Below are 49,598 nucleotides of genomic sequence, written 5' to 3'. Positions count from 1 at the left end.
GCCGACGCCGCGCTGGAGCAGTGGACGAAGGCCGCCGAGAAGACGGGCCTGGCCGTCGAGGTCGTCTCCTACGAGGTGCCCGACGTCGACCACGACACCGCGATCGTCGCCGTCGACGGCACCCGGTACGTGATCACCGTGCGGAACGACGAGATCACCGCACAGCTCGGCCTCGCCTACACGCTGACCCTCATCGAGGGCGACGCCGGCCGCGACGCCAACGGCACCGAGATCAACGAAGACGAGTCCCCGATCTCCTACAGCCAGCTGGACGACGCCACCACGACCTGGCTGGCCGAGAACGGCTACGACCCCGAGCACCCGGACCGATGGGTGCTGGTCACCCCCGCCGGTGAGGACCCGGGTGCGGTCAACGCGGTCGCCTCGCGCTCGGTGACCGTCTGACCGTCGTCCATCTGTCTGTAGTGAGAGCAGTCCTCATCGCCCCTTCGAGGGATCACGGCCCGGTCGACCGGCCGGGCCGTCCCACCAACCCCCGAGGAGGGGACATGAACAAGCCCGACGAAGAGACGGCCGAGTGGGAGTACGAGTTGCTCGGCATGGACGTCCCGCCAGAGGTCGCAGCGGCAGCCGACGCGCGCCATGCCGAGCAGGCCGCCGCAAGGGAGGCCGCGCGCGCCGCGCAGGCCGCGGCATGGCCCATGCTGCACGAGACCGCAGACGGCGGGCAGGTCGCCCCCGGCGGCACGGTCGACCTGGCCGACGCGTGGGTCCGCCTGGACGACATCCGCTGGGACGTCCGCGGACTGGCCCTCGTGGAGGTCCTGGCCGAACGGTCCGGCGGGCTCGCCACCCGGTTGCTCGCCGGCTGCCGGTCCCTGCTCGCCCGCCGGGACGGCAACGTCCGCGGCCACGTCACCGCCGGCGACGGGTCGGTCGAGGTGGCCGCCTGGTCGACGGGCGGCTGCTGGCGGCCCCGGGCGTGGTGGCTCCGCTGCACGTGGGACATCTCCGTGGACGAGTGGGGGGAGGTGCGCCTGACCCCGATCTGGGGCGCCACGCTCGCCGTCCGCGGCAGCGGCGGCACCACGGTGTACGCCGACAACGAGAACGGCGCCCTGCCGGAGATCGCGGGCCGCTGGTATCAGGCGTGGGAGGCTCGGCGGGCGATCCGCGCCCGGCTGGGCCTGGCCCAGCCTGAGATGGCTGCCACGCCGCTGAGCTTGGGGGAGTTCCTGGCTGGGCGGTAGCAGACCCGTGCGCGACGAAGAGCGCCCCTCGCCCCCGTCGCAGCGGGTATGACCGAGCACGTAAAAACTATGCCCCATCCCCTAGACATTTCCTATGGGATGGGGCATAGTTATGTGTGTAAGAGAGAACACAGCGAAGGGAGCCGGAGATGGACACCGCCGCCGCCGCCATCCAGGCCGGGGTCACCGCCGCCACCATCCGCACCTGGTGCCGGATCGGCGCGATTGCCGCCGCCAAGGTCGCCGGCCGGTGGGCCATCGACGCCGCGTCCCTCGCCTACCGCATCACCCTCGGCGTCAAGCCCCAGCCCGCCCCCAAGCCGATCGTCTACAGCGTGGACACGATGACCGCGATCGGCGGCAGCGAGTGGATCCGGGGCGACAAGCACCGCGTCTACATCAACAACTGGGCCGAGTTCGCCGGCCTGGAAGTCTCCCGCTACAACACCGGCAACATCAGCTACGCCGAATGGGACGGCGAGAAAATCTCTAACTCCCAGGCGAACAAGATCCTCTCCAGCATCGACAAGGTGTGGTTCGACACCGCCACCGGCAAACTCCACTGCCGCTACGGCTGGGGCGAGTCCCGCGTCGCCACCCGCGAAGAAGTCTGGGCCGCGGTCGTCGCCGGCATCCGCGCCGCCATCGCCGCCCTCTAACCTCCAACAACCCCCGGAAGGAACCGACATGATCCGCAACGTTCTCAGCTCCGTCGCGCCCAAGGACGTCTCCGAGGAGTACGCCGACGCCGTCCTCGAACAGCGTGACGCCGCCCTCCGCGCCGCCCTCCGCGAGTCCTACAGCAAGAACAAGTGGGGCCAGTTCACCACCCGCGCCGCCCTCATCTCCTACACCTCCCCCGAGACGGGCGAGGACCGCTGGGCCGTCTACTACACCGACGACGCCGTCGAGGAGCTGGAGGAGGCCGACTCCCGGCAGGAGGCCGAGGAGCGCTACGAGGAGAACGTCCGCGACCTGGCCGGCTGCGCCGCGCTGGACGAGTCCTGGTGGCAGGTCACCGACGTCGACGGCGTCCCCACCGGCGACGACGAGGACGACGAGGACGCCTGACCCCCCACCCGCAGCCCCCGGCCGCCAACGCCGGGGGCTCACCCCTATGAGAGGAACCGCGATGAACGACACACCGCTGTGGCTACGCGAGGCCGAGGCCGCCAAGGCGCGAGGCGAGCAGGCGCGCACCCGCGCGGCCGACGACCGCGCCCGCTGGATCGCTAAGGGCGTCGAGGAGTACGGGCGCGGCGGACGCACCCGCGCCGCCGAACTGCTCGGCATCTCCGTGGGCGAGGTCGACAAGGCGCTCGCCCGCGCCCGGGGCCTCGCCCGGCCCACGATGCTGCCTGACACCGATGAGCTGCTGGAGCGGCTGTACGCGCTGGAGCTGGCCACGCTCCCGCCCCTGCCCGCGACCGGGTGGCAGGTCCTGGCCCACATCGTCCGGGGAACGATCGTCGACGTCACCTGGTTGTGCGACCCGGGCGAACTACTCGCCCAGGAGGTCGACGACCTCGACCCCGGCGAGATCCCGGCAGGGGTAGATGGGGTGGCGTTGGCGGGAGCCTGCCGGGCCTGGTCGCGCACCCAGGCGCTCGCCGTGATCGACGCCCTGGCCGTCGGAGACCTGGCCCGGCTACCGGCGGTAAACAGTCCCGCCGGGAGCGCGGCGCGGTGAGCGGGCGACGACCCGCGGCCTGGCATGCAGCGTTCCTGGCCGCGCTGGAACAGACCGGGTCGATCCCCCAGGCCGCAGCCGAGGCGGGCATCACCCGCCAGTCCGTCGACTACCGCCTCGCCACCGACGCCGAGTTCGCCGGACAGGTAAGAAAGATGGTCGAGGACTATCAGCGGGAACGCTGGCGTGGCATCGGCGAACGGATCGCCGCCAAGGTCGCGGCCGGGACACCGATCTCGGACGCTATCCGCGACTGCGGGGGCGGCTGGACGACGCTCGCCAAACGCCGCCAGGCCGACCCGGTTCTCGACCAGATGCTCCGAGATGTCGTCGAGATAGCCCAGACCGCCCGGCAGGAGCAGCGGCAGGAGCGGCTGGAAACATGGGCGGCGCCGTTCCTCGCCGCGCTGGCCGCGGGCAGCGACCTGGGCGACGCCTGCACCGCCGCAGGCGTCGACCGCGGCAGGATGTACCAGGAGCGGTGGTCCAACCCCGAGTTCGAGGCGCGGGTCCGCGCGGCTCTCGCAGGGCGGGGCGTCACCCCTGACACGCGGCGCATGCTGATGATCCGCCTCGCCAAGGGGGCCAGTCTCGCCGACGCGCTGGCCGCGACCGGGCTCACCCGTGAACAGCTCGACGAGGCCCGTGCCGCCGATGCCGGCCTGGACGACAAGCTCCGGCAGATGCTTGACCGCAGCCCGGTGGTGCAGTCGTCCCGGTGGCGGCGGGGGGAACGCGACGACGCGGCCCGCAACGGGCATAACGCGGCCGAGAGGGAGCGCCGCGCTCAGGCGGCGGACGCCAAGGTCCGGCCCGTATGGAGGGGCATCCTCTCCCAGGTGCGTGAGGGTGTGCACATCGGCGACGCCGCGAAGCGGGCCGGGGTGACCTTGCATGCCGTGTACGGGCATGCCGCCCGTGACGTGCGGCGTCAGCGCGCTCTGGATGCGGCGTTGATGGCCGGGCGGGACCCGGACATCAGCCACGGGACTAATCACTCGTACCGGGTGCATAAGTGCCGGTGCCCGGAGTGCAAGGTGGCGCACGACAGACAGCGCGGCCCCCGGACATGAAGAAGGCGCCCCTCGCCCCGCCTCGCGCACGGGATGAGGGGCGCCTCCTTGTGAGCCGAGCAGACTCGCCTGCAGGGTAGACGGACGGTCCGACAGAACGACAACGCCCCGCCCCTCCCGAAGGAGGAGCGGGGCGTTTCGCTTCCCAGGCGTGGCCTCACGCTACGCCCGGAACGGCCGCATGACCAGGACTGATCAGGCCGCCAGGTCGTAGGCGCTCCTCGGCTTACTGGTCTGCCGAATGAACACCGCAACGGCCAACCCGATGAATGTCATCAGCGTTGCCGTCTGTTCCGTCGTGGCGTTCCAGCCGAACGTCACCGCGAGGGAGATGCCGGCCTGCGCGAATCCGAGGATCGCCGCCTTGATCGACCCGCCGTTGTCCACCGACCGGGTGGTGAACGCCACCCACACGCCCGCGACGGCCAGGACCACGGCGTTGATACCGGCAACCTGGACATCCGACCAGGGCAGCCAGAACGCGGCCAGCAGCTGCACGGCGCTGGCGACGAGGCCGGCCCACAGTGCGGGCTCTCCAGTGAGCTGAGAATTGTTCATGGCCCCTCCTTAAGGGGACTGCCCGCCAGGGGTACGGCGGGAGGATCGGGGGGTTACGTGGTGTGCAGGAGGTCGAGCTGGCGGGCCGGCGGCCGCGGCGACCCGACCACGCCGGCGTCGTAGAGCCGCTTCCAGATCAGCGCCTCACCCTTCGGGGTGACGTACGTCGTCGACCGCTCCCGCACGGGCTCACCAACGAGCGTGATCTTGACGTCGAAGTGGCCGGACTGCACGTAGCGGGCCAACGGCTCGTTACGCCGCAGCCCGTTACGGATCAGCAAGCCCTCGGCGTACAGGAACTCCCGCAGCTTCCGCTCCTGCAAACCGAACCTTTTCGCGACCGTGCCGACGAGCGCCAGGCCGTCCGCGTCCAACGTTCGCGCGGCCCGGGCCGCCTCCGGCTCGAGCTCGGCCACCCGCGTCTGGACGGCCTCCAGTTCGCGTGCCTGCCGGGCGGCGAGCTCGAGCGCCTCGGCGTACGACGCGGGGATCACGTAGGCAGGCGCGGGCACGGCCGAGTAGGAGCCGGTGCGGCGGATCGCGGGGACGACCTCTTCGGCAATCCAGTCTTGGAATGCTTCGGCCGACGCGAGGTTGCTCCGCATGACGAGCCGGTAGACGCCTGGCTCCGTGATCACGGTCATCCGCTGGACGCCGCCAGGGGTGTTGATTTCTTCAACACCCTTCATCCGGTCCGGTAGGCGGCCGATGGCATTGCGGGCACCCCCGCCGTAGCCGAGTACGGTGCACACATCGGTGGCCACGAACCGCGGCTCGCCATCGATGAGGAGCATCCGCACTGCCTCGCCCGTGTCGGGGAACACGAACCGCTCGATTTCGCTACCGTTGGACATGTCAATCCTCTCTTGCAGGGTTGGCCGTGCCCCGGGCCTCGTGACAGGCGCCGGGGCTTGAAATGCGGAAACCCCTGACCGATGTCGATCAGGGGTGCAGTCGTACAGCTCGAGCGGGGTTTGTGTACGGCTTCGCCGCGGCGCTAGTTGGCCTCGTCGACCATGCCGGGCTCGCACGGGGCCGGCGGCCGCCAGGACCACGTCATCGCCCAGGTCTGCTCGTCGACCTTGCCGGTGGGGCTGAGGCCGGTGGCGCGCTGGTAGCCGCGGCACACCAGGGCAGACTTGGGGCCGTACCAGCCGTCGACGTCGATCTTCCAGCCTCGCTTGGCGAGTTTCTCCTGCCAGATGCGTACGTCGGCGCCGCGCATCATCGGCTCGGTGACTCGCAGGACGCGGCCGGGCCACTGCGGCACACCATCAACCAGAGTGATCTTGATGGGTTCCTCCTCCGGCGCGGGTTTGGATGGCGAGGCCTTCGGGCGGGGCGCGCCCTTCCTGATCCAGGCGTAGAGGGGCCCGCCGGGGCAGTCGGTGGGATAGCCGTCCTGGTGGCCCTTGATCTCCCGCCCGGCGCCGCCGTGCGCGCGGAGGTAGTCGATCGCGTCGAGGATGCCCAGCAGCATGCCGTCGGTCGGCTCGACCAGGCCCTTATTGCCGACCAGGCCGAGCACCGCGTAATGCCCCGAGTTCTGGCCGGGACCGTTCGCGGCGGGCAGGTGGCGCGGGCCACGGCCGACGAACACCTTCCGGTGGGGGCAGGCGACCATCGAGTAGCCGATGTCCATCCAGCCGTTGCCGTCCATGTGGTAGTCCTGGATCTCACGGACCAGAGCCACGCATCGGTCGTGGTCGTCCACGATGCGCGGGTCTACCCGCCCACCCGTGTAGTGGACCTTCACACCCTTCGTGGAGTGGAGCGAGCTGTAGGAGCCTTTCGGGGCGCGGGCGCGCCACTCCGAGCGCGCGACAAGGTCGATGGCCATCAAGTGCCTCCGTTCAGGCGTTCCTCAAAGCGGGTCATCCGCTCCTGGATGTCGGCGACGGTGTGAGACAGGCCGTTGGACACGATGCGTTTCACCTCGGCGGACTCCGCTTCAAGCGCGGCGATCCGTTCAGGGAACCCGGGTCGCGCCTCCACGCCAGGGCGGGCCGGTTCTCCCTGCCAGTCGTCGAGGAATTTTTCGATCCGCCGGTAGATGCGCATCCCGAATCTGAGCCCTTTCCAGACGAGCGTGAGCGCGCCGCCCACAATCCCGATGATCATGAACACGTCTACGGCGGGTATGCCGGTCACCTATCGCCCCCTCAGGCTGGTCACTCGCTCTGTGGTCATTCCAGGAACCCGCGTGCACGCAGGCTGTTCATGAGATCGCGCAGTGTGTCGTGCATCGCGGCGGTGTCCGCGCGATGCCGCGTGTAGGCGTCACCGGACGCGTACTGGCCGGACTGCACGCTCGGCGAGCCGAAATTCGGCGGGTTCGGCACATCGCCCGCGCCCGCGATAGTGACCGGCCGGACCCGCTTCGCTTCGCCGGACAGCCGGTCGACGTCGCGTCGGAGCCGGCGCACGTGGCGGTCCCAGCCGGTGGGGTACCGGTCGTCGCTGATGTCAGCGATCGTCGGCTCCTCGAGGATGAGCTTCGCCTCTTCTTTGCCGACGCCGCGGCGTACCGGGGTGATGGAGATCCCAATCAACCGTTGGGTCTGATTGAATGTCGCGCCCCCTGCCGATCTGGGCCACCACTCGTTCACCATGATCCTTCTGACCTGGTCACCGAGCGAGCTCGGGGAGATGGTGGTGCGTGCGCCGAGCGCGACCGTCGCCGAGTAGACGCGGACCGCGCCGGCCATCGTCTTGATCCACCGCTGGGCGTAGTTGTTGAGCGTGCTCGTGCTGGTGGACTCGCCGGGGTGGTCGAGCCGCTGGCCGTAGCGTGGCCACCCGGCGGCCAGGTGCGCGGACGCGGACTGCCACGCGGAGTAGACCGGCTCGCTGCCCTCCTCGGCGTCCACTGCCTCGGGTGTGCCTCCGCGCACGCGGACGCGGGTCGCGCCGCGTAGGGCGTCGATCTCCTCGCGCCATTCCAGGATGTCGCCACCCGTGGGGCTTTCGCTGACGACGTGCACCCGGTCGGATGTGAGGCGGGGGTAGCCCCACCGCCACCACCGTTCCACCTGCTCCGTATCAGAGTTGGCGGTGGGGTCGGTCAGCCATTCGAAGCCGTTGAATCCACGGGCGAAATCCGAGAGCGCCGAGCCGTAGGTCGGGTCGTCGGCGGCCTTGGCCTCCAGCGTCCGGATAACTCCAGACGAGCCGGGCTGCAGCAGTAAGCCCAAGTTCGCGCCGGACAGCGCCTGCATGTGGCCGATCAAGCTCCTGGCGTTGGCGATCTGCTCGCCCGAGTAGTAGCGGCTCGACTCGACCGGCACGTTGAACAGGAAGGCGTCCAGCGTGCTGCCTCTGAGCTTCACGGTGATGCCGCCACGCCGAGAGCGTTCGATGACCGCCCCGGTGATCCAGTACTCACCCCACAGGACGCCAGCCCGCCAGATCCGCACAGTGATCCGGCCCGGCCCCGTCGACAGATCGGAGGAGTGCCGGGGGACGATCCGCGCGACCTGGTCGGCCTGCACCGCGTTGGAGACCGGCAGCGTCGCGGAGAACGTCCCCGGCTCGCTGATCCGCCGATCAAAAGAGCAGTCAGTGGGACGGATGTCCGTGATGTACGACCCGCTCAGCAGGTCGTGGACCATGTACCGGTACAGCCCACTACCACGGCCGGGCGCCCACGGCGCGATGTCCGGCGCGTCCGGCACGCTGCTGCCTGACGGGATGAGGATCGTCACGCCGTGCGAGGAGTACACGTCCGTGCCCGTGCGGAGGGTCTGCTCACCGACCGCCGCCGACGACACCAGGGGGCGGGACACCGCGGACAGGGTCACCGCAGACCCGGCCTGGACGGCAGCCGCGGGCGTATACCCGTCAGGGGTTGGCCACGTCGCCGTACCCCATGGGGAGAACCCGACGCCCGCGCGGATCTCGAGCCCGGACGCGCCGGCCGGGGTCGCGGCAGGGGCGACAGCCCGGGTGACATCGTCCCAGGGGTTGAACAGGCCGCTGATCTTAGCGACGACTTGGGCTGCTTGGCCGCCGCGGATCACGAGGAGGATCGCCGCCGACCGGCTGGTGCTCGCAGAGGTGAGGTCGAATCCGGCCGGATCATTGGCTCTGAGGATCTTGCGGTAGACCTTGGTGCCGCCGCCGCCAAACCCGTCCATGGCACGCTCGGCGATGGTCACCCACCCGCTGCCGCCGGAGATGCCCATGTCGTCAGGGCCGCCCGACCCGCAGCCGTGGATCACGATCAGGACGTCGTCCTTCTTCGTGCCGCCCGGCCGGGCGATGGACGACGATCGGGACGCGGTCGAGTAGCCGGCGATGATTGCAGCCACAGGTCACCCCCTCACAGGTAGGCGTGCCGCCACAGCACCGTCGCGGCGGGTGCGCTGCCGCCGCCGTCATAGGTCACGAGGGACGGGCCAGCGGGCAGGACCAGGTCCGTGATCGCGGTGGACGCGTCGGACAGGGAGCCGATCTGGTCGTCTCCGCCGAGGCGGACGGTGCCGTAGTAGGCGTCGATGATCAGTGTCTGTCCGGCGGGCACTTCGAGGTTGAACTCGAGGAGCCGCTCTTGGCCTCCGGCGGGTTTGATTTCGATGGCCGGGTTTGCGGCCGGTCCGGGCATGCGGATCAGCGGGTAGGTCGCCGCGTTGCCTGCGTTGATCAACGTCTGGCTGGTGCGGTCGACGATGACCGCCGAGTTCAGCTCCCTGCTGAGGAGCACCGGATCACTGAGGGTCCACTGCAGGGTGTACTGCGCCTGGCCGATGCCGATCTTGTCGGGTGGGATGGATCGGCGGGTCACGGACCCGTAGCCGACGTACACGCGGTTGATCAGCCGGATCGCCAGCGGTAGTTCGGTGTCGTCTTCGAGGACGCGGGTCTCCTGGATGAGCGCCTCGATCGCCTGCTCGATCTCCTCCGGATCGGTGATGATCAGCCCGGATAGGGTGACGTGCCGTTCTTGGGCGAGTTTCCGGCCGGGGTAGGAGCCGTGCCGTCCGGGTTGGGGGACGTTGCCGGAGTCCAGGCCGGGCATGTCGGTGATCCAGCCGTCTAGCTTCTGGGGGATGTAGGTGGTGTTCGCGGCGAAGACGAAGCCGTTCCATTCGACCTGCCCTTTGCCGGTGATTTGGTCGCCGGGGTTGATCGGTACTCCGGCGGTGGGGTCGTGTACGTCCCACCGGCCGGTGATCGTCTCGACGCTGACGAGCGCGTTTTTGAACGCCGCCACGGCGGGGGCGGGCATTACCCACACGCCGGCGAGGGGGTCGGGGTTGATCGCGACGAGCCCGTCAGCGGTGGTGATCTCCGGTGCGGGCAGCGTCCACGCGCCGGTGAGGGTGTCGGGCTTGGCTCCGGCACCGAGGACGATGGCGGGGGCGGGCATGTCCCACACGGCGGTGAGGGTGTCGGGGGTGGCCTCGGCATCGAGCTGGTCGGTCCCGATCCAATCGACGTCAGAAACGGCGACGTCGTCCATATAGAACGCCGAGAAGCCGGGGTTGAAGAACATCACCCGGGCCGGGAGCGTCGTCCCCAGGTCCACGCCAGACGCCGGGACGGCGTCCGTTGGAATGCCGGAGTCCGGGTTGAGGTACAGGCGCAGCTCACACGACCCGTTAGATGCGGATGTGCCGACGACGATTTTCGCCTCGATCCGCACCCACTGTCCGGTCGAGACCGGGCTGGTCGTCGTCGCCAGCGACACGCCGGACCGGTTTACCAGCCGGACCGTGCCGTTCGAGTTGAATCTGATTGTGGCGACAGTCGATCCGGAGCCGGCGTCGATCTGCACCACAGCGTTCGATGGCAGCTCGGTGAGGTAGCAGTAGATCCGCACGTAGAGGGTGCGTGCCGCCAGGGTGAGCCCCGTCCACGCCAGGGTGCCGTTGTCGTCGGGGAACACCGCAACTAGCGGGGCCCTCATGCCGGTCGCGTTGGCGCTGGTGTAGTTGGTGCTGCTGGCGGTTTGGAAGGCGTCCCCGCTGTCCCCGCCCGAGTTGGCAGCGGTGATCTTGGTGCCGTCGCTGCCGCCGTTGAAATTGTTTTTCAGGGTGAACACCACGACTCACCGCCCTCCAGCTCGATCAGGGGATGGTGAAAGCGGCGATACCCCCGCTAGCCCACGTGATCAAAAACGTGCCGTCCTGCGTCTCCCTCGGCGCGCCGAACCACACCGCCGCGAGCGCACGACCCCCCTTGGGCGGTGAGTACAGGAGCGCGCCCTCAGCCTGAATCGTGCTGGCGGTCAGCTCGACATTGTCAGCGTCCCAAACCATTTGATTGCCGACGATCGCCAGCGTCGTACTCGACAGCAGAGGCCCACCAGCCGTGTACCCCGCACCCGCCGCCTCCCCGGCATCCCACGGTGCGGTGCCATACCCCAGATCGGCCGTGAAATCCGGCGTCACCGCCGAGCCGAAAAACGGGCACTTCCAATCCTCGGCCGTCAAATCCAAGCCGAGACTCGACGGGTCCCACTGGTCTATCTGGGCCTGATACATCAGCCCGGACTTGCTCCACGCCATCAGGCACCCCTCCTCGCGCGGCCCGCCGGACGCTCCTCGACCGTCTGCGACTGCACCACCGCGTCACCCCCGCCGTCGGAGATGACCGGCCGCCCAGCCGAGCGCAGCCACGCCCGGAACGAACGCATCTCCGCCATCGCCTGCTTCTTCGCGGCCAGCGTCTCCGGGCTGGGGTCGGCGTCGAACGCCTGCTTGGCCTCGGCCAGGCGCTCCTGCTGGTCCGCGCACAGCTCGAGAATCTCCACCTCGGCCCGGCGGCGGATCGCCTCCATGCGTGCGCTCACCGGGTCTGCACCCCCGGCGTCAGGACCCCTGCGCCGCCGCGCAGGGTCGGCATGTGCATGTGGACGTCCTGGTGCTCACCCCGCGCCGAGGTGCGGTTCCGGACGATGCTGACAGCGCCGGAGTCGGTCATCTCCGCCACCTCACGGACCAGGCGGCCGTCCTGATCGCGGGTCTCCCGGCGGCGCGGCACACTCCTGTCGCCCTTGACCTGGATGCCCTTGCGCCGCAGGTACTCGCCGTACGTGATCCCGGAGTCGGGATCGAATCTGGGCATGCTGAAACCACCTCTCACGAGTAGGAAAAGGGGGGAGTGTCGTCAGCCGCGGTCGCGGAGGTTGAACCCGAACTCCGCGCCGATCCTGTAGACGTCGGCCTCCTCGCGGATCACCGCGTCCGGCATATTCACCGTCACACCACCAGACGGCCCTGGGGCCCCGCCCGTCATCCGCTCCACGAGCGTCTCCAAGCGGCGGATGAACCGCTCCTCCAGCGCCGCCGCCTGGCCACCGCCCCCGCCGCCCGTCACATACCGGGGCTCCGTCAGCGACCGGGACGGCAGCACCGTGTACCCCAGCCGGGATGCCGCCTGCCCGAGCAGCTCGGCCCCACGAGCACGCCGCTCCAACGGGATGACCATCTCCGCCCCGGCCTCACCAGCCAGGATCGTCGGGGACGTGACCAGCCCGCCATCAGCCATCGGCTGCAGCGTCACCATCACCGGTGCGGGTGCGGCGTCCGGGCCGGACCCCTCGATCAGCCCGCCCTTCGGCCGCGGCGTCGGCAGGAGCTTCTTCGCGTTCGCCGCCATCGCCTTCCCGACCTTCGCCGCCGTCGCCGTCGACATCGGCCCGCTCGAGGGCGTCGACGAGCCTGGCCCCGCCCCAGCCGCTGATCCTGCGAGCCGGTCCACCGACGACGCCAGCCGGTCGATCGACCCGGACAGGGCACCGATCGGCCCGGACAGGCCATCGAGCGCACCACCCACAGTCCCGGCGAGCTGGTCGGCCGCGCCCGCCGTCTCAGCCGCGGCATCCGTCACCGCCCGAGACACCACCCGGCCCGTGTCATCCACGCCCCGAGACAGCGGCTCGAGGTTGTCCAGACTCACCATGACCTCGCCACGCCCGCCATCGGCGGTGACGGTGGGGACGGTGGCCCGGGAGGCCAGTCTGTCGAGGACGGGCACGACCTGCATGCCGAACTCGCCGGCCGCCTGCTCCAGGAACGTCACCGCGCGGGAGCGGTAGGTGGGGTCGGTCGGGATGAAATACTCCCTGCCTTTGCCTTCGCCGAACAGGATCGTCGGGTTGGCGGCGACCTGCGGCGGGGTTGAGCGGCGTCCGCCGGTGGCGTACGCCTCGATCCCACCGGCGGCGTAGGCCAAGACCCCGCCGGCTTCCTCCTTGATGTAGGAGGTGGTGGAGCGGCCGGTTTTCGTGTCGACCTGTGTGACGATCTTGTAGCCGTTGTACTTGTTGATCAACGTCTTGATCGCGTTCTCAGCCTGGCTCGTGTCGGCCGTGACCTTGACCTGCTTGTTCCGGAGCTTGTCCAGGGCTTCCTTGACGTCCTTGACGCCGCCCTTGGCCTTGTCCGCCTCCGTCTTGGTGATCCCGAAATTCCGGGCCAGGTCATACACAAGATCTTTGGCGTCCTTGGACTTTCCCGCCAATTTGAGCAGGGCGCCGACCTGGTCCAGGACCGCCCCCCTGACATCCTCGGCCGTCCCGCCGAGATCTTTCTGCTTGTCGGCCAGCTCGCGGACACTTCCGATCAGATCGCCGAATTTTTCTCGGGCGGTGATGACCGCGTTCCGCTGCTCGTCGGTTTTCGCCTTGCTGATGTCCAGGGTGCCGTTCGCGTCCTGCAGGGCTTTCCGCATGTCGACGTACTTGCCCTTCAGGGTTTCCACCGCGCTGGCGAAGTCCGTACGACTGGTGAACTCCGACATCGACGATTTGAAATCATCCAACTTGGTCTTCGCGTCGCCGATCGCCTTTGCCGCGTCAGCAGTGGCTCGCTCTGCCTGGCCGACGGCCAGCGTGTACTCCGGGAATAGCGTCTTCAGCTGGTCCGCTGGGACTCCTGCTTCCTTCGCCTGGCGGGCAAGCTCTTCGAACGCCTTCGCTGCCTTCTCGCCATTGCCCGACTCGACCATGTTCGCCAGCACGGTGTCCATGTCGGAGAACTTCTGCTCCAGCCGGTCAATGGTGCTGTCGATCCCCGGCAGAATCGCGGCGAACTCCGAGACAGGGTGGTGCAGGTACTTTTCCCAAAACGTCGGGGTGAGAGTTTCACGGACACCGTCAGCAAAATTCTCCATCGAGGTTTCAAACCCGTGCCAGGTGCTCTCAGGCCACTGGGACATCAGGTCGCCGGTGAACTTGCCTGTATCCCCCAGTTCCTGCATCGCCCGAGTGAGCTTGTCGATCCCCTGGGACTGCCCCTTCAGCGCATTGATGCCGGAGCCGATCGCATCCAGTCCGACAGCAGCGATGGTCAGCCCAGCAGCGACCTTGCCGAAAGTCGCGAGCTTGCCCTTGGCGCCGGACGCAGCCTCGCCGACGTCGGAGATGCGACCGCGGAACGTTTTCAGCATGTCTGCGGCGCCGCTGATCGCCTGGTAGCCCTTCACGGCCAGGAAGACGGCGCCGATGGCCAGGGCAAGTGCCTTGATCTGCCCCGGGCTCATATCGCTCAGCAGGTCCGCCAGCAGGGCGAACGCGCCGAGCTTGAGGGTGGCGCCGAGCTTGGCCGCGGCCATGACCGCGGCGATACCGAGGGCGATCGCCTGGATCTGCTCGGGGCTGAGATCGCGCAGCTTGGCGGAGATATCGATCAGGATGTCCAAGGTCGTGCTACCCGCATCAGCCCCGGCAGTGAGGATGTTCCCTACGGCGGTCGCAACGTTGCCGAGTAGCTCACCAACCTTGGGGGCGTTCTCCTTCGCGTACTCCACAAACGCCTTGAAGCCGGGATTGTTTTTCAGCTGCTCGCCCCAGTCGGCGAACCGCTTGGTTCCGGTCTCAAGCGAGGAGATCACACTGTCGGTGTGCGGCAAGAATGCGTCCAGCACACCAGCCATGCCATGGAAAGTGTTCCCGAAAATATGCCCAAGCCCCTCAACTGCCGTGGGCATGTGAGTGTTCAGGTTGAACAGGAACTGCGTCCAGAACGGGCCCTCAAGGGCGGCCTTAGCGTCCTTCTCCAGGTCGACGAAGCTCTTGGAGGCGGTCTTCACCAGAGGTGAGATCTTCGGCAGGGCAGCCCGCACCAAATCCAGGCCACCGGAGATCGCCGGAAACACGTCCCCCTGCAGGCTCTTCTGCCAGTCCTCGTACTCGTCCTTGAAGATCTTGAGTTCCTTGGCCAGCTGCTGCTCGGCCTTGGTCAGCTCAGCCATCTTGCTGGCGGCCCCGCCGGCCGCGCCGCCGGTCTGCTGCATCGCGGCCTTCTGCTGCAGTTGCAGGACCTTGAGCTGCTGCTCGGCGATCTTGAGGTCGTCGTTGGCCTTCTTCAGCTTGTCCTTCGCCGCGCGGACCTGGTCCGACCCCTCGACCCCGGCTTTGTCGCTTTTCCGCTTCTCTGCGGCGAGCTCCTTCGTGCGGACCGTCTCGTTGTCCAGCCGTGCCAGGGCCTGCCGGTAGGACAGCTCAGCCCGCTCCCGCTGCAGTCCGGTCGACTCCGGGTCGGCCATGACCTCGGCCAGCCGTGCCTCGGCTTCCCGCACGGACAGCGCGGCGTCTTCCTCGCTGAGGGCCTGGTCCCGCACCGCACGGGTGAGTTCCTCGGCCGCCTGCCGGGCATCGCGGCGGGCCTGCGTCAGGTCCTGCTCGGCCTGCTTAGCCGTCTTCTTCGCGTCGGTGACACGCCGCTCAGCCTGCTCCAGCTGCAGCGACCGCTGCGCTGCCTCGGCCGCAGACTGAGCCGCCGACTTGACGGCCCCGCCCGCGCCCCCGGCCGCGGTCTCCTGCTGCCTGAGCGCCTCGTTGATCCGGCCCAGCGACGGGACGGCGACGGCAGCCATCCCGGCCGCACCGACCCCCGCCGCGGTGAACGCGGCGCCGAGCGCGCCGACGCCGACCGCGACCGTGGTGACCGCGGGCAGGGATGCGAGCGCACCGGCGACCATGCCGATCCCCATGAGTGCCCCGCCGACGTCGGCGTCGACGTTCACCCGGGCGGTACGGCCGTTGACCTTGGACACCTCATGGTCAACCGTGCGGAGCTTGGCGAGGGCCTCCCCGATGTCCGCGCGGACGTTGACGTCCACCTCGGTCATCTGCAGCTGCTGCAGCTCACGCTCGATCCGCTGGATCTCCGCGTGGGCCTCCTCGCTGCTGACGTCGATGCCGATCTTTTTGCCGCTCAAGCTCTCTAGCTCGCGGCGAAGCTCGGCGAACTTCCTTTCCGCCTCAGTCGAGTCCGCGTCAATCTTGATCTTCGGCAGCGCCTTGGTAGCCGCCTCCAGGCGCTGACGCATCCGGTCGGCCGAGTGGCCGGTCTCGGTCATCTGCCGGCCGAGATTCGTGGTCTCGCCCTTGGCCTGCCGCATGCCCGCGATGTAGTCGCCGACACGGGCACGCAGGGAGATGCTGACAGAGCGGTCAGCCACAGCTCACCTCCGCCCATTCATCTCAATTCAGGCGATTGCCGGGCGCCCGGCACCGGGCGGTGTCACGATCACGGGTGGATCGGGAGTACCGACGGAAAGGGCATAGGGATGTTCCGCAGGATCGAGGACATGCAGGGCGGGCCGGACGACCCCCGGGATTTCGATGAGTGGGCCACTGGGTTCAAGAAGACGTTCAAGAACGTGATCTTGCCGATCGGCATCACCATCGTTGTGATCTTGATAGTCAGCGCGATCGGCGGGGCGTTAACGCACTGACTCACTCGCGGCGCTGTACCGAGAACAGCATCCCGGGAGGCGCCTGGGCCCACTTCGCCCGTTCCTTCTCCAACGGGGTGCAGGCGTGACACCGCACGGCGGCCGCCACGTACCGGCCCTCCGCCTCCGGACGGGTCGTCTCCGACGTGGGCTCCCCGCAGGTATGGCAGGCCTCCGCGCGATTCGCCATGTCGGCCAGCGCCCAGTCCACGTCGTCGTCATCCCACGTGGGCTCCCACACCGTCTCAGAGTGGGACAGGCGCCCGGTCTCCTCGTCGTAGAAGTAGACGGTGCGTGCCCGCGCCGGCCGCCCCAGGACCGTGGATCGTGGGATCTGGTAAGCGCGGGCGACGGCCATCTCCTCATGGCCGCCTAGGCGGAGCCGCTCACGGATTTTGGGACGTTCACCTTCAGCTTGTTCACGCTGATGATGGCCATCCACAGCTCATCCCACTGGCCCTGAGTGAGGGCCTCGTCGACGAGCCGTTCGGCCTGCTCGGGCGTCATCTTCGGGTCGATACAGCAGGCGACGAGCGCCGCCAGGGGGAAGGTGTCGGCGTGGTAGTCCAGGCCGTTTTCCCGATCGGCCTCGCGGGGCGGGTGCTGGTCGGCGAGCGCTTTCCACGGCCGCTTTGGTAGCCCCTGGATCTTGAAAGGCACGACCTTTTCGGCCATCTGCTCACGGATGGCGTCCATCAGTTCCTCGACCTCGCGGAGCTCCCCGCCGTCGCTGGCGAGGGAGTCTTCGCGGGGCTTGGCCAGCAGTTCCCGGCGCTGCCGGTCCAGGTCTTCCCATTCGGCCTGCAGATCACCGGCCAGGCACAGCGGGACCGTTTTGGTCGCCGGTCTGGCGTTGGCGATGACGTCGTTGATGTCCGTCATGCGGCGACTACCGCGTTGGTGTCAGCCGGGCTGTGGTTGAAGATCTTGCTGACGAATTTCTGCACCTCGTTCGGGGCGGCGATCGGCTCATTGGGATGACCGCACTCTGCCGGGTAGATCTTGACCCTCTGCCCCTCCGCCCAGGCGTCAGTGTGCGGCAGGTTGCTCCGCACGGCGAGGAACCCCATCTGGCCCTTCACCAGGGTGTTCTGCGCAACGTTCTCGGCGGGGTTCTTCTTGATCTTGCATGTCAGCTCGATGTTGAACGTGCTGGAGCCTCCACGCGCGGTTGGGCCCGTGGACGCGAGCGAGCTGTTGTCCACCTCGCCCTGGTCCGACGTGATGTTGAGCCCATCGCGGGTGATGTACTTCTGCAGCTCGACGCCCGCGTTCAGTTCGTCCACGGTCGGCGCGGCGATGTTGGCGATGTTCAAGCACCACGCGACCTTGTAATAGCCATCGCCAAGCAGGTCTTCGGTGTCTGCCATTGGGTTACTCCTTGTCGGCGTTGGCCGCGCGGCGCGGCCTCGGGGCGGTGGACGGCCGGGCGGGCTCCGGCGGAGCGCCTGCCGGGGCGGCGGGCGCTGGCGCGCCGTCCGGCTCGACGAGTTCGTAGTCGGGGAAGTAGCGCAGCGCTGCGGGCGAGATCTCCGCCGTCGCGCCGCTTTCTTTGTGGCGGACCTGGACCCGTGTGATCGGCATCAGCGGCCTCAGATCCGCAGCGCGGCGAACGTGACGTCCGCGGCCGCCGAGCAGACGAACGTGGCCAGGCTCCCGTCCTCGGAGTCACCGAGCGAGGGCAGCACCGGGATGAGCAGCTCTCCGCTGGCGGCGACCGTGTAGGCCTTGTCGGGCAGGTCCTCCTGGTAGGAGGTCTTGCCGACGCCGGAGAACGTCACGGTGACCGGCGCACCGGCCCCGTTCCGGACGTGGATGAACGTCCTGTCGCCGGCCTTGACCTTGTCGCCGGTGGCTGCGGTAGCGGCGTGGTAGGTGGGTGTGATGCCACCCACGGTGATCGCCTGAGGTGTGCGGGTTGCCATCGGCTCCTCCTAGGCATGCCGAAAAGCCCGCCAGGGCGGGCAGAGACGATGAGGGGTCAGAGGGGGTCTGACCGGGTCAGGTACTGGGCGGTCGCGTAGTACAGGCCGGTGGAGTCGTCGTCGCGCCGCATGGGCTGGGATCCCTCCCGTATGGCCTTGCGGACCCGCCGCCCAGCCACGACGGGGGCGGTGGTGAGCAGCGTGCCGTTGGTGCGGTCAGCGACCCACAGCGCCTGTTCGGGCCCCACGCCGACGCTGGTGATCTGGTAGCGCAGGTCGTTCGGGCCGGTGTCGGCCAGCGTCCGATCCACCTGCGACTCGGCACCGGTGTCGGGGTAGAGCACCGCGTACTTCTCAGGCGCGTCCCGGGGCGCGCCCGCGAGGTAGACCGGGCAGCCCGGGCTGAGCGCGGCCTGGAGCATCTTGAGCAGCGCCTGGACGAGCGGCAGCGATTCCAGCGGCTCGGTCACAGCAGATCCCGGGCGATCTCATCCAACGCCGCGATGAACCCAGGTTCGACCTTCACCGTCGCGCGGGCGCCGTCCAAGTGCGGCGGTTGCCTCGGCCCGCCGTACTCGAAACCGCGACCCATGCCGCCCTGCTCCCGCATCTCCTCGGGACCGACCTCCCACTCGACCGCGTCCTTCGCGGGGATCTGCTCGGCCGTGATCGCCTTCGGGTAGTGCCGGCCGTGCCGCCGGGCGGTGTCACGGGCATTGTCCCGCCACTCGTTCCGCAGCTCCTTGGCGTGCTTCTCGACGACCTCGTACGCCCGGTTCGCCGCCTGGCGCTCCGCCCCGTCCAACGCCTTGACGATGTCGAGCAGGCCGGACCCGTCCAGCTCAATGTCCGCCACGTCACCCCCCTTTTCAGGCCTTGTCCTCGACGACCAGGCGGCGGGCCATGCCGGTGCTGGCGAAGCCGACGTCGACGACCTCGAGCGGCCGGCCGACCAGCCAGGTGTCATCGGACGTGGTGACGGTCATCCGGTCTTCTCGCTGCACCTGGGGTGCGGCCGTCCAGGGCAGCCGCACCTCGTACCGGTGCAGCGTGATGGACTGGGCGTCACCGTACGGGGTTTCGGCCGTGCCGCCGGTCTGCTTGACCCGGCAGGGCCCGGTGTAGACCGTCTCCCATGCCTGCGTGTACTGGCCCGTGGACGGGTCGAACACCCGTTCACCAGACGCTCGTTCAATCACGCACGTGTCCCGCATCAGCGCCAGCGCGGCCCTGCGGCCTGCCGCGACGAGCCCCTCAACGCTCATGCCAGCCTCACACTGGACACGCCGCCACGGTAGGCCCGCAGCACTTCCTTGTGGTCGGCGGTCAACGCCGCCCCGCCGATCGTCTCCGTCGAGTAGGTCCGGGAGTAGTCCTCGATCTGCTCGACGCGCAAATTCTCCGGGTTGGACACGGTCATCGCCGCCAGGTCCAGCACGACATCAAGGATGTCGTCAGGCACCTCCGCGTGGCCGTGGGAGTAGGTGAGCCGCACCCGGGGCGCCCACACCCCTCGGACCCTGCCCCAGGGCCAGCCCATGAGCCGCCCCGGCGGATGGTACGGGTAGCCGCGAGTCAGCTCGTTCCCGAGCCGCTCGTAGTCCCGGCCCTCGACCAGGGTGTAGTCCAGTCCGCCGAAGTCGCCGAGTTCGACCACCGTCAGCGGATGGTCTGCGTCGACGACGAGCGGCCGCTGCGGCACCCGTAGCACGCGTTCCCCTCCCGCCACCTCGACCTGGTCGTCCTCGACCAGCGTGATGGTCTGCCGGGTGTACTTACGGACCTGGGCGGACGCCCGGCGGATCGCGAGCTCGGCCTGAGCAGCGGGCAGGCTACGGTCGAGGTGGGCTTCCAGGTGGGCCACCGTGGCGAGCGGAGGCAGCGACACGGTGACCACCTCCCTCAGTCGAGGATCGCGTCGAGAGCGGAGAGCAGCGTCGGGCGGGGCTTGGCCTTCGCCTGCTCGGCGTCGTGGGCCTCCAGGGCGCGGTCCTCGTCGACGCCGACCCAGGCGAGGATCTCGCTGATGGTGCCGTTGATGTCGAGCGGGCCGCCCTGGTCCTGACCGTCGGGGTCGTCGCCCTCCTCCTCCGCGGGGCCGGGGGCGGACCCGCCAGGCTCATCGGGAGTCGGCTCCTCCTGGTGCTCGCCGTCCTGGTGCCCGGCGAGGACCTGCCGGGCCTCATCGTCGGCCGGTTCGACGGGAGCGCCGGTGCGGAGCATGTACACCGCGGCGTCCCCGACGAACTCCTCACCCGCGGCGAAGGTGAGCGGCTGCATGTTGTAGTAGGCCTTGAACGCCTGCGTCGCGATCGCGCGCATTTAGGCGTGCTCCAGGACCACAGCCCGCTTGTACAGCGCCGCGTCCCCGGTCGTGGCGTCCGACGGGACACCGAAGTCGCCGACCCACGACCAGGCGGAACCGATGACCTGCTGAAGCCGGTCCTGCGGCGGCCGGGTGATCATCGCGACCTGCACGCCGTCGGCCGGGCCGACCATCTGGATGGACGGCACGTCCGACACGTCGGTCTCGGAGAGCAGGTTCCCCATGCCCTCGAACGGCGCGCTAATGAACGCTTCGGCGCCGAACACGATCGGCTGGTGGACCGGGATGTTCCCCGCCGAACCGCCCATGACGGTCGGGGTTTCGTTGTCCCGCACCCAGTCGATGCCGGCGAAACGGCCGATCGACAGGTCCCGGTAGATCGGCGAGTCGACCCGACCCTCCAGTGCCCGCTTGAAATCGTCGTCGTCGAACAGCTGGTTTTCCGTGTCGGGGTCGATGTGCGCCGTGTAGTAGCCCCCGAACGTCGGGACGTTCATCTTCCGCAGCCGGGCGACGGCACCGCGGAACATCTTGAACGTGGCGTTGTCGTCCGCGGCCAGGTGGTGGGCGGTGGCCTTGGTGCCCTTCCGGATACTCACCGGGGCGTTGGCGGCCACGACCGCGTCGCCCTTGGCGTCGGTGCGGGCCGTCCCCAGGGTGAGGGTCTTCGTGGCCGGGTTGACGCCGGTGACGGTGTTCGCCGCACCACCGATGGTCACGGCCAGCGCGTTGGCGCCGCTGACCGGGGTCGGCTTGCCGTTCACCAGAACGGTCTCAAACCCTGTCACCGACGCCACCTTGATGGAGGTGTCGGGGTCGTCTTCGGCGCCGTCGGCGGTGGTGCACCACGTACGGCCACCCGCGTAGGCGGTGTACAGCTTGTCCCGGGCGATCCGGTTCAGCGACTGACCCGCGTTGATGGCGAGCTTCTGCACGTCCTCCATGTACTGGCTCGCCAGCGTCATGGACGAGTTGAGCATGTTGGTGTCGATCGCGGAGCCGTACTGGTCCATGACGACGCTGTACTGCTCAATCGAGTAGGTCTGCGTGGACGGGTCACTACCGGTGATCGGCGTGGTTTTCGGCGCGAGCAGACCGGTCCGGGTGAAGGTACCGGTGTCACCGAGACGGGACCGCCACGGCCGCGGCGTCGCGATCATCGGGAACAGGAACTCCGGCAGGAGCGCGTCCTCGAAAACCTGGTACAGCAGGCCGTTCTGCATGACCTCCCGGATCGCGGCCGGGAGCTGGGACCGCACATCATGGCGGCCAAGGTCGAACGCCCAGCGGGCGGTCGCGGTACGCATGGATTACTCCTCAGTGATCGTGATGGACACGAGGTCGGGGTACTGCCGGGCAATCTCCTGCAGCCCAAGCAGCGCGGTCTGGGTGATGGCCGACACCGCGGCGCACACACGGCCGTCCTGCACGTGGCCCTCGTGCCCGGTCACCTCGAGCGAGGTGAGGCCCGCGCCCAGGCGGGCACGGACGTGGATCACGAGCGGGTGCGGATGCCGTACTTCGCGGCGGCGGCCCTGAACGTTTCCCGGTCGGCCTTGCGGTAGTCGACCGGCTCGGGGTCCTTCCGGGGCCCCTGCGACGGGTCCGGCCGGGGCTGCTTCTTCGGCGGGGCCGCCGTCTGCTTACGCAGGTGCGGCTTCCGCTCGAGCAGCGCCTCCAGATCAGCGGCGATGGTGTCGGTGTCGACAGAGCCGTCGTCGCCGGCGTAGGAGGACAGGTCGAGGAACGCGTGCGCGTCCTCCGGGTCAGCGAACGCGTCCGCGGCGAGGGCCTTGACCTCGGCACGTACCGCACGGCCGACCGCCTGCTTCGCGGCCTGCTCGGCCCGCTCAGCGCGCTGGGCGAGCTTCTCAGCCTCGGTCTTGTCCCGGTCCTCGAACTCGGTGACCTTCGCCTCGGCCTGCTCGGCACGCCTCTTCGCGGCCGCGGCGTCCTTCCGGGCGGCGTTCCGCTCGGCCTTCATGGCGTCGAGCGCCCGCTTGCCCTTGTCGCCGAGATCGCCGGATCCGTCCGGCGGGCCGTCGGGGTCGGGGTCGGGGTCGGGGTCGGTGTCCGGCTGGTCGTCCGGGTTGCCCGGGTCGCCGTCCGGCGGCTGCCCCTCACCACCGTCATCGTCGTGACGGGCGAGGTCGAACAGCCAGAAGTGATCGGTGTTCATGGGTCTCCCGTTGCGGGATCGGCCCCGAGCCCTTGCGGCGCGGGGAGGTCTGCGTGCATGCGGAAAAGGCCTGCCGATGGCAGGCCTGTCCGTCGTGTGATCAGTGATGGCGGCCGCGCTGTCGCAGTGGGCGGCCGCTGGCGGCTAGTCGAGACCGAGCAGCGCCCGGTACTCCGGATCGTCTATCGCATCACCATGCTCGGCGACGTCGAGCAGCTCGGGTTCGTCGTCGAACCCATTCACCGAGGGAGCGGTCATGGGACCACTCTCACCCGGACCACTGTATGCGCGCCATCCTGCACGACCTCGACTACCTCATATTTGGTGCCCGGGCCGAGGAGTAGCTCCCACTGGCCCGGGTGCACCGACACTTCGTCGATGTAAGCGGCCCGTGCGCCTGCGGGAACGTCGATCTCCATCAGCACCTGGCGGCGGGCGCCGAGCGCCATCTGCCCGGCCGGGTCAGTGTGGCCCGACCTGGCCAGGCTCGTTGACATGAAGCCCCGGTCCTGCAGGGTGCGGCCGACGAGGTTGCCGAGCTTGTCCGCCCGTGTCCGGCCGCGTCCGAAGGCGTCCGGTGCGACGTACCGGTAGACGGTCACCGGCCGGGGCAGCGGGTGCACCGCGGCCGCCAGGTTGGTGACCGCGTTGCGGAGGTCGGCGAACCTGTCGGGGATCGGCTTGCCTTTACGGAGGGCATCGTTGACCGGGCCTGCCCATCCGCCGGTGTAGTCCTGCAGCGCGTCACGCTGGGTCCGTGTCCAGGCGGGCATGCTGCGCTGCATCGCCGCGGCTTGCTCGTGGGTCATGGTCGACGCTGGCGACCACCTGGCCGCCTCCGCCGCGCGCCGCGCGGCATCCTCGGCTGCCCGCTTCTCTTCGGCTTCTCGGCGGGCCTTCTCCTCAGCCTCTCGCCTGGCCTGCTCGGCTGCCCTGCGGGTCTCCTCCGCCTGCCGTCGAGCGTTGGCCTCGGCGTCACGCTGGCGCCGCGCAGCGTCTTCGGCGTCGCGCCGTACGGCGGCCGCCGACACCGCGGCGGCACCTGCACGCTCTCTTCGCCGGACCGACGTGCGGTCCAGGTAGCCGAAACGCTCGAGGAAGCGGATCGCCTCATCCCGGTCGCGGGCGTCCGCGAGCAGCTGCTCCGGCATCGGCCGCACGACCTGAGACCGCCGGTACCGCTCACCCCGGACCTTCCGCAGGTCGCCGAGTTTCTTCCCGGCGTACCCGCGGGATGTCGTGCCCTCGGTCGTGACGAGCCGACCCCCGGCGATGGTCTGCATGCCGCGGCGGGCGTTGACGACCTGGCCCATGTCGGCGCCGAGCCGGATCGCCTCAGCTCCGCTCACAGTGAACGCCCTGGCCTGCTCGTCCTCGTTCATCTGGGCGAACAGTTCCTCCGGCGACGGAGGCGGCGTATCACCCTCATGATGGGGCACCATCGTGCAGTCGCACCGTGGGTGACGCTGGAAGCCCTGACTCCAGGAGTAGGTGCGTCCGGCGAGGATGATGCACCGGCCGCACGCGGGCAGCGTGACGTGCCGGACGTACGTCACCCACCGCCGGTTCGCGACCATCCCGACGTGGTCAGCGGCCCGGGAAGCGTCGGAGATCTCCGTGTCGACGATCCGCGTCAGCGACTCCAGCCCGGACAGCAGCGCGGTCTGGTCGTCGGCGCCGGTGGCCAACACGCCGAGGGTACGCAGCGCCGGCTGCATCAGCAGGCCCGCCAGGTCCCGGCCGTCGGCCGCGATCCCAGCGAACGCGGCCGCGTTCACCACTCCGGCCGCCGAAGGGATGCCCTGGGCTGCGGCAAGCGCCTCGACGTACGGCTGTGCCATCGCGGCCGCGCCGGCCTGGCCGAGTGTGAGCACGCGGATCATCTCGGCGAGCTGCGCGATCCACGAGTCCACCACGGCGGCCGGCTGGACTCGCGCCCACAGGGTTTGGGCCTGCTCGACGGTCTGCCGGGCGAGGGTCTGCTGGGCCTTGTAGTGGTCGGCGGTGACCTGTGCGACGGACGGCACCGGCTATCCCACCGGTTCGGGTTGCGGCTGACCGTCGGGCTGGTCCTGGTCCTCACGGGGCGGCTTTGGACCGCTCATCGCTGCCGCGTCCCCGGCCATGATCCGGGTGAACAGGTCCTGCGCCGCCCGCTCATCCTCCTGCTCCATCCGCTCGATCTGCACCTGCGTGTAGCCGAGGTCCTCGCGGGTCTGTCGCAGCGGCAGGATCTTCGCCGTGTACAGCTTCACCGCGGCGTCGGCCTTCTGCGCGATCGTCGGCGTGGACGCGTCCCGCCACAGCGCCTCCAGGCTCCGGGCGTCCGGGTCGACCTCCCCGTCACGGACCAGCAGCACCAGGCGCATGACCCGCTCCCACGACCCGCCGAACGACCGCTGCTTACGCTCGGCCCGCTTCACCAGCCGCGACTCGTCCGACCGGATGGCATCCGCCGATGCGGGGTTGTCGGTGGCGTGGCCGAGGAACCTTGACGGCAGACCAGCGAGAGACGCCACGAGCATCGCGAGCAGCTTCAACGTGTCGTGGAAGTTACTCAAGCTGGCCTCGGGGAACTGGCCCAGCTCGACCCCGTCGTCTTTCTTGTTCTTCGCGATAGCCCAGATCCGGCCCGCGATCCGCTTCAACGCGCTGATCGGTCGGCCGTTCTCGTCCTCGAAGTCCTCCGGGCCGACGCCGATGGCGTAGCGGCGGGGGATCGCGTGGAACTCGCCGCTGACCATCATGTCGGTGGCGATCTTGCAGGCTGCGTCCGAGAGCGGAATGATCGGCTTCAGCTCCGAGACGCCCGGCCGTTTCAGCCGGGGCCGGTTCACGATCGGCTCAACCAGGACCTCGCCAAGCTCGTGCTCATCGGGCGGGTGCTCGGGGTCCTCCACCCAGTCGCCATCGACCTTGACCCACCATTTGTTGGAGTTCGGCAGGTACAGCGTGGCGCGCTCGACCTTCCCATCGCTGGTCTCTTCAGTCAGCCGCTTGACGGCGGCCGCGACCTTCCGGGTCCGCGGGTCGCGCTCGGCGTAGCAGTCGAGCGGTGACTCCACCGTGATGATCGGCGTCGTCTCGTCGTCCTCATTCGTCCCGACGATCGCGTAGGCGCGCCTCATGACGAGCGCGTCGACGTGGCCCATCTGGGACTGCTCGTCCATGTCGTTGGCCTGCCAGATCCGCCACAGCTCAGCGTCAGCCTCCGCCTGCGACCCGTACCGGAAGCCCTCGACGTCGAGCCGCTCCTCAACGGAGTCGACGACGAGGCGAGGCCATTCGATGATGACCTGGCGCACCCGCTCGTCGAGCTCCTGCAGCAGCTCCGGCGCCATGTACGACAGGGGCTGCTCGCCCTCGTAGTAGGAGTCCAGCCGCTTGAGCTCAATCAGCTCCTTGTCGTGGCAGTTGATGAGGTGGGTCAGCCACTCCGCATCGGTGCGGTCCACGTGCGATCACCCCATCTCATCTCATCTCATGACGATCACCTTCGAACGGCGGCGCTTCTTCGCCCCGGCCGCGATCGCGTCGCAGCGGGCTTCCCACGACAGGTCGCCGGCCATCGCGCCGTCGATCTTCTTCGGGGAGTCGGGGCGTTCCTTGCGGATTACCCACAACGGCTGACCGCGCTCGTCGAGCTGCTTGAGCGTGTGCTTGCATGCGTTGCCGATGTGCCGGGTGAAGACCTCGTGCCCGTTGTTAGTGACAGCGCCCGTGGTCATCGCGCCCTTGTAGGCGCGCAGGGAGTGAGCCATCTGGAGCGGACGGTTCGTCCACCACTCGATCACCCGTTTGGCGCCGTACTTGCCGCGCCAGTGGTTGATCATGCCGTCCCAGTAGGGAGGGTCGGCATACACCCGCCAGACCTCCCAGCGGTCCATGGCCTCTTCTAGGGCGGCGGAGACCTCATCCTCTGGGCACTCCCAGTCCTTGGCGTCCGGGGGGCATTCCCAGATCCCGAGCGGCCACTGAAACCCGGTCATGACGTCCGTCGCGATAAGCCCGGTGGCGTCGTGGAACTGGGCACCGTCGAAGCCGATGGTGATCAGCTCCCCGTCGGGAATCACGATGTCCGGCCGGGCCAGCTGCTTCCACCGGGTGGCGTCGAACGCCTGCTGGCCGGACTGCCTGCGGCGGTTCAGCCACACCCGCTCCCAGTACGCCTTGTCGGTGTCGGGCTGGTTGCGCAGCGAGATGATCGCTTCGACCTGGCCCTCGAAGTCCGGCCAGGTCGCGATCGACGGCCCGGAGGCCTCGATCACCGCCGAGCGGGCCTGCTCGAAGTCGTCCAGGTCCTCATCCGGCCGCGGGGTCGCCTCGCGGTGGAAGAAGAACAGCGTCCGGTCCTTCGCCTTGCCCTCGTCGACGAGCTCGGCGTACTCGTGCGTCCCCTCGGCCACCGAGCCCTCGCCCGGTGTGTAGGTCGTGGTGCTCTCCAGCGACCACGGGTCGGCCAGGGGCCGCTTGGGGATGTTCATCAGCATCGTCTGATGGGCGGCCCTCAGCCGCGGCGACACCATTCGGTGGGTCTCATCGAAATGCTGGAACGTCGTGCGTGCACCATCACGGGAATCCGGCGCCGCCGCCAGGGCGACGGCCTTGCCGTCCCCGCCGGCGCGCATGATCCGCTCAAGGCCCGCGTCGAACAGATCCGCGTCCTCGCCCTCGGTCACCATCACCAGCAGCGCCGCGTAGGCCAGGTCCTCGGTCTGCTCCTCGGTGTAGGCCACCATCGGGATGTACGGGTCGGTCACCGGTCGGCCGACCGGCACCCATACCCCGCCCTTCTTGCGCCACCCGTCCGTACGGACCGGGCCTTCCGGGTGAAGCTCGGCAAATGCGACCGCCGCAGCGAGCTCGGTCTTGGCCGTGCCCTTACGGACCGACAGGCCGACCCGCTTGAATCGGCGCTTCCCCGCACGTGGGTGGTCTTTCGGGTAGACCTCGTACCAGCGGTAGATCAGCGCCCGCTTTTCCTCGTCCAGCTGGTAGGGCTTGCCTCGCAAGTCGCCCGGGCCATGGACGCAGCGCTCCTCGAGCAGGTCGCACACCTGCGGTCCGAGCGTCGGCCACGGCTCTTCGTCGAAGGGCGGGACTACCAGCAGCCCCATGGCCTACACCGCGTGCAGGACTGACCTCGGGTCTACCGGCTTTCCGTCCGACCCCTTCCGCGCCGCCGGCGCGGCCCGCCGCTTCCGGGTCCGCTCGGTCGCCTCGTCGCCGCGGTCGATCTCCCACTGGAGCCGCCGCCGGTCGATCGGGGACAGGCCGAACGACTGCCGCTGAAGCCGGATCTCCGCAGCGAGATCCTTCGACGGCTTGACCCAGAAGTCGTCAACGAGGACCGCCAGCAGGAACAGGCCATGCCGGTCGGACTCGTCATACTCCGGAGCCATCGGCGACCGCCACACGTCGGCCCACCACGCGAGGGTCATCGGATGCCACAGCCGGTCGGGAAGCTCGGGCAAGTTGGGCGCCTTCAGCTTCGGGTCCGCCTGCAGCTTTGCGCTGGTGGCCGCCCGGTTCCGGCGCTGCCGCATGCCTGCGGGCTTGGGGATTGGAGCCATGAGGTGCACCTCGTCCCGTTGCGGGGTGACTCGCCTTGCGCGTAGTCACGGAGGGTGATGTTGCGGAGATCAAAAACTCTGGGGATGCGTACACAGGAAAATCGCCCTCCCCCGCGGTCCACTATCTGACCGGGCGACCCCTGCCCTCCCCTCCCTGACCTGCGGAAACGCGATAGGCCTCTGACCTGCGGAAACGCTCCGTAACCGAGGTGCCTGGTTCCGCGCGCCAGCCGCCGACACCGGCCGCTCACTCGGCCAGCTCGCGTCCGTCGAGCGAGTGATGCACGATCAGCCAGCCGATCCGCCCGTCGCCGTGCTCCGCCGGCCGTACCTCCGGCCCGCAGATGCAGTCGGGCCCGTCGGTGCTGGTGTCGTGCTCGACCTGGTCGCCTTCCGGATGGACGTGAAGCGTGGCCATCACGCGGGTCCTCTCGGAATCAGACCGCTTCGTACGTCTCGGCGAAGATCTCGGGCTTGATCGGGTACAGCTCGCCCTGCACGCCCCGGATGATCCAGTCGCCCTTCTCTGCGCGCATCTCGCCCTCAAGGGTCTTGATCAGCACGGCATCGTTGAGGAAGATCACCGTGCAGTTCTCGTACGCCTCGGCCAGCCATGGAGGAAGCTCGGACCAGGCGGACGAGGCGGCCTTGAGGGCGTCGGCGACGCGCACGGCGTCGATCTCGACGGGACGCTTTCGGAAGCGGGCCATCAGCCGTGCACCCCGCAGAACGGGCCGCCGAGGTCGTCGACCCAGCAATCGGCCTCGGCCGGGGCGGTAGCCGTGCAATGAGGGCCCTGGCAATGCCAGACCTCGACGTCGGTGGGCGTGTCCAGCCCGGCCTCTGCTCGGCAGGTCTTGCATAGGCCGGGGCCGCCGCATCGAGCGATCGCAGTGGGCTTCGGCTGACTGGTGTCGACCACGCCGTACGGGTGGCCGTGACTGGTGTACGGCATCAGACGCGCGCCGGCCAAGCCCACGTACCCGGCTGGTCACCCTCGGCCCGCGAGGTCGCCCAGTAGGTGTCGTTCCCGTCGAGCAGCACCTGCAGGTTCGCGCTGTTGAACGAGGACTCCCAGACGCGGACCACCACGGCCGGGTACACCTGGCCAGCCTCAACGAGGTTGCCGATGTGGGCCTGGTGGCCATCGGCTCCTGCCTGGCCAGGGGCGGACTTGCCGGAGAAGCAGCTCAGGAACGCCTGGAAGTCGATGCGGCGCTTGTTGATCGCCTTGGCGTCGCCCTCGTTCAGCGTGTAGTGGACGATGCGACCGAGGGTCGGCTTCTGGCTCATGGGTGCCTCCAGGGTTATCGGGCGTTCCAGCCGCCGGGCTGGTCGCGTGCGGTGAGGTGCTCAGCCGACCTCGATGTGCTGGTCGAAGACCATGAAGGTCTTGGCGCCGCACTCCCGTCCGGCTCGGGTCAGTGTCTCGAGGTCGAGGCCGTCCTGGTCGCGGTAGCCGGACAGGACGAGGGCGAACTGGTCGCCGGGCAGGGGCAGGACCTGGAGGCGGGGCAGGGGCTCGATCCAATCGGAGAGGTTCTGCCGGGGGGCCTGGTCGGCGTCGCCCTGGTGCAGGATGAGCCGCCGCTGAGGGTCGGTGCATGTGAAGCCGTCCGGGATCGGCGCGCTGCCGCTACTCACCGCGGATGCCTCCTGGGTCATGTGGTCACCTCATCTGCTCGGCTGCCCAGCCTCCCGGCTGGAGGCGTGCGGTTTCCTTGCGGTGGCAGGGGTCGCACAGGCCGCGGCCGTACTGCGGGTCGTCGGGGTCGAGGCCGCGCCGTACGAGCTCGCGCCGGTCGATCGGGTGATGGTCGGCGTGCACGCTGCGAGCCGCGCCGCACAGCGTGCACGCCGGGTCTCTGCGGAGCACCGCCCGGCGGAAGCGGTCTCGGTGGCGGGAGCCGTATCCGCGTTGGGATGCCGTGCCGCGTCGTTTCTCCGCCTCGGCTTTGCAGCCGTCGCAGCGGCCGCCAGCGCACAGGTTGGGGCATCCGGGGGTTGTGCAGACCGTCTGGGCTCGGGCCATCAGGCGGCTCGCATCTCACGTTCGAGGTCGGCGAGTTCCTGGTAGTTGTACGCGTTGTACGGGCCGATCTTCCCGAGTGGTTGGATGCCCTTGCGGTGGATCCAGGAGCGGAGAGTGCCGGCCGGGATGCCGAAGATGGCGGCGGCCTTGCTCGGGGTGACGACGTCGTGGGGCTGCATGATCACCCCCTGGAAACGCGAAAGCCCCCGAACGACCCGTTCGAGGGCATACGTGACCTGCTGACACTCAGCGTTGCACGTGGTGGGCTGGTTCGGCAAGTCGGTCGATCACCGGCGTGTCGAGGCCGAGCCATTCGGCGACTGTCATGCCCATCACCTCCGCTGGCACGGTGAGCGGCAGGATGTGCGGGATGACGACGGCGCTGCCGTCCGGGGTCACGCGGACGGCAGCGATGTCAGTCAGCCGGGGAGGGGAGGCGATCACAATGCCGTCCATCCTGCCAGGAGATCACGACATCCCAGGGTCATGCCGTGCCATCGGGTGCCCATTCCGACCGGTAGCCCTCACGGTGGCGGTAGCCCCAGGCGAGGGCCCGCGCGGCGCGCTCGGCCAGACGGTTCGCGTGCCACATCATCGCCGCCCCCGGCCGCGCGGAGGAAGAACCATTCGCCGTCACCCACATCCTTCTCCACGTGCCAGGCTTTGCCGCCGAGCGCCTCGGCGGTGGTCTTGGCGCCTTCGATCGTGGCGCGGAGCCACGTGATCAGTTCGTTCATGGCTCTACCTTCTGGTGTTCGGTCTCGGCGGCCGGGGTGCGCGGTCGCGGTGGCCGTACGACGGTCCGGGTCTTCGTGGCCGCCTTGGCGGCCATGGCCTGCTGTTCGACCATGGCGGTGTACTGGTCCATGCTGATGGACTCCCCGCGGACGCATCCGATGGTGCGGCAGCGGACGACGTCTTCGCCGCCGCGGCGTTCGAGGGAGAAGCGTTTGCAGCCGGGGCAGCGTAGGGGCATCCGCTGGACGGTGACGTCCGTCGGGTCGTAGCGGTCGAGGCGGGCATACCAGGCGAGGGTCTCTTCGGCGAAGGGGACGGCCATCTGCCGGTGGCGGAGGATCCGCTCGGCCCGGTGGACGAGCCAGGCCGTGCCGTACGTGATGGCGTCCATGAGGCTGCCGAGGCGCGCGACTTCGTCCGCGCCGAGGTAGGCGGCCTTCCATGAGCGCAACCAGCCCTCGAGGTCTTCCAGCTCGTCGATCGTGGGTGAGGGGGAGGCGGGGCCTGGGGTGGAGCGGACTTTCGCCTCGGTGGTGGTGCCGCGCATGCCGTCGGACTCACGGGCGGCGATCGCGGCGGCCACGTCGAGGCGGGCGAGCTTGGCCTTCACCGCGTGGGTGCACGCCTGGCAGTAGATGGGGTCGCCGAGGACGGGGATGATCCTGGGCGGCTCCGGAGCGGCCGGCTTCCGGAGCGTGCTGGGCTTGGTGCTCGGGTCGGCCAGGCGTTCGCGGTAGCGGGCGAGCACGGCCTCGTACGCTGCCACGTCTTCCCGGTAGCCGGCCATCCTGCGCCGTGCCCAGCCCATGCAGGATCCCTGGCACCACCTGCTGCTGTCGTCGTACGCCACCGATCCCCCTCGTTCGATGATCAATCTATGTGCTCTACGCAGGTCACTGCTCTGACCAGTCATATGGACGAATGCTGTCGTCGTTGCTCTTGCGGAGGTTGCACCGCTGACAGCTCACGACCAGGTTCTCGACTGCGTGACGGCCACCCTTCGACCACGGAATTACATGATCGAAATGGAGCTTCCCTGGGCCCTTGCGCCTGGTGTGTACACGCCGCCCGCAGTAGCGGCAGTTCATGCCGTCGCGGGCCAGGACAGCGTCCAACATCTCCTTAGGAATCGCGGGACGCGCACTCGCAGATCTCGTGGCCAGCCATTGCTCCAGGAACTGGTCGAGAAGGACATGCTCGTATCCCTCGCATCGGCACAAGCGGAACTGGCATTCCCACGGCTTCCGAGCCCGATCGTGAAGCACGATGTTGTGACCGCACCGGCGGCAATGCAGGTGCTGCACTGCCGCCGGCATCCGGTGCGGGAAATCCTCGGGGAGTTGAGGCAACACGTCAGATTTCCTCGCTCGGCCTCAGTACGCAACGGATGCTCGGCCGACGGGCGGCCTCTTCGGGGGTCATGGGCGCCTTTCGGTGCAGGGGCCGCAGTGGTCGAGGTGGCCGTCGCTGGTCCAGCCGAACCGTTCGGCGACGATCTCGCGGCCGAGAGCGAGTTCGTTGGTGGGGGCCTGGACGCGGGCCCCACAGCCGGGGGCGTCACAGGCGATGACGATGCCTTGGAAGGTCATGAGCGGCTCCGGCGTGTGACGTCTCCGGTCTGCTCGCCCGGGATCAGCAGGAGGTGGACGCGGGCGAAGTAGCTGCCCAGGTGCCTCTTGTGAGGCTTGAGCAGCTCGAATGGCCAGCGGATCCGGCCTTGCTCGGCGAGGATGCGCTGACCGGCCAGGAACTCGCGGACGAGCCGGCGGGTCTCGGCGATGTCGTGGTCAGCCATCGCCGCGTGCCTTCCGGTAGCGGAACACGAGCGTGTCGTCATCGACGAGCACCTTCACGGCGTCGCGGAATATCGTGCGGTCGCCCAGCTCCTGGTGGAGCTTGTCGAGCACCTCGGACACGGCGTGCCAGTCGGACGGCAGAGGGAGCTCGTAGTCGACCATCTCCCACCGCTGATAGTTAGCCATTGCGGCCTCCGGTCTCTTTGATCGTGTCGATTGCACGCAGGCGGGCATCGGCCCACTTGACGCAGTAGGCGTGACGGCCGATCCGTACGGCGAGGCCGATCCACGCTCGGCCGCGCGTTGCCGGGTTGGGCATGTGGGGGCAGATGTTGCGGACCAGCCGTGCCCCGGCATCGTCGGCGGCGATCCGATAGCGGTAGAAGCTCGGCAGGTGGGGCTTGGCGTAGTACCGCCACGTGGCATGGTCAGGCATGGTTGGTCTCCTCGGTGGTGGGCGGGATCTCGACCCCGATCACGGGAACGTGCGGGGCGATCATTCGTAGCTCGGTCAGCGGGTCGATCCGCGTGTGGCCGTCCGGGTGTAACGGTGCGACCGGGCGGGTTTCGCCGTAGCGGCGGACCTGCTCATCCAGCCACGCCCACACCTCCCGCTCGTCGTCGCCGAACGCGGGGACCGTCACGGCGGCAAGGTCGGGATGCTGCCGTAGGAGGTCGGGCGCGCACTCGCGGGTAGCCCGAGGCAACTGGTGAGTGAACAGGTTGTCGCCGGTCATCCAGTTGAGGATCTGGTAGATGCCGTCAACACCGTTCGGAGTGACCATGAACTCCGTGGTGATGGTGAGGATGTCCCCCAAGTGGAAGTCGCGGGTCTCGGTCATCGGTTGGGCTCCTCGGTGGTGGTCGGGGCGTAGTGCTCGCCGGAGCAGCCCTCCGCCGGGTGCTCGTCAGCGATCTCGACACATCCGGCCTTCGCGATGCTGAGATGGGCGCCGCATGTATGCAGGGCGACCCAGCCCCAGCCTTCGGCGCGACCGATGACGTGGACGGTGGCGGGCTCGACGCAGCCCTCCCGGTCGATGTCCGGCGCGAAGGCGCAACCGGCCGCGCCGGGCGGCGTCGGAAGGCCGACGAATGAAGTCACGGGGTCCCCTCTGCGGTAGAAGCGGGAAAGGGCTGGTTGCACATGCAGACCACGCGCCGGACGTAGAAGCCGACGGGAAGCGCTGCAGCGTGCGCGTTGGCCTCGCTGGCGTGGTGGTAGCCGCTGACCGGCTCACAGTCGTGATCGAGGACGACCCAGCAGCCGCCGTCCCAGCAGTGGCTACTCATCGGCCCCGCCTCGGGTCTGCTCGGAGACGGCCCGGCCGTCCAGAAGGTGGCAAAGGTTACGAAGGGTTGGAGTTGTGGCCCCGAATCCATCGGCGATCAGCGCGTCCAGGCGCTCCCGGACGCGGGCGATGGCGTCCCTGGCCTCGGACAGTTCCCTGGACAGTGAGGTGCTGATGTCCTGCTGCAGCCGGCGGATCCGCCACGCGACATCCCGCGAACCGGCGAGCACCTCGGCCTCTCGCCTGGCGCCGTTGAGCTCCATTCGGGTGGCGGTGAGCTGCCGCCGCACGGCCGCGCATTCCTCGCTGGTGCGGGCGAGTTCGGCGAGCAGCTCGTCACGGGTGAGCTGCCCGTACTGATCGCGGGGGTCAACCATCGACGCCTCCCGGGTTCTCGCCTGCGGCCGGGCCGTCCACAGCGGCGAGGATCTCGTCACGTCCCCCGGGATCGGTGACACCCCACCGGTCGGCCAGAGAGCGGACACGGGCGAGCGCTGCGCTGGCGTCGGCCAACTTCTGGCGGGCGCCCTTCAGGGCGACCTCGGCCAGGACGGCGTGAAGACATGCCTTGCGCAGTTCGTCGTCTCGTACGGCCAGCACCACATCCACGACGTCGCCGACCGGAATTCTCTGCGTGTGCTCGCACATGATCGCCACGCGGTTCCAGACGGTCAGCGCCGCGTCGGTCGCCCGCTGGCGGAGGACGGCAGTGGGGCTGTCGTACGCGCTCAGGTCGGAGTGATCCTCAGCACGGGTCCCGCACGGCTGCTCCGCTACGGACTCGGCGGCGTCGAGGAGACGGCGGCCGGCAGCCACGTAGGCGTCCACCCCGGGGGCGGGGCCCAGGACGGCGTTGATGTCCTCGGCTCGGACGATGACCAGGCCGTCCCCGGCGATGTGCGTGGCGGCGGCCTCGACCGCGAGCCGGGCAAGGCGGGGCATTTCGCTGAACGAGTGCGAGCATTCCTCGTAGTCCTCGAAGTCCCGCCACAGCGCCTTCGCTGCGGCTTGTGTGGCTTCCGCTGGGATCTCAACCACGGTCGGCCTCTTCCTCTTGGTGGCTGGCAGGCGAGTATTCGCCGCGTTCGATCCGCCCGCATAAGATCCGCACGTCCTCATGCAGCGGGTCGTCGACGGGGGCGAAGTAGGCGCGGATCCCGACGATGATGGCGGCGCGTTCCTCGGCCCGGATGGCGGCGGTCTTCTTCGCCATGGCCTGGTCGGCGATCTCCTCCATCATGGCTATGAGCTTCGGCCGCTCCCGGTCGATCGCTTCGACGGCCAGGCGGCCGATCACCTCGTCGTGCTGCTCCACCATCGCGTCGTGAAGGGCGTTCTCGGCGATGTGCGGGACGGCTACCGTCAGGATCGCGGCGACGTCGCCCTGGCACACCGCACACTCGATGTCGTACTTGTGTTCGGCGTGTGCGCTCCACGGCCCTGACCCCCACGGGTGGGACAGGACCGCGCGCACCGCAGTCTCGATCTGGTCAGCCACGAAGGTTGTCTCCGTTCAGGGCGGCTTTCAGGCGGGCGAGGGCCCGGCAGATCGGCGAGGCGCAGTCGGGGTTGGTGCACGTGTCGGCCGCCTCGGTGAATACCTCGACGGCGTGGCGCAGGTCGGCGGCGGGCACGGTCACGATGTCCGCGCGGCCGGGCGGTGGCAGGAGCCCGGCGGCCACGGCGGCGCGCAGCCAGTCTCGGGCCTCCTGGATCAGCGCGTCCGGGTTGTTCTTGCCCAGGCCCAGCCAGCTCCGGTGGCTCCAGCCGGTGGCGAGCCGCCAGCGGGTCGAGGCCAGCAGGCGAACACGCGGGTCGACGTAGTGGACTCGTTCTGCGGCAGCCCGGTCGATCTTGGGGCCGTCGAGGCTCAGGTCAGCCACGGGGTTACTCCTCGGTTCGGTTGGCTATGAGGCTCAGCTGGTCAGCGCGATATATAGAGCCGGAGGGGCTTCGGTGTCGCCGACGATCTTGGGCTGGTATCCGGCGTTGGTGAGCGTGGCGGCCCACCGGTCGAGCATCTGCCGCTGCACGGCCGCCCACGGGGTGCCCGTGAGGCCGGTGCCGCGCGCGAGGGCGACGAGTACGGCTCCGGGCATGTGGCCGACCAGAAAGCCGTCGCTGGTGGGCGAATCGGTGGCGGGGGTGTGCCCCGCGTCGGCGAGGACGCCCCAGATCTTCGCGACGAGTTCGGTCGGGTCGGGGGCGGGCGGGGCTGCGCCGTAGGCGGTCATCATGCGGGCGACGTGCCGCCAGGTGGCCGCGTTGTGCACGGCCTCCCACGGCTTACGGTCATCGCCGAGTTCGAAGACGGCGGCTTGGGCGCGCGCCCAGGTGGCGACGGCATTGATGGCGACCTGGGCGTGGACGGCGCCGATGCTGGCGGTGAGGGTGTCGCGCAGGTTGAACGGGTCGGTCACGGCGCGATCAGTCCTTCCTCGGGGTGAACATGTGCTGGGCGGCCTCCCAGGGGGAGCCGCATCGGGCGGTCGTCTCGGCGAGCTCCTCGAGGACGGCGTCCTCTCGGTCGTGGTGGGCGATGCTCGATATGGGCCGTGCGCCTCTCCAGGGATGTGCCGGTAGAGGTCCCACCCATGGCGGGCGGGGCGCGGCCGGCGGTTCGGGCTCGTGCGCGGCCTGGTGGTCGTGGACGAGACGCTCGGCGGCCGCGGCGGCCGGTACGGCGTTCGTCTTCCAGAAACGGGCGAGGTAGTCGAGGGCGGCGGAGATCACGGGCGGCCCCATCCGTCGTTCGCGGGGCGGTACGCCTCCGCCGGGAGGGGCTCGCCGGTCGCGGCGGCCCACCAGCCGCGACAGACCATCGCGCCGAGGGGTTTGCCGTCGGCCCATGCCGTCGGGGCGTAGGCGCCGTTGACGACGGGCATGCCATGGTGGCAATAGAACGGCCGTTCGACCGGTGGTTGTTCGTCTTCCTCCGGCGCGCCGGGCCGGAACGCGCAGTCCCGGCAGGGGGACCTCATGACGGCCGGCGGGACCGGGGCCGGTCGCAGCGGAGGGTCGCCGGGTTCGGCCATCGTCAGCCAGGTGTCTGCGGTGTCCTGAGTGATGGCGCCGCGGCCTAGGCACAGCCCGCACTCTTCGCCTGGCATCTGGTCCTGGTCTGAGCACAGCGGGCACAGCCAGCGCAGAATCACCACGCTGTTGCTTGACGGGGGGAGTTCCGCGGACGGTACGCCGCAGATGAACGTCACGATCGTCTCCTGGTTCTTGTGGGTGGGGTGGTTCGGCGGCGGGCCGGGTCGAAACGGATGACGTTGGCCGGCAGCCGGGCCGGTGGCGCGGCGGGCAGTGCCGTCTGCACGGGGCGGCGGTTGGGGCAGGTCGCGACGTGAGGCACGAACCGGTCCTCCCAGTCCGCCGGGGTGGGGGCGCTGCTGCCGTTCAACGAGCGGGACCGCCAGGTGCCCGTCGTGTCGCGGTAGCAGGCCTGGTTGCCTGTGTCGTCCGGGGTGGGGTCGACGGCCAGGCGTCGGGCCGCGGCGGTGGTGGTCCACAGGATCGGGCGGGTGCAGTCCCGGCAGGGGCGTAGTTCGGACGGGGCGGGGATCATGGCCGGTCGCCTCCGGCGCGGCCGCCGAGCTGCTCGGTGGAGATGTCCGCCGGGGGTGTCAGCCCGGTGTCGAGCAGTGCGCCGAGGATGCGCCGGCTGTGGTCCTCAGCGGACAGGTCGCGGGGCCAGCCGGGGAAGGCTGCCGGGTCCTTGGCCCTGGCGTCGCGGACCGTAAACCAGGCGCTCACCATGAGCGCGATCTTTTTGATGGCGACCTGCCGTGGGGTTTTGCCTGCGTCGTAGGCGAGCTGGGCCAGTGGGTCGAGGTCGCGGTAGAACGCGGGGGCGTCCTGTCTCGGCAGGTGCCAGCCGGGCCGGTCGGGGTCGGGTGGGGTCGGGCCGAGGTTGGGCGGCAGGCGCCAGCCGACGTCGAGGAGGTCGCCGAGGATGACGGCGGCCGCGCCGGTGGTGGTGGCGCGGCGGCCGCGCTCGATGGTGGCCGCGATGAGTTTGGCGGCGTGGTCGGTGTGGCGGCCGAGGGTTTCGAGGTTGGTCATCGGGGGCTCCGGGTGGGCAGGTGGAGCTCGTCGGCTACGGCCTGGTCGGTGGTGCGGCGTTCGGCCGCGAGTGTGTCCTTGGCGGTCTCCCGGGCGATCAGGGCGGTGGCCCAGTCGAGGAGGGCCAGGCCCCACGCTTGGCGGGCGCGTTCGAGGTTGACGCCGCGTGGGGTGCGGCGGCGGGTGGAGTCGTAGGCCTTCCCGGCGCCGTCCAGGGTGGCGCGGGCGGCGGTGAGCGCACGGTCGGCGGTGTCGTACGCGGCCTGGGCTGTACGGAGGTCCTGGGCGAGGTCCATCAGGCGTGGGCTCCCTCGGTGGGCAGGTCGTCGGGGGTGAGGCCGAAGTGGTCGAGGGTGGCTTCGAGGTCGGCCTGGTCGGCGGAGGTCCAGGGCCGGTCGTCGACGGTGGGGGTGGGGCAGGCGCAGGTCTGCTGGCCGCAGCCGTGGCACAGGCCCTCGAGGGTGGCGTCCCGGCTGAGACGGCGCAGGACCTCCCGGAACTCGGGAATGTGCTGGCGCTCGAGGAACCGGCCTTCGTCGGCGACGAGGTGGGCGTAGCGGGTGATCGCACTGGGGCCGAACCCGGTGTCGAGCGCGGCCTGGGCCATCGGGATCAGGTGGCGCTTACGGGCCCAGCCGGGGGCGTCACGGTAGCGGGGGATGCTGGCGATGAGGGATCGGGCGGCGAGAGAAGTGATCGGTTGCGCCGAAGGCGCCGTCGCGTTCGCGCGCGCGGTACGGACCGTAAGACCGCCTACGGCGGTAACCGGAGTTTTTTCCCCTGTTCCCCTGTTCCCCTGTTCCCCTGTTCCTACTTCCAGCGCCGAGGATCCGGCGGGCTCCGCCGAGGACTCGGGGGGTTCCGCCGAGGTTTCGGCGGGCTTCTCCGATTGGGGCTGTTCCGGCTGGTCAGACGGCTTGTGCGTGGACTTGCCGGGGTTGGGGTCCCACGGCTCGCCATCCTCCGGGGCCGGGTACTTCGCCCCTGACCGCTTGTCGATCTTCTGGTGCTTCTCCCAGGAAGGGATCCAGTAGTACGGCCTTCCACCGACCTCGTAGAAGACCACACCGAAGGCTCGGCGGAGTTCGCCGAGCATCCGCCGAACGTCCACCGAGGAGATCTCCTCGTCGTGCGGGAAAGCGAACCCGGCGAGCTCCCGCGGGTTCGCTGTGCCCCGGCCGGAGTCGTCCGCCCAGTTCCACATCGCGATGAACAGCAGACGCGCCCACGGGTCCAGGCCGCGCATGCCGGGCGAGGACCACAGCTCAGGCTTGATCGAGCGGATTCGTGCCACGAGCGTTGTTGCCTTTCAAGAGGAGGGAGTCAACCGAGGCGATGGCTGGCCGTGTGGCCGGTGGTTCCCGTCCGTTTTTTGGCATGCGAGATAAGCCCCCTGTCGGGCTAGAAGGTGCTGGCCATAAGGGGACTTGCGTCCCCCGTGTATATACAGGAGCATAGTCCCCATGTATATACACGGCAACGCCGGAAGCCAGGGACCTGCATATACAGCGGTTACGCTGTTCGACGTGACCGACAACCACACCCCGCTCCGGCCCATCCGGGTCGAGACCGAGCTGTGGGAAGCGTTCGGCGAACTGGTCGGGAAGCGGAACCGCTCGGCAGTGATCCGCGACTTCATCCGCTGGTACGTCCGTGAGCGCGGCGCGAAGCTGCCCGAGCGTCCTCCCGCCACTCCGGCCGCCGGCTCCTGAACGTCCCGCGTTCATCGCGCCGCCCCACCAGCCCGCTCGCAGCACTCCCCCTCAGGGGCAGGGCAGCCGTGCATACACCGCGGGCACGCCTGCGTCGCGCAATGCTCCTCGTCCTTCTCACACCACCACGGGTCACACCGGCAGCAACGCGGCCGGTCATAAACCAGCACGAACTTCAGCCCGACGGCTGTGACGTACCGATCCGCGATCCCGAGCCACAACCGCGGATGCCCCGTCTCAGCCCGCCGCACAGTCACCCGGTCGCAGCGCATCAGCCGCGCCACCTGCCCCTGCAACAGGTCCAGGCGCCGACGGTGCGCGGCGGCCGCGCTCATCAGCGTGGCCGGGTCACTCGACAGGGTTTCCCGCGTCCACGGGTCGACGACGGCCAGGCGCAGCCGGAGCGCGAGGGCGTACCCCGCGAGGCTGGTCAGCCGGGGCTGCGCCTGTCCCAGCTCCCACAGGCCGACACTCCCGGACTTCACCCCGGCGGCGGGGGCCACGGCCCTCTGGGACAGGCGCAGCTGCCGCCGGCGGTCCATCAGGTGCACGACGAGCGGGTGAGGGTCTCCCATCAGTGGGCCTCCCGGGGGTACTCGTCCCAGACACGGCCGTCGAGCAGCCGCCCGGCACGCTTCTTACCGACGCGCGCCATCAGCCACGTCCGGTCGTCGGTGGGCTGGTGGCCTTCGGCGATGTAGCCGCTTCGCTCCAGCTGGATCACGCGACGGTTCTCGTGGACCTCGATCACCACGGCCTCCATGTGGGCGTCGGCGGTCTCGTCGTCGTCGCCGTACAACGGGCCGATGGGCTCCCACCCGCCCCACTGTTTGAGCAGGAAGGGCACCTCGGCGTCCTGGCACTGGTCCCGCAGGGAGCGAGCCCAGTCCGGGTGCATCGGCCTCGCACCCGGACCGGACTCGCCACCGGCAACCACCCAGTCGAGCAGCGGGTGAGGGGCGCCAGTTCCGCCGCCAGGGCCGCCCATCCAGTCCGGCAACAGGGCGTCCACTCCGGCCAGGTAGCGGAGATCGATCGGGCCGAGCAACGGCTCGGCAGAGATCCACCGGACGGCGGCCGGCGTATCGAGCAGAACGGGGATACGAAGGTCGGCCCAGCGTTGGTTCTCGGCGCTCACACCGAGCCACACGTTCTGCAGCGGCCACCACGGGCGGCCGTGCGTCACGACGAGATGCTCCGGCAGGTACGGCGGCCCGGGCTCGGCCTCGGCCATCGCAACGGTGAGGCGCGCGACCTGGCCGCTGAACGTGTCGCTGCTCATCAGTGCCCGCATCCGCGCAGGCCGCTTCGTCAGCACCTGGAAGGTGTGCCGTGGGCTCAGCGCCATGACGGCGAATACCTCGGCGATGTACGCGTCGGGCACCTCGTCGTGGAACAGGTCGGCGAGGCTGTTGACGAAGATCCGGCGCGGCCTCTGCCAGCGGAGCGGCTGGTCCAGCCGCTCCGGGTGCAGGCGGACACCCGTAGTCGCCCCGATATGCGGGCCGTCGAAGCGGCGGCCCTCCATCCGGAACGGCGGGGTCCGCTCGATGTAGCAGACCTGGCAGTCGTCGGAGATCCGAGTGCAGCCCGTCACGACGTTCCATGTCGCGTCGGTCCACTCGATCGCGCTCTTGTCGCCCATCACACCTCCGGCTCTGGCAGGCCGGCCAGCCGCAGGACCGTCCGGACGGCCATCTGCAGGGTGTCGTCCATGACCCGCACGTCCGCGCCGTCGACCTGGCGCGGACGCATCGCGGTTAACGTCGCGGCGACCTCGCGGGCGAACTCCTGCCGCACGCCGTCGCGGTACACGTTCAGGGCCATGGCCGCAGCCTTGTGGAGCCCCTCTGCGTCCGCGTCTAGGCGGACCACGACCTGGTCGCTACTGGCCACGCAGCGCCTCCACATCCCACGTCCGGTTCGGCGCCGACAGCAGGCACTGCAACGCCTGGTCGAGGTCTTCCGGGGTGACGTGGCGGCCGTGCACGACGGCCAGGACCCGCTGACCGTCAGCGGAAAGCACAGCGCGGGACTCCTCCCGGCGGTGCCGCTTCGGCGTGAACGTCTTGCCGCGGCGGGCCTTCGTACGGGGCACGCCGATCTTGGGGTCACTCATCTTCCTGTCCTCCATCAGGTGGTGTGTCGGCGGCCGCCGCGCTGACGGCCGGACTCGACGGGGGTTCGGGACGGCCCGCGATAGCGGCAGGGGTACACGCGGGGCAGCGCGGCCCGGCGAGGTACATGCGGACGTTGCCGATCGTCGTGGTTTGCGCGGTCACATGTACCTCCGGCGGTCACGTGCGCGGGCTTTCTGCTCGGCCCGGCAGAGCAGGCAGTCGCGTTCGACGTGGCCACGTCGCCGCCGCCACCGGGTGGTTTCGGGCCGCCACGGGTGGCGGTTGCCGCAGTGGGTGCGGGCGTCCAACGTGGTGGCGAGGTGGTCGGGTTCGACACAGTCCGACGTTCCGCAGACGGTGACGATGGGGTGGGGGCCGGGATCGCCGTGGACGGCGGCGTAGGCGGCGCGGCGGGCAGATCGGCCGCCACGCAGGATGGGCAGGCCGTCCCGGACGGGGCCGTCCCACGGCATGCACGGTGTGGACGTTGGCTTCATGGCGCCTCCCGCAGGTGCGGGGCGTCGTCTACCAGGCGGTACTGGGTGAGGAATGCCTGCAGCGGGATCAACCTGTCCCAGGTGGCCGACGTGCGCGCCTGGTAGGACCAGCCGCGGACCTGGCCGGCTTCCGAGCGGAGGACGAAGAACTGGCGGGATTCATCGGCGCGGCGCGCCCAGATCTGGGCGGCGTGCACCTGGGGGGCGGGGTCAAGCATGGGCGGCCTCCAGTACGGCTTGCGCCGCCTGGTCGGCCTGCTCACACTCGGCGTGGTCGACGCAGAAGTGCATGCCCTCATAGGTGACGCCGCCGGGCTGGTAGGCGAGCACGGCCAGGGCGCGGACCAGGGTCTTGATCGCGTCGGGGCGGTGGCGGCCGCCGAATTGGAGGTCGTCGCCGTGTTCGGCGATCACCTGGGATGCCCGGCCGACGGCGCGTTCCCGCTCCTCGAAGCTGGTGCCGGCGAGCTCAAGAACCCGCAGAGGTACGAGGGCCTGGATGGTGATGGCGAGTTTGCGGCGCGTGATGGCGGTCTGGTCAGTCACGGGCTGTCCTCGGGTCGGCGAGGGCGTCCAACTGCCGGCGGAACCGCGCGGTCCGCTCCATCGGGGTGCGCGCATTCCGTGCCTCGGCCTCGGCGCGTCTCCGCTCACGGGCCTCCCGGGCCGCGCCGCGATGCGCGGGGCCGTTCCAACGGGTCATTCCGCCGCCTCCCCACTGCGGATCTTGAGTACGATCTCGTCGGCCTGGTCCGGCGGGACCAGGACGTCGCGGGCCTTGGAGCCCTGCGCAGGCCCGACGACGTTCCAGCTCTCCAGCAGGTCCATCAGTCGGCCAGCCTTGGCAAAGCCGACCCGGAGTTTGCGCTGGACCATCGAGGTCGAGCCCAACTGGGTGGACATCACAAGCTCGGCCGCCTCCACCAACAGCTCGAGGTCGCCACCTGGTTCATCGGTGTCGAGTGGCTCTCGCGCGGGCGGGGTCCGCAGCAGCTGCTCGGCCGTCTCCCGGTCGTCTTCGTCGACCAGGAGCTCGCGACGCCACGGGCTGCCCGGCAGTTCCTCACCCGCGTCCAGGTGACCGGCCGGCATCCAGATCCCGATGAAGTGGTTCTCTGCCTGGATCAGCAGCGGGTCCGTGGGCTCTGGCCCGACGAACACCGACAGCCGCTCCCCTTTCCGTGCCGCCTTAGTCCACCGGCGCAGGTACGTCGGGGTGAGGAACAGCGCCGGGGCGGCCGGGACGTTCGGCCGTGCGAGGATCCGGCCCACCAGCGAACGCCAATTGCCGAGCACCGACTGGGCCCGGCCGTGCAGGATCAGGCGAGTGCCGTCCTCGGAGTCGACCGTCAGCCCCAACGACTCGACCGTGTTGCCTCGGTCGGTCACCGGCACCGGGACCCGGTCGATGACCAGCCGCAGCTGCGGGTCGTCGTCCTTGCTGTGCTTGAACAGCTTCAGCATCGCGGCGGCCTCGGACCGGTCGATCGCGATCACCACGTCGTCAACCGGGTCGCCGACGGGATGCCGGGCCGCGCCGAGGGTGTACCGGTCGGTCGCTACGGCGTACAGCACATCTGCGCGGGTCTCGATACGGATGACGCCGAGCTCGGGCAGGGTCGGATCGTTGACCGTGTGTGGCAGCACCGGGTCGATCAACTCGTGTAACTCTCGGGTGGTCATGTCGATACGGGTCACAGGGGCGGGGCCTCCTCGAGGAGTTCGGGCCACCGCTTGGCCCGGTACGCGGCCACGTCGGCGGCGGACTTGGCGGTGAGTTCGTACGTGAGCCGGTCGGGGGGCTGGGCCGTGGCGCCGCATTCGGGGCACGGGCCAGGGGCGACTCCGATGAACGGCTCCACGCGGAGGGACCGCTTGTTGATCCGCGCCTCGGCGGTCATCACGGTGCGCAGGCGGCACCCGCACACGGGGCAGGGGTAGTGGGCTTCCAGCGCGAGCATCATGCGGCCCCCCTGCGTGCTGCAGCCCGGCGCCGCCTGTACTCCTCCGCCCCGGCCACGACCAGCGGGGACCGCTCCCCGTGCTCCCGCCTGTACCGGTCGCAGCGGGCAAGCTCAGTCAGGTCCATCTCCGCTACCCGGCGCTGCAACTCCGCAGCGAGCCACGCGTCCGGCAGGTCGATCAGGTCGTCGTCCCACGCCGCGAGCGGCAGCCAGCCCTTACGTGCCGCGCGGCCGCGGGTGTACGACACTGACTTCCGCTCTGATCTGGTCGTCTCCGGCGGCGGCTGATTCCACAGGCGTTCGGTCAGGTCCCGGACCTTCCGGGCGACAGCGACGCCCACCCGCTTGCTCGTCAGGACAGCGTTCAGGTTCGCCGGCCACATGCCGATCTGGCGGGCCTGCTCGGCGACGGACCAGCCGACGACGCACAGGGCTTGGATACGGCGCCGAGTGGCCGTGCCGTCGATCACGGACGACGGGGGGAGCGTGTCCAGGTCCAGGCGTACCGCGAGCAGTTTCTCTGCTGTCTTCGGCTTGATGCGTTTCGGTGGCGGCCTTCCTGCCGCTGGGGTGCCGTACAGCAGCCGGTGGACGGTGTACCGGGAAACACCCGCGAGGCGGGTAGCGCGACGCCAGCCGATACCTTGGTCGGCCAGCAGCGCGAGGTGCTCCCGGACGGGGTCGGCGTCGACGAGGGGGTTCCACTGGCCGTAGGCGATCTGACGGCTGCGCATGTTCTGGTAGTCACGATGAGCTTTGGTGCAGCGGGGGCAACGGCAGCCGTCCAGGGTGTAGCCCGCCTGGGTGCCGTGCCGTACGGCGCGGGTTTCCGGGCTCATGCCGTGGCCCCCCGGTCCCGGTGCGCGGCCGCCATGACGATCTGCTCGTCTTGGCGGATCACGGTCTCCCAGCACTGGCCGCAGGCGACCTTGCCGATCCGGCGCCGGGCGGTGTGCTCCCGGGCATCACAGGTCCGCTGAGCACGCTTGGCCAGCGGGTGGTTGATCGTGAGGTAGTCCGGCTCCCAGGCCCACGCCTGGTCGCTACCACCGGCCTTCACCCGCTGCTTCTTGCGGAACTTCCGCACCGCGGCGACGGCCTCACCGGCGGTGATCTCACCTGTGCGGACCTTCTCACGTCCGGCCTCGTCCAACTCCAGGAGGGCCAGGAGGTAGGAGACGGTGGAGTCGGGAATGCCCGTCCGGGTGCTGATGAGCGCGTTGGTGTAGCCGCGGGAGCGGAGTTTGCCGAGAGCTTCGGCTTTCTCCATCGGGTTCAGGTCGCGCCGTTGAACGTTCTCCACGATCATGACCTCGATCGCGGTGGCATCATCCATGTCAGCGTGGATGACCGCAGGAACGACTGCGAGGCCTGCCTCGCGAGCGGCCGCGAGTCGGCGATGCCCCGCCAGCAACTCATACCTGTCGGCCACTGTGGGATGGGGTCGTACGGTGAGCGGCTGCAGCAGCCCGTGCGCGCGGATCGACGTAGCGAGTTCGGAGATGTCGCCGACCTCGTCGCGTATGTTGCCCGGGTTGGCGTGGATGCTGGATAGGGCCAGGTCGATCGTCAGCGGCGGATCAGCGGCGGGTTGTTCTTTCGTCCCGCCGGTTTTCACCTGCTGCGCCCACTCCAGGTGGGCGCGGTCGACCCCGGCGGGAACAGGGATCCGACCGCCCCGAGCGCCGGGACAGCAGACCCGCCCGTCGGAGCCGACCAGCCACCCCTTGCAGCTCATCACGAGTTTGCGGACTGCGCCGAGCGGCCAGTCCATGAGATCAGCCGTGTCCTGCACGGTGTGACCGGCCGCCAGCAGCGCCAGCGTCTTGGACATCGACTCCGCCATCGGCCTGGTCATCTGGCCTCCCCAGTCAGGGCTCGGGCTGTACGGCCTGCCGGGCAGATGTGCTCAGCCCACGGGCAGTCGTACGAGCTGTGCTCGTGTGCGTGGTCCTCGAGTAAGTCCGCGAGCGGGCCCCGTACCGCCTCCCGGATGGGCTGGCCCGTACGCAGGGCGGCGGCCGCCGCGCTCAGGTCCCGGGTGATGCCGCCCGTGCCGAGCAGCGTCTCCGCCACGGTGGCCAACTCGGCCGGGAGGCGGCGTGCGAGCGCCGCCTGCCGCTCCCGAGCAAGGTCGGTGCGGGCCTTGGCCAGTTGGGCGTCGGTGTGGGCGAGCATCCGCTCCAGCCGGGCGACGTCGTCGACCAGCTGCCGTTTAGTGCTCGCCCACAGCCACAGGCGTGACCCCCACATCAGCAGTCCTCCGCGGGGAAGACGTCGTGCAGGTCGGCAGCGACGATCGCGTCGAACCGTGCCCGGGTCTCCGCGGTCTGTCGTCGGGCCTGCCGCGCGTCCCACGCACCCCAGGCCCAGAACCCGACGATCACGACGACGAGCGCGCCGACGAACACCAGCACCACGGGGATGAGTAGGTCGAGGAGGCCCTTCACCGGCCCTCCATCCGGGTCGAGTGGATCTCCCGGAGCTGCCGCACGCACGTGTCCGGCACCGCCGGATGCAGGCGCACCCACTCACTGGCGAGGGTCTCGATCGCGCCGGACACGCGAGCGAGGTCGGCGTCCGCCCTGGCTTTGTCCTCCTGCAGGCGGGCCATCTCCTGCCTGGCCGCCCGGACCCGGCCAGCCTCACGCTTACGGCCGACCTGGATCCCGTACATGGCGCCCCACCAGCCGGCCGCTATGGCGATCGCGGCCATCGCGACCACGACCACGGGCGAGCCGGTCACGACGGCGGCGGCCACGATCAGCGTCACCATCGCGCTGACCGCCCACGCGGAGGCGTACGGCGGGACCTCCGCAGCGGCCCGCTCCACCGGCGACAGGTGGACATCCACCTCGACGCCGGCCTGGTCCTGGTCGAGATCACTCATGGGCCGCCCCGCCATCTGCCGGGCACGGGCCGAATTCCGAACAGGAGCAGCCGCCCGTCGGGGCGCCCAGCTCATCGGCGAGCTGGGCGCACTGGGCAGCCTTCTCACGCGCTTCGGCCTCGTACTCGCGGGCGTAGTCCTCTCTGTGGCCGGACCACTCCTTCACATGTGCCAGCTCGTAGGTCTCGATCTCGGCGAGCACCTTGAGGACGTCCTCGCGGGTCGCCCATGTGTCGTCCAGGACCGGCGTGGTGCCCTCGTATAGGCAGTTCTGCACGTAGCTGTAGACCGTGTTCAGCGAGATGTGCGCCTTCCGGTCGTACGGCGCGGCCTTATAGAACATGGCCACGCGGCGGCGGCCGAGCGGGTCGACGATGTGGGACCACATGGAATGGTCGGAGGGCACCCGCGCCCAGCCTTCCGGGAGGACTGCGCGGCGGAACAGCGGGTCGTCCTCAACCACCTCGCCGAGCTGGAAGCCGAGCGCGGTCAGATCGTCGTCGCTGCCGCCCTGGATCCAGGTGGGAATGGTCTCGGAGTTGACCAGCTCCTGCTGGCCCTGGGCCTCCCACCGTTCGATCGACGCCGACGGTCCGCCGGGTCCCATCGCGTCGGCCAGGAGCAGCAGCGGGTCGGTCTTGGTCGTGTCGCGAGGGCTGTTCATCCTGCGCTCCTGGGGGTCTCGTACGGCTTGCGCCCGAGGACCGGGCGGGCGATCGCGGCGTCCACCACCGGGTGCGCGGCGGCACCCTGTACGGCCCTGGCCAGGCAGCCCCACCCGGTGAAGGATCCGTGCCGTACGTGGCGGCCTCGGCGGCGGGAGAACAGCGCGGTCACCGGGCACCCCCGCTCGCGTTCAACGCGTCGTGCGCCGCGTCCACCCGCGACCACGCCCCGTCCGGGTCGTGCGACAGCTCCCCGTTCGCCGGAGGGACCGGCGCCCCCAGCACGGCGAGCGTGTCCGCCGCGCCCTTGGCGGCGTCCCGGCCGCGCTGGGCCTGCTGCAACGCGGCCCGCTTCTCCAGGTCACGCTCCTCGATCCAGGCCTTCCGCTCCTCGATCCAGGCCTTCCGCTCCTCGATCTCCGCCGCCCACTTGTCCATGTCGGCCTGGCAGGCGTCAGCCAGCGCGGCCTGCTGATTAGCGAAGGTGACGGCGTTGTCGTAGGTGGAGCGCAGGCTCCCCAGGACGGTTTGCGCGGCCTCGTCGGTCGCGAACCTCACTGCCGGAGCTGAGGCGACGAGCTGATCAGACGGCTTCGGCTTGTTGCCGATCATGGTGATCTCCGTTCGGGAGTCGGGGTAAGGAAGGCTCGGGGCCCCGCTGCTCACCCCCGAAGAGCAGCGGGACAGGGCGAGGTCAGGAACAGGTCTCCGGAGGGAGATCAGTGAGGACGACGACGAACGGGTCCGACCCGCACGCGCAGAACAGGACCGCGTCGAGTTCGCCGGACCAGTCGTAGGACCATCCGCCGCAGTCGAGGTGGCCGTACCGGTGCAGCGTCTTGATCAGCACGCCCGGGGTGTCGTACTCGTACTCGGAGCAGGTGATCTGCACCACGGGAAGGAGACCCGAGGGGGTGAGCACCGTGTCCGGAACCGACCGCCACCCGCCCCGGTCGTCGAGCAGGACCCAGCCGTACCCGGCGTGCAGGACCGGCACCTCGTACGGCCGAGCGATCCCGTGACGGATCTTGTAGCCCCATGCGTACGCGTCAGTGACCTTCGCCCGGTCGATCCGGTCGTGATCCCGCCGACACGCGTCCAGCAGATTCGACGGCGAGTTCGACACCGCCCTGCCCTTGCGTCCGGGGCCGCCGGTCCCTTTGGCCATGCGGTGCGCCCGCTCCACGGCGGGGGCCAGGCCGCCGCATTCCAGGCCGACTTCGCACAGCCCGCCGGAGCGGTGCCGTACGAGCGCCACGACCTTCGCCGGTAGCGGCTTCGGCCCGGCCGTGGCCTTCTTACCGGGCTTCCCGCCCGCCTTGCCGACCGCGCGGATCGACGTCTTCCGGGCCAGCTGCTTGGCCCCGCGTGACAACGGCGTGCGCCTGGGGGGCATCGGGGACCGCTTCATCCCGCCACCGCCTGGGCGGGCACCGGCCGGGCGACGACCCGCACCCGGGCGTGGCGGTCCCGATGCAGCCGGCGGGCCGTGCCCTGCCGGGGCTGGACCATGACGACCAGGCAGTCACATGTCGGGCAGGGGCGGGGGTCGTCGAGCACCAGCAGCTGCGGCAGCCACCGTTCCCCTTCCGGGTCCCACAGCT

At 69.5% G+C, this 49,598-nt stretch carries 84 protein-coding genes (2 of these 84 cut by a window edge); 8 read left to right on the top strand and 76 right to left on the bottom strand.

What is annotated here, in order from left to right:
• From Mth01_RS13025 to Mth01_RS13000, 6 genes are all read left to right on the top strand, one after another.
• A protein-coding gene (locus Mth01_RS13025; RefSeq protein WP_204016083.1) for a hypothetical protein crosses the window boundary here: on the top strand, positions 1-405 show its 3' portion. 348 nt of this gene lie to the left of the window's left edge; the window shows 405 of its 753 coding nt (coding positions 349-753); its start codon lies off the left edge, out of view; its stop codon occupies positions 403-405.
• 104 nt (positions 406-509) lie between these two features.
• Positions 510-1,211 carry a hypothetical protein gene (locus Mth01_RS13020; protein ID WP_204016082.1) on the top strand — a complete coding sequence of 234 codons (702 nt, stop codon included), beginning with the start codon at positions 510-512 and terminating at the stop codon, positions 1,209-1,211.
• Positions 1,212-1,360: 149 nt separating this feature from the next.
• Positions 1,361-1,870: a hypothetical protein gene (locus Mth01_RS13015; protein WP_204016081.1), complete on the top strand. Its 510-nt coding sequence runs from the start codon at positions 1,361-1,363 to the stop codon at positions 1,868-1,870.
• A gap of 28 nt (positions 1,871-1,898) precedes the next feature.
• Positions 1,899-2,282 carry a hypothetical protein gene (locus Mth01_RS13010; protein WP_204016080.1) on the top strand — a complete coding sequence of 128 codons (384 nt, stop codon included), beginning with the start codon at positions 1,899-1,901 and terminating at the stop codon, positions 2,280-2,282.
• A gap of 61 nt (positions 2,283-2,343) precedes the next feature.
• Positions 2,344-2,901: a hypothetical protein gene (locus Mth01_RS13005; protein WP_204016079.1), complete on the top strand. Its 558-nt coding sequence runs from the start codon at positions 2,344-2,346 to the stop codon at positions 2,899-2,901.
• On the top strand, positions 2,898-3,974 hold the full coding sequence (locus Mth01_RS13000) for a hypothetical protein (protein ID WP_204016078.1): 1,077 nt from the start codon (positions 2,898-2,900) through the stop codon (positions 3,972-3,974). Before Mth01_RS13005 ends, Mth01_RS13000 begins: the two co-directional genes overlap by 4 nt.
• A gap of 195 nt (positions 3,975-4,169) precedes the next feature.
• On the opposite strand, the gene Mth01_RS12995 is transcribed toward Mth01_RS13000, so the two are convergent.
• The 10 genes from Mth01_RS12995 to Mth01_RS12950 all read right to left on the bottom strand — a co-directional run bounded on the left by Mth01_RS12995 (position 4,170) and on the right by Mth01_RS12950 (position 15,839).
• The gene (locus Mth01_RS12995; RefSeq protein ID WP_204016077.1) at positions 4,170-4,532 is read right to left on the bottom strand and encodes a hypothetical protein; all 363 of its coding nucleotides are present in this window, start codon (positions 4,530-4,532) and stop codon (positions 4,170-4,172) included.
• A gap of 53 nt (positions 4,533-4,585) precedes the next feature.
• The gene (locus tag Mth01_RS12990) at positions 4,586-5,386 is read right to left on the bottom strand and encodes a phage antirepressor (protein ID WP_204016076.1); all 801 of its coding nucleotides are present in this window, start codon (positions 5,384-5,386) and stop codon (positions 4,586-4,588) included.
• Between the two features lie 143 nt (positions 5,387-5,529).
• A complete protein-coding gene (locus Mth01_RS12985; RefSeq protein ID WP_204016075.1) occupies positions 5,530-6,372 on the bottom strand; it encodes a peptidoglycan recognition protein family protein in 843 nt (280 codons plus the stop codon).
• Positions 6,372-6,683, bottom strand: a complete 312-nt coding sequence (locus Mth01_RS12980; protein WP_204016074.1) for a hypothetical protein — start codon at positions 6,681-6,683, stop codon at positions 6,372-6,374. Before Mth01_RS12980 ends, Mth01_RS12985 begins: the two co-directional genes overlap by 1 nt.
• Positions 6,684-6,718: 35 nt before the next feature.
• Complete coding sequence (locus Mth01_RS12975; protein ID WP_204016073.1) at positions 6,719-8,842, bottom strand: hypothetical protein; 2,124 nt, start codon at positions 8,840-8,842, stop codon at positions 6,719-6,721.
• A gap of 11 nt (positions 8,843-8,853) precedes the next feature.
• On the bottom strand, positions 8,854-10,575 hold the full coding sequence (locus Mth01_RS12970; RefSeq protein WP_204016072.1) for a phage tail family protein: 1,722 nt from the start codon (positions 10,573-10,575) through the stop codon (positions 8,854-8,856).
• Positions 10,576-10,600: 25 nt separating this feature from the next.
• Complete coding sequence (locus Mth01_RS12965; RefSeq protein ID WP_204016071.1) at positions 10,601-11,041, bottom strand: hypothetical protein; 441 nt, start codon at positions 11,039-11,041, stop codon at positions 10,601-10,603.
• Complete coding sequence (locus Mth01_RS12960; protein ID WP_204016070.1) at positions 11,041-11,325, bottom strand: hypothetical protein; 285 nt, start codon at positions 11,323-11,325, stop codon at positions 11,041-11,043. Before Mth01_RS12960 ends, Mth01_RS12965 begins: the two co-directional genes overlap by 1 nt.
• On the bottom strand, positions 11,322-11,600 hold the full coding sequence (locus tag Mth01_RS12955; RefSeq protein WP_204016069.1) for a hypothetical protein: 279 nt from the start codon (positions 11,598-11,600) through the stop codon (positions 11,322-11,324). Before Mth01_RS12955 ends, Mth01_RS12960 begins: the two co-directional genes overlap by 4 nt.
• A 42-nt stretch (positions 11,601-11,642) precedes the next feature.
• Positions 11,643-15,839, bottom strand: coding sequence for a coiled-coil domain-containing protein (locus tag Mth01_RS12950; protein ID WP_204016068.1), 4,197 nt, complete (start codon positions 15,837-15,839; stop codon positions 11,643-11,645).
• Between Mth01_RS12950 and Mth01_RS12945 the strand changes: the two genes are divergently transcribed.
• A complete protein-coding gene (locus Mth01_RS12945) occupies positions 15,822-16,217 on the top strand; it encodes a hypothetical protein (RefSeq protein WP_204016067.1) in 396 nt (131 codons plus the stop codon). The two genes, Mth01_RS12950 and Mth01_RS12945, sit on opposite strands and share 18 nt — an antisense overlap.
• A 1-nt stretch (position 16,218) precedes the next feature.
• Here Mth01_RS12945 and Mth01_RS12940 read toward each other — a convergent pair whose 3' ends face one another.
• The 46 genes from Mth01_RS12940 to Mth01_RS12715 form a co-directional block, all read right to left on the bottom strand.
• On the bottom strand, positions 16,219-16,575 hold the full coding sequence (locus Mth01_RS12940; protein WP_204016066.1) for a hypothetical protein: 357 nt from the start codon (positions 16,573-16,575) through the stop codon (positions 16,219-16,221).
• Positions 16,576-16,589: 14 nt separating this feature from the next.
• Entirely contained in the window at positions 16,590-17,099 is a 510-nt protein-coding gene (locus Mth01_RS12935) for a hypothetical protein (protein WP_204016065.1), read from the bottom strand.
• Positions 17,096-17,587 carry a phage tail tube protein gene (locus Mth01_RS12930; protein ID WP_204016064.1) on the bottom strand — a complete coding sequence of 164 codons (492 nt, stop codon included), beginning with the start codon at positions 17,585-17,587 and terminating at the stop codon, positions 17,096-17,098. Before Mth01_RS12930 ends, Mth01_RS12935 begins: the two co-directional genes overlap by 4 nt.
• Before the next feature lie 4 nt (positions 17,588-17,591).
• A complete protein-coding gene (locus Mth01_RS12925) occupies positions 17,592-17,801 on the bottom strand; it encodes a hypothetical protein (RefSeq protein WP_204016063.1) in 210 nt (69 codons plus the stop codon).
• Between the two features lie 8 nt (positions 17,802-17,809).
• Entirely contained in the window at positions 17,810-18,142 is a 333-nt protein-coding gene (locus Mth01_RS12920) for a hypothetical protein (protein WP_204016062.1), read from the bottom strand.
• Between the two features lie 56 nt (positions 18,143-18,198).
• Positions 18,199-18,612 (bottom strand): hypothetical protein, encoded by a 414-nt coding sequence (locus tag Mth01_RS12915; RefSeq protein WP_204016061.1) that lies wholly within the window; start codon positions 18,610-18,612, stop codon positions 18,199-18,201.
• The gene (locus tag Mth01_RS12910) at positions 18,609-18,998 is read right to left on the bottom strand and encodes a hypothetical protein (RefSeq protein WP_204016060.1); all 390 of its coding nucleotides are present in this window, start codon (positions 18,996-18,998) and stop codon (positions 18,609-18,611) included. The genes Mth01_RS12915 and Mth01_RS12910 overlap by 4 nt, the downstream gene beginning before the upstream one ends.
• Before the next feature lie 13 nt (positions 18,999-19,011).
• Positions 19,012-19,407, bottom strand: a complete 396-nt coding sequence (locus tag Mth01_RS12905; protein ID WP_204016059.1) for a DUF6093 family protein — start codon at positions 19,405-19,407, stop codon at positions 19,012-19,014.
• Positions 19,404-20,030, bottom strand: a complete 627-nt coding sequence (locus Mth01_RS12900; RefSeq protein WP_204016058.1) for a hypothetical protein — start codon at positions 20,028-20,030, stop codon at positions 19,404-19,406. The genes Mth01_RS12905 and Mth01_RS12900 overlap by 4 nt, the downstream gene beginning before the upstream one ends.
• Before the next feature lie 14 nt (positions 20,031-20,044).
• A complete protein-coding gene (locus tag Mth01_RS12895) occupies positions 20,045-20,464 on the bottom strand; it encodes a hypothetical protein (protein WP_204016057.1) in 420 nt (139 codons plus the stop codon).
• On the bottom strand, positions 20,465-21,775 hold the full coding sequence (locus tag Mth01_RS12890; RefSeq protein ID WP_204016056.1) for a hypothetical protein: 1,311 nt from the start codon (positions 21,773-21,775) through the stop codon (positions 20,465-20,467).
• Between the two features lie 3 nt (positions 21,776-21,778).
• Positions 21,779-21,967, bottom strand: coding sequence for a ribosomal-processing cysteine protease Prp (locus tag Mth01_RS12885; protein ID WP_204016055.1), 189 nt, complete (start codon positions 21,965-21,967; stop codon positions 21,779-21,781).
• Positions 21,964-22,647: a hypothetical protein gene (locus Mth01_RS12880; protein WP_204016054.1), complete on the bottom strand. Its 684-nt coding sequence runs from the start codon at positions 22,645-22,647 to the stop codon at positions 21,964-21,966. The genes Mth01_RS12885 and Mth01_RS12880 overlap by 4 nt, the downstream gene beginning before the upstream one ends.
• 254 nt (positions 22,648-22,901) lie before the next feature.
• Entirely contained in the window at positions 22,902-24,674 is a 1,773-nt protein-coding gene (locus Mth01_RS12875) for a VG15 protein (protein WP_204016053.1), read from the bottom strand.
• 3 nt (positions 24,675-24,677) lie between these two features.
• Positions 24,678-26,102: a phage portal protein gene (locus Mth01_RS12870; protein ID WP_204016052.1), complete on the bottom strand. Its 1,425-nt coding sequence runs from the start codon at positions 26,100-26,102 to the stop codon at positions 24,678-24,680.
• A 21-nt stretch (positions 26,103-26,123) separates the two neighbouring features.
• Positions 26,124-27,764: a hypothetical protein gene (locus Mth01_RS12865; protein ID WP_204016051.1), complete on the bottom strand. Its 1,641-nt coding sequence runs from the start codon at positions 27,762-27,764 to the stop codon at positions 26,124-26,126.
• A 3-nt stretch (positions 27,765-27,767) separates the two neighbouring features.
• The gene (locus tag Mth01_RS12860; RefSeq protein WP_204016050.1) at positions 27,768-28,220 is read right to left on the bottom strand and encodes a phage terminase small subunit; all 453 of its coding nucleotides are present in this window, start codon (positions 28,218-28,220) and stop codon (positions 27,768-27,770) included.
• A gap of 247 nt (positions 28,221-28,467) precedes the next feature.
• Entirely contained in the window at positions 28,468-28,638 is a 171-nt protein-coding gene (locus Mth01_RS12855; protein WP_204016049.1) for a hypothetical protein, read from the bottom strand.
• A gap of 19 nt (positions 28,639-28,657) precedes the next feature.
• Positions 28,658-28,930: a hypothetical protein gene (locus tag Mth01_RS12850; protein ID WP_204016048.1), complete on the bottom strand. Its 273-nt coding sequence runs from the start codon at positions 28,928-28,930 to the stop codon at positions 28,658-28,660.
• A complete protein-coding gene (locus Mth01_RS12845; RefSeq protein ID WP_204016047.1) occupies positions 28,930-29,175 on the bottom strand; it encodes a hypothetical protein in 246 nt (81 codons plus the stop codon). Before Mth01_RS12845 ends, Mth01_RS12850 begins: the two co-directional genes overlap by 1 nt.
• Entirely contained in the window at positions 29,175-29,513 is a 339-nt protein-coding gene (locus Mth01_RS12840; RefSeq protein ID WP_204016046.1) for a hypothetical protein, read from the bottom strand. The genes Mth01_RS12845 and Mth01_RS12840 overlap by 1 nt, the downstream gene beginning before the upstream one ends.
• A 60-nt stretch (positions 29,514-29,573) precedes the next feature.
• Entirely contained in the window at positions 29,574-29,885 is a 312-nt protein-coding gene (locus Mth01_RS12835) for a hypothetical protein (RefSeq protein ID WP_204016045.1), read from the bottom strand.
• A 4-nt stretch (positions 29,886-29,889) separates the two neighbouring features.
• The gene (locus Mth01_RS12830) at positions 29,890-30,252 is read right to left on the bottom strand and encodes a hypothetical protein (RefSeq protein ID WP_204016044.1); all 363 of its coding nucleotides are present in this window, start codon (positions 30,250-30,252) and stop codon (positions 29,890-29,892) included.
• Positions 30,252-30,431: a MerR family transcriptional regulator gene (locus Mth01_RS12825; protein ID WP_204016043.1), complete on the bottom strand. Its 180-nt coding sequence runs from the start codon at positions 30,429-30,431 to the stop codon at positions 30,252-30,254. The genes Mth01_RS12830 and Mth01_RS12825 overlap by 1 nt, the downstream gene beginning before the upstream one ends.
• Before the next feature lie 67 nt (positions 30,432-30,498).
• The gene (locus tag Mth01_RS12820) at positions 30,499-30,708 is read right to left on the bottom strand and encodes a hypothetical protein (protein ID WP_204016042.1); all 210 of its coding nucleotides are present in this window, start codon (positions 30,706-30,708) and stop codon (positions 30,499-30,501) included.
• 68 nt (positions 30,709-30,776) lie between these two features.
• Positions 30,777-30,989 (bottom strand): hypothetical protein, encoded by a 213-nt coding sequence (locus Mth01_RS12815; protein WP_204016041.1) that lies wholly within the window; start codon positions 30,987-30,989, stop codon positions 30,777-30,779.
• Positions 30,986-31,798 carry a hypothetical protein gene (locus tag Mth01_RS12810; RefSeq protein WP_204016040.1) on the bottom strand — a complete coding sequence of 271 codons (813 nt, stop codon included), beginning with the start codon at positions 31,796-31,798 and terminating at the stop codon, positions 30,986-30,988. Before Mth01_RS12810 ends, Mth01_RS12815 begins: the two co-directional genes overlap by 4 nt.
• An 85-nt stretch (positions 31,799-31,883) precedes the next feature.
• Positions 31,884-32,078, bottom strand: a complete 195-nt coding sequence (locus Mth01_RS30395) for an HNH endonuclease (protein WP_407695941.1) — start codon at positions 32,076-32,078, stop codon at positions 31,884-31,886.
• 330 nt (positions 32,079-32,408) lie between these two features.
• Positions 32,409-32,579, bottom strand: a complete 171-nt coding sequence (locus Mth01_RS12800; RefSeq protein WP_204016038.1) for a hypothetical protein — start codon at positions 32,577-32,579, stop codon at positions 32,409-32,411.
• Complete coding sequence (locus Mth01_RS12795) at positions 32,576-32,785, bottom strand: hypothetical protein (protein WP_204016037.1); 210 nt, start codon at positions 32,783-32,785, stop codon at positions 32,576-32,578. The genes Mth01_RS12800 and Mth01_RS12795 overlap by 4 nt, the downstream gene beginning before the upstream one ends.
• Positions 32,778-32,972 (bottom strand): hypothetical protein, encoded by a 195-nt coding sequence (locus Mth01_RS12790; protein WP_204016036.1) that lies wholly within the window; start codon positions 32,970-32,972, stop codon positions 32,778-32,780. The genes Mth01_RS12795 and Mth01_RS12790 overlap by 8 nt, the downstream gene beginning before the upstream one ends.
• A complete protein-coding gene (locus Mth01_RS12785; protein ID WP_204016035.1) occupies positions 32,965-33,222 on the bottom strand; it encodes a hypothetical protein in 258 nt (85 codons plus the stop codon). Before Mth01_RS12785 ends, Mth01_RS12790 begins: the two co-directional genes overlap by 8 nt.
• Positions 33,215-33,628 carry a DUF7736 domain-containing protein gene (locus Mth01_RS12780; RefSeq protein ID WP_204016034.1) on the bottom strand — a complete coding sequence of 138 codons (414 nt, stop codon included), beginning with the start codon at positions 33,626-33,628 and terminating at the stop codon, positions 33,215-33,217. The genes Mth01_RS12785 and Mth01_RS12780 overlap by 8 nt, the downstream gene beginning before the upstream one ends.
• The gene (locus Mth01_RS12775; protein WP_204016033.1) at positions 33,625-33,891 is read right to left on the bottom strand and encodes a hypothetical protein; all 267 of its coding nucleotides are present in this window, start codon (positions 33,889-33,891) and stop codon (positions 33,625-33,627) included. Before Mth01_RS12775 ends, Mth01_RS12780 begins: the two co-directional genes overlap by 4 nt.
• Positions 33,888-34,079 (bottom strand): hypothetical protein, encoded by a 192-nt coding sequence (locus Mth01_RS12770; protein WP_204016032.1) that lies wholly within the window; start codon positions 34,077-34,079, stop codon positions 33,888-33,890. The genes Mth01_RS12775 and Mth01_RS12770 overlap by 4 nt, the downstream gene beginning before the upstream one ends.
• A complete protein-coding gene (locus Mth01_RS12765) occupies positions 34,072-34,455 on the bottom strand; it encodes a hypothetical protein (protein WP_204016031.1) in 384 nt (127 codons plus the stop codon). Before Mth01_RS12765 ends, Mth01_RS12770 begins: the two co-directional genes overlap by 8 nt.
• On the bottom strand, positions 34,448-35,116 hold the full coding sequence (locus Mth01_RS12760; protein WP_204016030.1) for a hypothetical protein: 669 nt from the start codon (positions 35,114-35,116) through the stop codon (positions 34,448-34,450). Before Mth01_RS12760 ends, Mth01_RS12765 begins: the two co-directional genes overlap by 8 nt.
• Entirely contained in the window at positions 35,109-35,576 is a 468-nt protein-coding gene (locus tag Mth01_RS12755; RefSeq protein ID WP_204016029.1) for a hypothetical protein, read from the bottom strand. The genes Mth01_RS12760 and Mth01_RS12755 overlap by 8 nt, the downstream gene beginning before the upstream one ends.
• The gene (locus Mth01_RS12750) at positions 35,569-35,961 is read right to left on the bottom strand and encodes a hypothetical protein (protein WP_204016028.1); all 393 of its coding nucleotides are present in this window, start codon (positions 35,959-35,961) and stop codon (positions 35,569-35,571) included. Before Mth01_RS12750 ends, Mth01_RS12755 begins: the two co-directional genes overlap by 8 nt.
• 33 nt (positions 35,962-35,994) lie before the next feature.
• Positions 35,995-36,498: a hypothetical protein gene (locus tag Mth01_RS12745; RefSeq protein WP_204016027.1), complete on the bottom strand. Its 504-nt coding sequence runs from the start codon at positions 36,496-36,498 to the stop codon at positions 35,995-35,997.
• Positions 36,499-36,505: 7 nt separating this feature from the next.
• Positions 36,506-36,811, bottom strand: coding sequence for a hypothetical protein (locus Mth01_RS12740; protein ID WP_204016026.1), 306 nt, complete (start codon positions 36,809-36,811; stop codon positions 36,506-36,508).
• Positions 36,808-37,290, bottom strand: a complete 483-nt coding sequence (locus tag Mth01_RS12735; protein WP_204016025.1) for a hypothetical protein — start codon at positions 37,288-37,290, stop codon at positions 36,808-36,810. The genes Mth01_RS12740 and Mth01_RS12735 overlap by 4 nt, the downstream gene beginning before the upstream one ends.
• The gene (locus tag Mth01_RS12730) at positions 37,287-37,649 is read right to left on the bottom strand and encodes a hypothetical protein (protein WP_204016024.1); all 363 of its coding nucleotides are present in this window, start codon (positions 37,647-37,649) and stop codon (positions 37,287-37,289) included. Before Mth01_RS12730 ends, Mth01_RS12735 begins: the two co-directional genes overlap by 4 nt.
• The gene (locus tag Mth01_RS12725) at positions 37,646-38,146 is read right to left on the bottom strand and encodes a hypothetical protein (protein WP_204016023.1); all 501 of its coding nucleotides are present in this window, start codon (positions 38,144-38,146) and stop codon (positions 37,646-37,648) included. The genes Mth01_RS12730 and Mth01_RS12725 overlap by 4 nt, the downstream gene beginning before the upstream one ends.
• Positions 38,143-38,442, bottom strand: a complete 300-nt coding sequence (locus Mth01_RS12720) for a hypothetical protein (protein ID WP_204016022.1) — start codon at positions 38,440-38,442, stop codon at positions 38,143-38,145. Before Mth01_RS12720 ends, Mth01_RS12725 begins: the two co-directional genes overlap by 4 nt.
• The gene (locus Mth01_RS12715; protein WP_204016021.1) at positions 38,442-39,440 is read right to left on the bottom strand and encodes a hypothetical protein; all 999 of its coding nucleotides are present in this window, start codon (positions 39,438-39,440) and stop codon (positions 38,442-38,444) included. The genes Mth01_RS12720 and Mth01_RS12715 overlap by 1 nt, the downstream gene beginning before the upstream one ends.
• Before the next feature lie 232 nt (positions 39,441-39,672).
• On the opposite strand from Mth01_RS12715, the gene Mth01_RS12710 reads away from it, so the two are divergent.
• Positions 39,673-39,858, top strand: coding sequence for a hypothetical protein (locus tag Mth01_RS12710; protein ID WP_204016020.1), 186 nt, complete (start codon positions 39,673-39,675; stop codon positions 39,856-39,858).
• An 11-nt stretch (positions 39,859-39,869) separates the two neighbouring features.
• On the opposite strand, the gene Mth01_RS12705 is transcribed toward Mth01_RS12710, so the two are convergent.
• The 20 genes from Mth01_RS12705 to Mth01_RS12615 form a co-directional block, all read right to left on the bottom strand.
• A complete protein-coding gene (locus tag Mth01_RS12705; protein ID WP_204016019.1) occupies positions 39,870-40,433 on the bottom strand; it encodes a hypothetical protein in 564 nt (187 codons plus the stop codon).
• Entirely contained in the window at positions 40,433-41,503 is a 1,071-nt protein-coding gene (locus Mth01_RS12700) for a DUF5131 family protein (protein ID WP_204016018.1), read from the bottom strand. Before Mth01_RS12700 ends, Mth01_RS12705 begins: the two co-directional genes overlap by 1 nt.
• Complete coding sequence (locus Mth01_RS12695) at positions 41,503-41,754, bottom strand: hypothetical protein (protein WP_204016017.1); 252 nt, start codon at positions 41,752-41,754, stop codon at positions 41,503-41,505. Before Mth01_RS12695 ends, Mth01_RS12700 begins: the two co-directional genes overlap by 1 nt.
• Positions 41,744-41,977: a hypothetical protein gene (locus Mth01_RS12690; protein WP_204016016.1), complete on the bottom strand. Its 234-nt coding sequence runs from the start codon at positions 41,975-41,977 to the stop codon at positions 41,744-41,746. Before Mth01_RS12690 ends, Mth01_RS12695 begins: the two co-directional genes overlap by 11 nt.
• A gap of 159 nt (positions 41,978-42,136) precedes the next feature.
• On the bottom strand, positions 42,137-42,475 hold the full coding sequence (locus Mth01_RS12685; RefSeq protein WP_204016015.1) for a hypothetical protein: 339 nt from the start codon (positions 42,473-42,475) through the stop codon (positions 42,137-42,139).
• On the bottom strand, positions 42,472-42,693 hold the full coding sequence (locus Mth01_RS12680) for a hypothetical protein (protein WP_204016014.1): 222 nt from the start codon (positions 42,691-42,693) through the stop codon (positions 42,472-42,474). Before Mth01_RS12680 ends, Mth01_RS12685 begins: the two co-directional genes overlap by 4 nt.
• Positions 42,686-43,021, bottom strand: coding sequence for a hypothetical protein (locus Mth01_RS12675; RefSeq protein ID WP_204016013.1), 336 nt, complete (start codon positions 43,019-43,021; stop codon positions 42,686-42,688). Before Mth01_RS12675 ends, Mth01_RS12680 begins: the two co-directional genes overlap by 8 nt.
• Positions 43,014-43,178 (bottom strand): hypothetical protein, encoded by a 165-nt coding sequence (locus Mth01_RS12670; protein WP_204016012.1) that lies wholly within the window; start codon positions 43,176-43,178, stop codon positions 43,014-43,016. The genes Mth01_RS12675 and Mth01_RS12670 overlap by 8 nt, the downstream gene beginning before the upstream one ends.
• The gene (locus Mth01_RS30390; protein WP_407695939.1) at positions 43,175-44,173 is read right to left on the bottom strand and encodes a DNA translocase FtsK; all 999 of its coding nucleotides are present in this window, start codon (positions 44,171-44,173) and stop codon (positions 43,175-43,177) included. Before Mth01_RS30390 ends, Mth01_RS12670 begins: the two co-directional genes overlap by 4 nt.
• Complete coding sequence (locus Mth01_RS29680; protein ID WP_239089615.1) at positions 44,170-44,439, bottom strand: hypothetical protein; 270 nt, start codon at positions 44,437-44,439, stop codon at positions 44,170-44,172. The genes Mth01_RS30390 and Mth01_RS29680 overlap by 4 nt, the downstream gene beginning before the upstream one ends.
• A complete protein-coding gene (locus Mth01_RS12660) occupies positions 44,436-45,278 on the bottom strand; it encodes a hypothetical protein (protein ID WP_204016010.1) in 843 nt (280 codons plus the stop codon). The genes Mth01_RS29680 and Mth01_RS12660 overlap by 4 nt, the downstream gene beginning before the upstream one ends.
• Positions 45,275-46,297, bottom strand: a complete 1,023-nt coding sequence (locus tag Mth01_RS12655) for a ParB/RepB/Spo0J family partition protein (RefSeq protein ID WP_204016009.1) — start codon at positions 46,295-46,297, stop codon at positions 45,275-45,277. The genes Mth01_RS12660 and Mth01_RS12655 overlap by 4 nt, the downstream gene beginning before the upstream one ends.
• Positions 46,294-46,692: a hypothetical protein gene (locus tag Mth01_RS12650; RefSeq protein ID WP_204016008.1), complete on the bottom strand. Its 399-nt coding sequence runs from the start codon at positions 46,690-46,692 to the stop codon at positions 46,294-46,296. The genes Mth01_RS12655 and Mth01_RS12650 overlap by 4 nt, the downstream gene beginning before the upstream one ends.
• Complete coding sequence (locus tag Mth01_RS12645) at positions 46,692-46,889, bottom strand: hypothetical protein (RefSeq protein ID WP_204016007.1); 198 nt, start codon at positions 46,887-46,889, stop codon at positions 46,692-46,694. The genes Mth01_RS12650 and Mth01_RS12645 overlap by 1 nt, the downstream gene beginning before the upstream one ends.
• Positions 46,886-47,329 carry a hypothetical protein gene (locus Mth01_RS12640; protein ID WP_204016006.1) on the bottom strand — a complete coding sequence of 148 codons (444 nt, stop codon included), beginning with the start codon at positions 47,327-47,329 and terminating at the stop codon, positions 46,886-46,888. The genes Mth01_RS12645 and Mth01_RS12640 overlap by 4 nt, the downstream gene beginning before the upstream one ends.
• A complete protein-coding gene (locus Mth01_RS12635) occupies positions 47,322-47,993 on the bottom strand; it encodes a hypothetical protein (RefSeq protein ID WP_204016005.1) in 672 nt (223 codons plus the stop codon). Before Mth01_RS12635 ends, Mth01_RS12640 begins: the two co-directional genes overlap by 8 nt.
• A complete protein-coding gene (locus tag Mth01_RS12630) occupies positions 47,990-48,166 on the bottom strand; it encodes a hypothetical protein (RefSeq protein WP_204016004.1) in 177 nt (58 codons plus the stop codon). Before Mth01_RS12630 ends, Mth01_RS12635 begins: the two co-directional genes overlap by 4 nt.
• A complete protein-coding gene (locus Mth01_RS12625; protein ID WP_204016003.1) occupies positions 48,163-48,606 on the bottom strand; it encodes a hypothetical protein in 444 nt (147 codons plus the stop codon). The genes Mth01_RS12630 and Mth01_RS12625 overlap by 4 nt, the downstream gene beginning before the upstream one ends.
• An 82-nt stretch (positions 48,607-48,688) precedes the next feature.
• A complete protein-coding gene (locus Mth01_RS12620; RefSeq protein ID WP_204016002.1) occupies positions 48,689-49,390 on the bottom strand; it encodes a hypothetical protein in 702 nt (233 codons plus the stop codon).
• 11 nt (positions 49,391-49,401) lie between these two features.
• On the bottom strand, positions 49,402-49,598 hold the end of the coding sequence (locus Mth01_RS12615) for a hypothetical protein (RefSeq protein WP_204016001.1). The gene runs 256 nt beyond the window's last position; 197 of the gene's 453 nt are visible here — the last part of the coding sequence; its start codon lies beyond the right edge, outside the window — the gene reads right to left on this strand; its stop codon occupies positions 49,402-49,404.

The sequence above is a fragment of the Sphaerimonospora thailandensis genome (genome assembly GCF_016863115.1).
Taxonomy (GTDB): domain Bacteria; phylum Actinomycetota; class Actinomycetes; order Streptosporangiales; family Streptosporangiaceae; genus Sphaerimonospora; species Sphaerimonospora cavernae.
Note: the sequence above shows the minus strand (reverse complement) of the source record. Positions and strands in the feature narration are given on the sequence as shown.

What these genes read in the sequence shown, in the direction of transcription:
- Mth01_RS13020 (WP_204016082.1), top strand. Translation starts at nt 510, where the DNA reads ATGAACAAGCCCGACGAAGAGACGGCCGAGTGGGAGTACGAGTTGCTC.
- Mth01_RS13015 (WP_204016081.1), top strand. Translation starts at nt 1,361, where the DNA reads ATGGACACCGCCGCCGCCGCCATCCAGGCCGGGGTCACCGCCGCCACC.
- Mth01_RS13010 (WP_204016080.1), top strand. Translation starts at nt 1,899, where the DNA reads ATGATCCGCAACGTTCTCAGCTCCGTCGCGCCCAAGGACGTCTCCGAG.
- Mth01_RS13005 (WP_204016079.1), top strand. Translation starts at nt 2,344, where the DNA reads ATGAACGACACACCGCTGTGGCTACGCGAGGCCGAGGCCGCCAAGGCG.
- Mth01_RS12995 (WP_204016077.1), bottom strand. Translation starts at nt 4,532, where the DNA reads ATGAACAATTCTCAGCTCACTGGAGAGCCCGCACTGTGGGCCGGCCTC.
- Mth01_RS12990 (WP_204016076.1), bottom strand. Translation starts at nt 5,386, where the DNA reads ATGTCCAACGGTAGCGAAATCGAGCGGTTCGTGTTCCCCGACACGGGC.
- Mth01_RS12985 (WP_204016075.1), bottom strand. Translation starts at nt 6,372, where the DNA reads ATGGCCATCGACCTTGTCGCGCGCTCGGAGTGGCGCGCCCGCGCCCCG.
- Mth01_RS12965 (WP_204016071.1), bottom strand. Translation starts at nt 11,041, where the DNA reads ATGGCGTGGAGCAAGTCCGGGCTGATGTATCAGGCCCAGATAGACCAG.
- Mth01_RS12955 (WP_204016069.1), bottom strand. Translation starts at nt 11,600, where the DNA reads ATGCCCAGATTCGATCCCGACTCCGGGATCACGTACGGCGAGTACCTG.
- Mth01_RS12950 (WP_204016068.1), bottom strand. Translation starts at nt 15,839, where the DNA reads ATGACCGAGACCGGCCACTCGGCCGACCGGATGCGTCAGCGCCTGGAG.
- Mth01_RS12940 (WP_204016066.1), bottom strand. Translation starts at nt 16,575, where the DNA reads ATGGCCGTCGCCCGCGCTTACCAGATCCCACGATCCACGGTCCTGGGG.
- Mth01_RS12935 (WP_204016065.1), bottom strand. Translation starts at nt 17,099, where the DNA reads ATGACGGACATCAACGACGTCATCGCCAACGCCAGACCGGCGACCAAA.
- Mth01_RS12930 (WP_204016064.1), bottom strand. Translation starts at nt 17,587, where the DNA reads ATGGCAGACACCGAAGACCTGCTTGGCGATGGCTATTACAAGGTCGCG.
- Mth01_RS12925 (WP_204016063.1), bottom strand. Translation starts at nt 17,801, where the DNA reads ATGCCGATCACACGGGTCCAGGTCCGCCACAAAGAAAGCGGCGCGACG.
- Mth01_RS12920 (WP_204016062.1), bottom strand. Translation starts at nt 18,142, where the DNA reads ATGGCAACCCGCACACCTCAGGCGATCACCGTGGGTGGCATCACACCC.
- Mth01_RS12905 (WP_204016059.1), bottom strand. Translation starts at nt 19,407, where the DNA reads ATGAGCGTTGAGGGGCTCGTCGCGGCAGGCCGCAGGGCCGCGCTGGCG.
- Mth01_RS12895 (WP_204016057.1), bottom strand. Translation starts at nt 20,464, where the DNA reads ATGCGCGCGATCGCGACGCAGGCGTTCAAGGCCTACTACAACATGCAG.
- Mth01_RS12890 (WP_204016056.1), bottom strand. Translation starts at nt 21,775, where the DNA reads ATGCGTACCGCGACCGCCCGCTGGGCGTTCGACCTTGGCCGCCATGAT.
- Mth01_RS12880 (WP_204016054.1), bottom strand. Translation starts at nt 22,647, where the DNA reads ATGAACACCGATCACTTCTGGCTGTTCGACCTCGCCCGTCACGACGAT.
- Mth01_RS12865 (WP_204016051.1), bottom strand. Translation starts at nt 27,764, where the DNA reads ATGGGGCTGCTGGTAGTCCCGCCCTTCGACGAAGAGCCGTGGCCGACG.
- Mth01_RS12860 (WP_204016050.1), bottom strand. Translation starts at nt 28,220, where the DNA reads ATGGCTCCAATCCCCAAGCCCGCAGGCATGCGGCAGCGCCGGAACCGG.
- Mth01_RS12855 (WP_204016049.1), bottom strand. Translation starts at nt 28,638, where the DNA reads ATGGCCACGCTTCACGTCCATCCGGAAGGCGACCAGGTCGAGCACGAC.
- Mth01_RS12850 (WP_204016048.1), bottom strand. Translation starts at nt 28,930, where the DNA reads ATGGCCCGCTTCCGAAAGCGTCCCGTCGAGATCGACGCCGTGCGCGTC.
- Mth01_RS12845 (WP_204016047.1), bottom strand. Translation starts at nt 29,175, where the DNA reads ATGCCGTACACCAGTCACGGCCACCCGTACGGCGTGGTCGACACCAGT.
- Mth01_RS12840 (WP_204016046.1), bottom strand. Translation starts at nt 29,513, where the DNA reads ATGAGCCAGAAGCCGACCCTCGGTCGCATCGTCCACTACACGCTGAAC.
- Mth01_RS12835 (WP_204016045.1), bottom strand. Translation starts at nt 29,885, where the DNA reads ATGACCCAGGAGGCATCCGCGGTGAGTAGCGGCAGCGCGCCGATCCCG.
- Mth01_RS12830 (WP_204016044.1), bottom strand. Translation starts at nt 30,252, where the DNA reads ATGGCCCGAGCCCAGACGGTCTGCACAACCCCCGGATGCCCCAACCTG.
- Mth01_RS12825 (WP_204016043.1), bottom strand. Translation starts at nt 30,431, where the DNA reads ATGCAGCCCCACGACGTCGTCACCCCGAGCAAGGCCGCCGCCATCTTC.
- Mth01_RS12820 (WP_204016042.1), bottom strand. Translation starts at nt 30,708, where the DNA reads ATGGACGGCATTGTGATCGCCTCCCCTCCCCGGCTGACTGACATCGCT.
- Mth01_RS12815 (WP_204016041.1), bottom strand. Translation starts at nt 30,989, where the DNA reads ATGAACGAACTGATCACGTGGCTCCGCGCCACGATCGAAGGCGCCAAG.
- Mth01_RS12810 (WP_204016040.1), bottom strand. Translation starts at nt 31,798, where the DNA reads ATGGGCTGGGCACGGCGCAGGATGGCCGGCTACCGGGAAGACGTGGCA.
- Mth01_RS30395 (WP_407695941.1), bottom strand. Translation starts at nt 32,078, where the DNA reads ATGAACTGCCGCTACTGCGGGCGGCGTGTACACACCAGGCGCAAGGGC.
- Mth01_RS12800 (WP_204016038.1), bottom strand. Translation starts at nt 32,579, where the DNA reads ATGACCTTCCAAGGCATCGTCATCGCCTGTGACGCCCCCGGCTGTGGG.
- Mth01_RS12795 (WP_204016037.1), bottom strand. Translation starts at nt 32,785, where the DNA reads ATGGCTGACCACGACATCGCCGAGACCCGCCGGCTCGTCCGCGAGTTC.
- Mth01_RS12790 (WP_204016036.1), bottom strand. Translation starts at nt 32,972, where the DNA reads ATGGCTAACTATCAGCGGTGGGAGATGGTCGACTACGAGCTCCCTCTG.
- Mth01_RS12785 (WP_204016035.1), bottom strand. Translation starts at nt 33,222, where the DNA reads ATGCCTGACCATGCCACGTGGCGGTACTACGCCAAGCCCCACCTGCCG.
- Mth01_RS12780 (WP_204016034.1), bottom strand. Translation starts at nt 33,628, where the DNA reads ATGACCGAGACCCGCGACTTCCACTTGGGGGACATCCTCACCATCACC.
- Mth01_RS12770 (WP_204016032.1), bottom strand. Translation starts at nt 34,079, where the DNA reads ATGAGTAGCCACTGCTGGGACGGCGGCTGCTGGGTCGTCCTCGATCAC.
- Mth01_RS12765 (WP_204016031.1), bottom strand. Translation starts at nt 34,455, where the DNA reads ATGGTTGACCCCCGCGATCAGTACGGGCAGCTCACCCGTGACGAGCTG.
- Mth01_RS12730 (WP_204016024.1), bottom strand. Translation starts at nt 37,649, where the DNA reads ATGATCCCCGCCCCGTCCGAACTACGCCCCTGCCGGGACTGCACCCGC.
- Mth01_RS12725 (WP_204016023.1), bottom strand. Translation starts at nt 38,146, where the DNA reads ATGACCAACCTCGAAACCCTCGGCCGCCACACCGACCACGCCGCCAAA.
- Mth01_RS12720 (WP_204016022.1), bottom strand. Translation starts at nt 38,442, where the DNA reads ATGGACCTCGCCCAGGACCTCCGTACAGCCCAGGCCGCGTACGACACC.
- Mth01_RS12705 (WP_204016019.1), bottom strand. Translation starts at nt 40,433, where the DNA reads ATGGGAGACCCTCACCCGCTCGTCGTGCACCTGATGGACCGCCGGCGG.
- Mth01_RS12700 (WP_204016018.1), bottom strand. Translation starts at nt 41,503, where the DNA reads ATGGGCGACAAGAGCGCGATCGAGTGGACCGACGCGACATGGAACGTC.
- Mth01_RS12690 (WP_204016016.1), bottom strand. Translation starts at nt 41,977, where the DNA reads ATGAGTGACCCCAAGATCGGCGTGCCCCGTACGAAGGCCCGCCGCGGC.
- Mth01_RS12685 (WP_204016015.1), bottom strand. Translation starts at nt 42,475, where the DNA reads ATGAAGCCAACGTCCACACCGTGCATGCCGTGGGACGGCCCCGTCCGG.
- Mth01_RS12680 (WP_204016014.1), bottom strand. Translation starts at nt 42,693, where the DNA reads ATGCTTGACCCCGCCCCCCAGGTGCACGCCGCCCAGATCTGGGCGCGC.
- Mth01_RS12670 (WP_204016012.1), bottom strand. Translation starts at nt 43,178, where the DNA reads ATGACCCGTTGGAACGGCCCCGCGCATCGCGGCGCGGCCCGGGAGGCC.
- Mth01_RS29680 (WP_239089615.1), bottom strand. Translation starts at nt 44,439, where the DNA reads ATGATGCTCGCGCTGGAAGCCCACTACCCCTGCCCCGTGTGCGGGTGC.
- Mth01_RS12660 (WP_204016010.1), bottom strand. Translation starts at nt 45,278, where the DNA reads ATGAGCCCGGAAACCCGCGCCGTACGGCACGGCACCCAGGCGGGCTAC.
- Mth01_RS12655 (WP_204016009.1), bottom strand. Translation starts at nt 46,297, where the DNA reads ATGACCAGGCCGATGGCGGAGTCGATGTCCAAGACGCTGGCGCTGCTG.
- Mth01_RS12650 (WP_204016008.1), bottom strand. Translation starts at nt 46,692, where the DNA reads ATGTGGGGGTCACGCCTGTGGCTGTGGGCGAGCACTAAACGGCAGCTG.
- Mth01_RS12640 (WP_204016006.1), bottom strand. Translation starts at nt 47,329, where the DNA reads ATGAGTGATCTCGACCAGGACCAGGCCGGCGTCGAGGTGGATGTCCAC.
- Mth01_RS12635 (WP_204016005.1), bottom strand. Translation starts at nt 47,993, where the DNA reads ATGAACAGCCCTCGCGACACGACCAAGACCGACCCGCTGCTGCTCCTG.
- Mth01_RS12625 (WP_204016003.1), bottom strand. Translation starts at nt 48,606, where the DNA reads ATGATCGGCAACAAGCCGAAGCCGTCTGATCAGCTCGTCGCCTCAGCT.
- Mth01_RS12620 (WP_204016002.1), bottom strand. Translation starts at nt 49,390, where the DNA reads ATGCCCCCCAGGCGCACGCCGTTGTCACGCGGGGCCAAGCAGCTGGCC.